The organism is Bacillus sp. BSL6 (assembly GCF_052928345.1).
In genome coordinates, this window is sequence record NZ_JAVGCW010000002.1 from 806,160 (window position 1) to 863,830 (window position 57,671).

Annotated in this window: 57 protein-coding genes, 1 pseudogene and 1 riboswitch; of the genes and pseudogenes, 17 read left to right on the forward strand and 41 right to left on the reverse strand. The window is 35.5% G+C overall.

Going from position 1 to position 57,671, the window contains the following annotated elements; genetic code table 11:
* Nucleotides 1-199: 199 nt before the first annotated feature.
* The 6 genes from RCJ96_RS10380 to RCJ96_RS10405 form a co-directional block, all read right to left on the reverse strand.
* On the reverse strand, nucleotides 200-523 hold the full coding sequence (locus RCJ96_RS10380) for an LPXTG cell wall anchor domain-containing protein (protein WP_074609036.1): 324 nt from the start codon (nucleotides 521-523) through the stop codon (nucleotides 200-202).
* Between the two features lie 231 nt (nucleotides 524-754).
* On the reverse strand, nucleotides 755-1,411 hold the full coding sequence (locus RCJ96_RS10385; protein ID WP_074609034.1) for a response regulator transcription factor: 657 nt from the start codon (nucleotides 1,409-1,411) through the stop codon (nucleotides 755-757).
* A gap of 35 nt (nucleotides 1,412-1,446) precedes the next feature.
* Nucleotides 1,447-3,750: an ATP-binding protein gene (locus RCJ96_RS10390; protein WP_446699781.1), complete on the reverse strand. Its 2,304-nt coding sequence runs from the start codon at nucleotides 3,748-3,750 to the stop codon at nucleotides 1,447-1,449.
* 122 nt (nucleotides 3,751-3,872) lie between these two features.
* Complete coding sequence (locus RCJ96_RS10395; RefSeq protein ID WP_048558033.1) at nucleotides 3,873-4,118, reverse strand: hypothetical protein; 246 nt, start codon at nucleotides 4,116-4,118, stop codon at nucleotides 3,873-3,875.
* Nucleotides 4,119-4,355: 237 nt separating this feature from the next.
* A complete protein-coding gene (locus tag RCJ96_RS10400) occupies nucleotides 4,356-4,712 on the reverse strand; it encodes a YlbF/YmcA family competence regulator (protein ID WP_000164606.1) in 357 nt (118 codons plus the stop codon).
* Between the two features lie 142 nt (nucleotides 4,713-4,854).
* Complete coding sequence (locus tag RCJ96_RS10405; RefSeq protein WP_416504273.1) at nucleotides 4,855-5,991, reverse strand: DUF445 domain-containing protein; 1,137 nt, start codon at nucleotides 5,989-5,991, stop codon at nucleotides 4,855-4,857.
* Nucleotides 5,992-6,125: 134 nt separating this feature from the next.
* On the opposite strand from RCJ96_RS10405, the gene RCJ96_RS10410 reads away from it, so the two are divergent.
* On the forward strand, nucleotides 6,126-7,178 hold the full coding sequence (locus RCJ96_RS10410) for a YheC/YheD family protein (protein WP_074609029.1): 1,053 nt from the start codon (nucleotides 6,126-6,128) through the stop codon (nucleotides 7,176-7,178).
* A 20-nt stretch (nucleotides 7,179-7,198) separates the two neighbouring features.
* Complete coding sequence (locus tag RCJ96_RS10415) at nucleotides 7,199-8,659, forward strand: YheC/YheD family endospore coat-associated protein (RefSeq protein ID WP_074609028.1); 1,461 nt, start codon at nucleotides 7,199-7,201, stop codon at nucleotides 8,657-8,659.
* A gap of 16 nt (nucleotides 8,660-8,675) precedes the next feature.
* Here RCJ96_RS10415 and RCJ96_RS10420 read toward each other — a convergent pair whose 3' ends face one another.
* Entirely contained in the window at nucleotides 8,676-8,921 is a 246-nt protein-coding gene (locus tag RCJ96_RS10420; protein WP_000510467.1) for a hypothetical protein, read from the reverse strand.
* A gap of 354 nt (nucleotides 8,922-9,275) precedes the next feature.
* On the opposite strand from RCJ96_RS10420, the gene sasP reads away from it, so the two are divergent.
* The gene (sasP, locus tag RCJ96_RS10425) at nucleotides 9,276-9,479 is read left to right on the forward strand and encodes a small acid-soluble spore protein, SasP family (RefSeq protein ID WP_000013338.1); all 204 of its coding nucleotides are present in this window, start codon (nucleotides 9,276-9,278) and stop codon (nucleotides 9,477-9,479) included.
* Between the two features lie 51 nt (nucleotides 9,480-9,530).
* Here sasP and RCJ96_RS10430 read toward each other — a convergent pair whose 3' ends face one another.
* From RCJ96_RS10430 to RCJ96_RS10450, 5 genes are all read right to left on the reverse strand, one after another.
* Complete coding sequence (locus RCJ96_RS10430) at nucleotides 9,531-10,265, reverse strand: amino acid ABC transporter ATP-binding protein (RefSeq protein WP_000623609.1); 735 nt, start codon at nucleotides 10,263-10,265, stop codon at nucleotides 9,531-9,533.
* A gap of 28 nt (nucleotides 10,266-10,293) precedes the next feature.
* Complete coding sequence (locus RCJ96_RS10435) at nucleotides 10,294-10,992, reverse strand: amino acid ABC transporter permease (RefSeq protein WP_000281494.1); 699 nt, start codon at nucleotides 10,990-10,992, stop codon at nucleotides 10,294-10,296.
* Nucleotides 10,979-11,776, reverse strand: a complete 798-nt coding sequence (locus RCJ96_RS10440; protein ID WP_000732860.1) for an amino acid ABC transporter substrate-binding protein — start codon at nucleotides 11,774-11,776, stop codon at nucleotides 10,979-10,981. The genes RCJ96_RS10435 and RCJ96_RS10440 overlap by 14 nt, the downstream gene beginning before the upstream one ends.
* A gap of 336 nt (nucleotides 11,777-12,112) precedes the next feature.
* Nucleotides 12,113-14,113 carry an ABC transporter ATP-binding protein gene (locus tag RCJ96_RS10445; protein ID WP_074609025.1) on the reverse strand — a complete coding sequence of 667 codons (2,001 nt, stop codon included), beginning with the start codon at nucleotides 14,111-14,113 and terminating at the stop codon, nucleotides 12,113-12,115.
* Nucleotides 14,110-15,870 (reverse strand): ABC transporter transmembrane domain-containing protein, encoded by a 1,761-nt coding sequence (locus RCJ96_RS10450; protein ID WP_074609023.1) that lies wholly within the window; start codon nucleotides 15,868-15,870, stop codon nucleotides 14,110-14,112. Before RCJ96_RS10450 ends, RCJ96_RS10445 begins: the two co-directional genes overlap by 4 nt.
* 589 nt (nucleotides 15,871-16,459) lie before the next feature.
* Here RCJ96_RS10450 and gapN point away from each other — a divergent pair.
* Entirely contained in the window at nucleotides 16,460-17,899 is a 1,440-nt protein-coding gene (gene gapN, locus RCJ96_RS10455) for an NADP-dependent glyceraldehyde-3-phosphate dehydrogenase (protein ID WP_416504275.1), read from the forward strand.
* Nucleotides 17,900-17,978: 79 nt separating this feature from the next.
* Here the strand turns inward: gapN and RCJ96_RS10460 are convergent.
* Together RCJ96_RS10460 and racE are read right to left on the reverse strand one after the other, a co-directional pair.
* Nucleotides 17,979-18,296: pseudogene (locus RCJ96_RS10460) on the reverse strand (DUF3626 domain-containing protein); the annotation flags it as partial.
* A gap of 89 nt (nucleotides 18,297-18,385) precedes the next feature.
* Nucleotides 18,386-19,216 (reverse strand): glutamate racemase, encoded by an 831-nt coding sequence (racE, locus tag RCJ96_RS10465; RefSeq protein ID WP_416504276.1) that lies wholly within the window; start codon nucleotides 19,214-19,216, stop codon nucleotides 18,386-18,388.
* 200 nt (nucleotides 19,217-19,416) lie between these two features.
* Nucleotides 19,417-19,600: riboswitch (Lysine riboswitch) on the forward strand.
* A 147-nt stretch (nucleotides 19,601-19,747) separates the two neighbouring features.
* Here racE and RCJ96_RS10470 point away from each other — a divergent pair.
* The 5 genes from RCJ96_RS10470 to RCJ96_RS10490 all read left to right on the forward strand — a co-directional run bounded on the left by RCJ96_RS10470 (nucleotide 19,748) and on the right by RCJ96_RS10490 (nucleotide 25,603).
* Nucleotides 19,748-21,172, forward strand: a complete 1,425-nt coding sequence (locus tag RCJ96_RS10470) for an amino acid permease (RefSeq protein WP_074609016.1) — start codon at nucleotides 19,748-19,750, stop codon at nucleotides 21,170-21,172.
* Nucleotides 21,173-21,233: 61 nt separating this feature from the next.
* The gene (locus tag RCJ96_RS10475; protein WP_446699782.1) at nucleotides 21,234-22,433 is read left to right on the forward strand and encodes an ABC transporter permease; all 1,200 of its coding nucleotides are present in this window, start codon (nucleotides 21,234-21,236) and stop codon (nucleotides 22,431-22,433) included.
* Nucleotides 22,434-22,623: 190 nt separating this feature from the next.
* Nucleotides 22,624-24,621, forward strand: a complete 1,998-nt coding sequence (locus RCJ96_RS10480) for a catalase (RefSeq protein ID WP_270794813.1) — start codon at nucleotides 22,624-22,626, stop codon at nucleotides 24,619-24,621.
* A gap of 23 nt (nucleotides 24,622-24,644) precedes the next feature.
* A complete protein-coding gene (locus tag RCJ96_RS10485; RefSeq protein WP_242304067.1) occupies nucleotides 24,645-25,160 on the forward strand; it encodes a type 1 glutamine amidotransferase domain-containing protein in 516 nt (171 codons plus the stop codon).
* Between the two features lie 239 nt (nucleotides 25,161-25,399).
* Nucleotides 25,400-25,603 carry a hypothetical protein gene (locus RCJ96_RS10490; RefSeq protein WP_001063866.1) on the forward strand — a complete coding sequence of 68 codons (204 nt, stop codon included), beginning with the start codon at nucleotides 25,400-25,402 and terminating at the stop codon, nucleotides 25,601-25,603.
* A gap of 44 nt (nucleotides 25,604-25,647) precedes the next feature.
* On the opposite strand, the gene RCJ96_RS10495 is transcribed toward RCJ96_RS10490, so the two are convergent.
* On the reverse strand, nucleotides 25,648-26,904 hold the full coding sequence (locus tag RCJ96_RS10495) for an MDR family MFS transporter (protein ID WP_270794816.1): 1,257 nt from the start codon (nucleotides 26,902-26,904) through the stop codon (nucleotides 25,648-25,650).
* Between the two features lie 84 nt (nucleotides 26,905-26,988).
* Here RCJ96_RS10495 and RCJ96_RS10500 point away from each other — a divergent pair, with 84 nt between their 5' ends.
* Nucleotides 26,989-28,749, forward strand: a complete 1,761-nt coding sequence (locus RCJ96_RS10500; protein ID WP_416504277.1) for an SgrR family transcriptional regulator — start codon at nucleotides 26,989-26,991, stop codon at nucleotides 28,747-28,749.
* Between the two features lie 578 nt (nucleotides 28,750-29,327).
* Here the strand turns inward: RCJ96_RS10500 and RCJ96_RS10505 are convergent.
* The 6 genes from RCJ96_RS10505 to RCJ96_RS10530 all read right to left on the reverse strand — a co-directional run bounded on the left by RCJ96_RS10505 (nucleotide 29,328) and on the right by RCJ96_RS10530 (nucleotide 33,543).
* On the reverse strand, nucleotides 29,328-30,530 hold the full coding sequence (locus tag RCJ96_RS10505) for an MFS transporter (protein ID WP_242304072.1): 1,203 nt from the start codon (nucleotides 30,528-30,530) through the stop codon (nucleotides 29,328-29,330).
* 210 nt (nucleotides 30,531-30,740) lie between these two features.
* Entirely contained in the window at nucleotides 30,741-31,319 is a 579-nt protein-coding gene (locus RCJ96_RS10510; protein ID WP_416504278.1) for a TetR family transcriptional regulator, read from the reverse strand.
* A 129-nt stretch (nucleotides 31,320-31,448) separates the two neighbouring features.
* On the reverse strand, nucleotides 31,449-31,763 hold the full coding sequence (locus RCJ96_RS10515) for a DMT family transporter (protein ID WP_000539674.1): 315 nt from the start codon (nucleotides 31,761-31,763) through the stop codon (nucleotides 31,449-31,451).
* A 2-nt stretch (nucleotides 31,764-31,765) separates the two neighbouring features.
* The gene (locus RCJ96_RS10520) at nucleotides 31,766-32,110 is read right to left on the reverse strand and encodes a DMT family transporter (RefSeq protein ID WP_000790626.1); all 345 of its coding nucleotides are present in this window, start codon (nucleotides 32,108-32,110) and stop codon (nucleotides 31,766-31,768) included.
* A gap of 354 nt (nucleotides 32,111-32,464) precedes the next feature.
* Nucleotides 32,465-32,920, reverse strand: coding sequence for an N-acetyltransferase (locus RCJ96_RS10525; RefSeq protein ID WP_242304074.1), 456 nt, complete (start codon nucleotides 32,918-32,920; stop codon nucleotides 32,465-32,467).
* A 128-nt stretch (nucleotides 32,921-33,048) separates the two neighbouring features.
* The gene (locus RCJ96_RS10530; RefSeq protein WP_000446106.1) at nucleotides 33,049-33,543 is read right to left on the reverse strand and encodes an Lrp/AsnC family transcriptional regulator; all 495 of its coding nucleotides are present in this window, start codon (nucleotides 33,541-33,543) and stop codon (nucleotides 33,049-33,051) included.
* Between the two features lie 203 nt (nucleotides 33,544-33,746).
* On the opposite strand from RCJ96_RS10530, the gene RCJ96_RS10535 reads away from it, so the two are divergent.
* On the forward strand, nucleotides 33,747-34,658 hold the full coding sequence (locus RCJ96_RS10535) for a DMT family transporter (protein ID WP_242304076.1): 912 nt from the start codon (nucleotides 33,747-33,749) through the stop codon (nucleotides 34,656-34,658).
* A 33-nt stretch (nucleotides 34,659-34,691) separates the two neighbouring features.
* Here the strand turns inward: RCJ96_RS10535 and RCJ96_RS10540 are convergent, their stop codons facing one another.
* The 9 genes from RCJ96_RS10540 to RCJ96_RS10580 all read right to left on the reverse strand — a co-directional run bounded on the left by RCJ96_RS10540 (nucleotide 34,692) and on the right by RCJ96_RS10580 (nucleotide 42,462).
* Complete coding sequence (locus RCJ96_RS10540) at nucleotides 34,692-35,174, reverse strand: DUF6241 domain-containing protein (RefSeq protein ID WP_242304078.1); 483 nt, start codon at nucleotides 35,172-35,174, stop codon at nucleotides 34,692-34,694.
* An 87-nt stretch (nucleotides 35,175-35,261) separates the two neighbouring features.
* Entirely contained in the window at nucleotides 35,262-35,663 is a 402-nt protein-coding gene (locus RCJ96_RS10545) for a nuclear transport factor 2 family protein (protein ID WP_242304079.1), read from the reverse strand.
* Nucleotides 35,664-35,819: 156 nt separating this feature from the next.
* A complete protein-coding gene (locus RCJ96_RS10550; protein WP_316150303.1) occupies nucleotides 35,820-36,224 on the reverse strand; it encodes a DoxX family protein in 405 nt (134 codons plus the stop codon).
* A 160-nt stretch (nucleotides 36,225-36,384) separates the two neighbouring features.
* Nucleotides 36,385-37,449 carry a DUF871 domain-containing protein gene (locus RCJ96_RS10555; protein WP_074608999.1) on the reverse strand — a complete coding sequence of 355 codons (1,065 nt, stop codon included), beginning with the start codon at nucleotides 37,447-37,449 and terminating at the stop codon, nucleotides 36,385-36,387.
* 48 nt (nucleotides 37,450-37,497) lie between these two features.
* Complete coding sequence (locus tag RCJ96_RS10560; protein WP_446699783.1) at nucleotides 37,498-38,862, reverse strand: PTS transporter subunit EIIC; 1,365 nt, start codon at nucleotides 38,860-38,862, stop codon at nucleotides 37,498-37,500.
* Between the two features lie 23 nt (nucleotides 38,863-38,885).
* Complete coding sequence (murQ, locus tag RCJ96_RS10565) at nucleotides 38,886-39,770, reverse strand: N-acetylmuramic acid 6-phosphate etherase (protein ID WP_074608995.1); 885 nt, start codon at nucleotides 39,768-39,770, stop codon at nucleotides 38,886-38,888.
* A gap of 153 nt (nucleotides 39,771-39,923) precedes the next feature.
* Entirely contained in the window at nucleotides 39,924-40,787 is an 864-nt protein-coding gene (locus RCJ96_RS10570; protein WP_270794824.1) for a MurR/RpiR family transcriptional regulator, read from the reverse strand.
* Nucleotides 40,788-40,816: 29 nt separating this feature from the next.
* Complete coding sequence (locus tag RCJ96_RS10575) at nucleotides 40,817-41,131, reverse strand: hypothetical protein (protein WP_001223244.1); 315 nt, start codon at nucleotides 41,129-41,131, stop codon at nucleotides 40,817-40,819.
* A 125-nt stretch (nucleotides 41,132-41,256) separates the two neighbouring features.
* The gene (locus RCJ96_RS10580; protein ID WP_117611429.1) at nucleotides 41,257-42,462 is read right to left on the reverse strand and encodes a cation:proton antiporter; all 1,206 of its coding nucleotides are present in this window, start codon (nucleotides 42,460-42,462) and stop codon (nucleotides 41,257-41,259) included.
* 179 nt (nucleotides 42,463-42,641) lie between these two features.
* Between RCJ96_RS10580 and RCJ96_RS10585 the strand changes: the two genes are divergently transcribed.
* A complete protein-coding gene (locus tag RCJ96_RS10585) occupies nucleotides 42,642-44,045 on the forward strand; it encodes an amino acid permease (RefSeq protein ID WP_103141912.1) in 1,404 nt (467 codons plus the stop codon).
* Between the two features lie 28 nt (nucleotides 44,046-44,073).
* Here the strand turns inward: RCJ96_RS10585 and RCJ96_RS10590 are convergent, their stop codons facing one another.
* From RCJ96_RS10590 to RCJ96_RS10615, 6 genes are all read right to left on the reverse strand, one after another.
* Nucleotides 44,074-44,244, reverse strand: coding sequence for a hypothetical protein (locus RCJ96_RS10590; protein ID WP_001174836.1), 171 nt, complete (start codon nucleotides 44,242-44,244; stop codon nucleotides 44,074-44,076).
* A 12-nt stretch (nucleotides 44,245-44,256) separates the two neighbouring features.
* Nucleotides 44,257-44,460 (reverse strand): hypothetical protein, encoded by a 204-nt coding sequence (locus RCJ96_RS10595; RefSeq protein WP_000391504.1) that lies wholly within the window; start codon nucleotides 44,458-44,460, stop codon nucleotides 44,257-44,259.
* A gap of 79 nt (nucleotides 44,461-44,539) precedes the next feature.
* The gene (locus RCJ96_RS10600) at nucleotides 44,540-46,999 is read right to left on the reverse strand and encodes a LamG-like jellyroll fold domain-containing protein (RefSeq protein ID WP_416504280.1); all 2,460 of its coding nucleotides are present in this window, start codon (nucleotides 46,997-46,999) and stop codon (nucleotides 44,540-44,542) included.
* Nucleotides 47,000-47,288: 289 nt separating this feature from the next.
* Entirely contained in the window at nucleotides 47,289-47,501 is a 213-nt protein-coding gene (locus RCJ96_RS10605) for a hypothetical protein (protein ID WP_244294700.1), read from the reverse strand.
* A gap of 182 nt (nucleotides 47,502-47,683) precedes the next feature.
* On the reverse strand, nucleotides 47,684-48,289 hold the full coding sequence (locus RCJ96_RS10610) for a DedA family protein (RefSeq protein ID WP_446699784.1): 606 nt from the start codon (nucleotides 48,287-48,289) through the stop codon (nucleotides 47,684-47,686).
* 10 nt (nucleotides 48,290-48,299) lie between these two features.
* The gene (locus RCJ96_RS10615) at nucleotides 48,300-48,581 is read right to left on the reverse strand and encodes a YkvA family protein (RefSeq protein WP_000733844.1); all 282 of its coding nucleotides are present in this window, start codon (nucleotides 48,579-48,581) and stop codon (nucleotides 48,300-48,302) included.
* A gap of 352 nt (nucleotides 48,582-48,933) precedes the next feature.
* On the opposite strand from RCJ96_RS10615, the gene ku reads away from it, so the two are divergent.
* A complete protein-coding gene (gene ku, locus RCJ96_RS10620; protein WP_416504281.1) occupies nucleotides 48,934-49,746 on the forward strand; it encodes a non-homologous end joining protein Ku in 813 nt (270 codons plus the stop codon).
* A gap of 17 nt (nucleotides 49,747-49,763) precedes the next feature.
* Here the strand turns inward: ku and RCJ96_RS10625 are convergent, their stop codons facing one another.
* Both RCJ96_RS10625 and RCJ96_RS10630 read right to left on the reverse strand, forming a co-directional pair.
* On the reverse strand, nucleotides 49,764-50,543 hold the full coding sequence (locus tag RCJ96_RS10625; RefSeq protein ID WP_416504282.1) for a DUF2935 domain-containing protein: 780 nt from the start codon (nucleotides 50,541-50,543) through the stop codon (nucleotides 49,764-49,766).
* A 14-nt stretch (nucleotides 50,544-50,557) separates the two neighbouring features.
* Nucleotides 50,558-50,986, reverse strand: coding sequence for a VOC family protein (locus tag RCJ96_RS10630; protein WP_416504283.1), 429 nt, complete (start codon nucleotides 50,984-50,986; stop codon nucleotides 50,558-50,560).
* A gap of 33 nt (nucleotides 50,987-51,019) precedes the next feature.
* Here RCJ96_RS10630 and RCJ96_RS10635 point away from each other — a divergent pair, with 33 nt between their 5' ends.
* The 4 genes from RCJ96_RS10635 to brnQ2 all read left to right on the forward strand — a co-directional run bounded on the left by RCJ96_RS10635 (nucleotide 51,020) and on the right by brnQ2 (nucleotide 53,623).
* Nucleotides 51,020-51,235 carry a spore coat associated protein CotJA gene (locus RCJ96_RS10635; protein ID WP_001046260.1) on the forward strand — a complete coding sequence of 72 codons (216 nt, stop codon included), beginning with the start codon at nucleotides 51,020-51,022 and terminating at the stop codon, nucleotides 51,233-51,235.
* Nucleotides 51,236-51,243: 8 nt separating this feature from the next.
* Entirely contained in the window at nucleotides 51,244-51,507 is a 264-nt protein-coding gene (locus RCJ96_RS10640; RefSeq protein ID WP_000194492.1) for a spore coat protein CotJB, read from the forward strand.
* A 12-nt stretch (nucleotides 51,508-51,519) separates the two neighbouring features.
* Complete coding sequence (gene cotJC / locus RCJ96_RS10645) at nucleotides 51,520-52,089, forward strand: spore coat protein CotJC (RefSeq protein ID WP_000265273.1); 570 nt, start codon at nucleotides 51,520-51,522, stop codon at nucleotides 52,087-52,089.
* A gap of 217 nt (nucleotides 52,090-52,306) precedes the next feature.
* The gene (gene brnQ2 / locus RCJ96_RS10650; protein WP_416504284.1) at nucleotides 52,307-53,623 is read left to right on the forward strand and encodes a branched-chain amino acid transport system II carrier protein BrnQ2; all 1,317 of its coding nucleotides are present in this window, start codon (nucleotides 52,307-52,309) and stop codon (nucleotides 53,621-53,623) included.
* A 38-nt stretch (nucleotides 53,624-53,661) separates the two neighbouring features.
* Here brnQ2 and RCJ96_RS10655 read toward each other — a convergent pair whose 3' ends face one another.
* The 3 genes from RCJ96_RS10655 to RCJ96_RS10665 all read right to left on the reverse strand — a co-directional run bounded on the left by RCJ96_RS10655 (nucleotide 53,662) and on the right by RCJ96_RS10665 (nucleotide 57,597).
* Nucleotides 53,662-55,584 (reverse strand): ABC transporter permease, encoded by a 1,923-nt coding sequence (locus RCJ96_RS10655; RefSeq protein WP_416504285.1) that lies wholly within the window; start codon nucleotides 55,582-55,584, stop codon nucleotides 53,662-53,664.
* A 140-nt stretch (nucleotides 55,585-55,724) separates the two neighbouring features.
* Complete coding sequence (locus tag RCJ96_RS10660) at nucleotides 55,725-56,729, reverse strand: ABC transporter permease (RefSeq protein WP_242304082.1); 1,005 nt, start codon at nucleotides 56,727-56,729, stop codon at nucleotides 55,725-55,727.
* 1 nt (nucleotide 56,730) lies between these two features.
* Nucleotides 56,731-57,597 (reverse strand): ABC transporter permease subunit, encoded by an 867-nt coding sequence (locus RCJ96_RS10665; RefSeq protein ID WP_074608982.1) that lies wholly within the window; start codon nucleotides 57,595-57,597, stop codon nucleotides 56,731-56,733.
* Nucleotides 57,598-57,671: the final 74 nt, after the last annotated feature.

Here is a 57,671-nt window from a genome sequence, read left to right on the forward strand (position 1 = left end):
CCACAAATAGCGGGATAAACTTTTCCATTTTGGAGACCAATCCCTATTGTAGCTATCCTTCTTGAACACCAAAACGAAAAAAAAGGGCGTTATCACGCAAAAAAACATTCGCGATGGCGCAAAAACATAAAAAAAACGAGAGAGACAAAAACAATGAAATCGTTTTTGTCTCTCTCGTTTTTACAACTAACTTCTTCTACTATACCAGTCTTCTCCCCTTGTAATTTCCTACCTTTGTAACTAACATTACTACTGCAATAGAAAGAATAAAGAAACCTATAATTTGAAGTAAATTAGAGGTTTCCCCACCTGTTTTCGGTAATATACCACTTTTAATATTCTTATTCGCATCTATGTTAGCATCATCCGGTTTATTTGGATTTGTAGTCGGAGAAACATCGCTATTAGAAAACGTAATTCCAGCTTCCGAACTCACACTTTCTGCTAAAATTTGTTCCGGGGAGCTACATGCGATTAAAAGCGAAAAAATCGCTATTAAAGTGTAACTATATTTTTTAATCATTTTATCTCCTTCCTTTATATTCTAATATCAGAAATTACATGTTAACATCCTAATTTACTACTTATATCATATAATCCCATTTCTAGATTAACTATGAATTACTAATATCGAAACGAAAAGAACACGCATCACCACGCAATTCTATTTCGGTGTAATATTTGAGAAAAACTTTATCTTACAAAAAGCCCTTTCTATAAAATTAGAAAGGGCTTTTTACTTATCTATTTTAAATTAAAAATTTATGGATGGGATAAACCATAGTTCTTTCGCCTTTTGTACGGCTTCCATTCTTGATGAAACTTGTAACTTATGAAATATATCGGTCAATTTATATTCTACCGATCTTTGACTTAAGTTTAATATTTCCGCAAGCTCTCTATTTGTTTTTCCTTTACCAACTTCAACTAGAATCATCTTCTCTTCATCATTTAAAGAAACTATATTTTTCATTTCGCCTTCTATATTTATATTAGACGCATTTTCTACTACCCTTAACTGCCTTACAAGTTGATAAGGGAGAACTACTTCTTTTTTCACAGCATGACGGATTGCGTTTATCACTTCTTTCTCGGAAGAAGTTTTACTTAATACACCAAGTACTCCGTTATCCATTAATAAATTATAATGTGCAAACACATCAAACCCTGTAAAAATAAGAATAGCTGCCTCTGGTTGCACACTAAGTATATATTTAGAAAGCTCTAAACCATTTATTTTCGGCATTTGTAAATCTATTAAATATACATCATACTGCTTATTTTGTATGACTTCTCTTATTTCTTCACTATCATGTAAAACCTCAGCTTGTATATCATCATATCTTTCAATTAATGCTTTCGTTCCTAAGCCAACTGCAACATGATCATCTACAACAAGAACAGAAATCATTTTCTCATCCCTTCCACATTTAAAGATTGCATTAATTAATGCTTTTTCATACTGATTTTAAGCTTCAATCCATTATTCGCCTTTGAATCTATTGAAATTTCTCCATCTAAACTATGAATTCTAGTTACAATTCCAGATAAACCTAAACTACTATAAGAATGATTTAATTCACCTAAATCTAGCCCTATTCCTACCCCATCATCATCATAAGTTAATTTCAAATATCCATCTTGTTCATACAATCGAATTGTAACTTTAGACGCTTTCGAATGCTTTAATGCATTATTCAATAACTCCTGAATAATTCTATAAATTGCTTGTTCATATTCTACATTAGGTAGGATAATATTATCTTGAATTTCATAATAGAAGAAAAATGTAGCTTTAAGATTTACTTGCTTAAATAAATCTAATAATGCTTTTTTTAAACCTAATTCATATAAAAATGGAGGACGTAAATTATTACATGTTTCACGAATGACATAAATATGATCTAAAACATCTTCATATACTTCGTTAATTATAATTTTCATATTAGCATCTGGAATATCTTTATGATATGCCTCTAATTTCCTAGATAAGCGTATTTGGTCTTGTAATACACCATCATGAATATCACTCGCCAAATTCGCTCGCTCTTTTTCAGACAAATTAAATAGTAACTTTGAAAGCCACATCGGAGGCTGTTTCGGTTCATTAATCGTTTGCAGTTGATTCACTAAATCTTCCACTTGATGTGAGCATTCTAATAATAAATCAGCATAACTACATAGTGTCTCTAACCAGCCAATTTCTTGAACATTCAAACCTCTTCTATTATTATGTTTACATAGCAATACAATCATTGTTTTTGCTGAAATGGACAAAACAAATACAAAGTGATCTTCTAATTTTATAATTGAACCAACATTATATGTCTCTAACTGATATCCATTCAATTGCTTTAGCACATCTTCAGAAACAACTTCATCACCAATAATTCGGAAAGAACTATCCCCTTTACTCACTTCGATGCAACATATTTCCTCTATTCTTAATACATCAGTAATCTCTCTCTTTATGCTAACAATTAAGTTTGAAAACTTATATTCATTTTTTGCCTGATGTAAAAATCGATGTAAACTAAACTGATAATTTTTCTGAGAATGATATAATTTTTTCCTTAATTTAAAATCCAAATAATCCTTTATAAAGAAAACAAGCATTAACGATACAAATACGATACAAGCAAATCGAATGATATCTAATATGTTATCACTCGTATTGTGAAAAATTATAATTCCTAATATAACGAGGAAACCAGTTAAACATATAGAGAGCAAAGCATAATACTGAACTCTACGAATGATAAAGTTAAAATCAAATATTTTCCCCTCAATAATCATATAGAAAATACAAATTGGGACCAATAAAAAAAAGATCGCTACCATCTCAACGCTTATTATTTCTTTTTCATCTATCAAATTAGGAATTAAAAATAAGAATATAAACGGCATCGCTGATATGATTGCACTCATAATAATAATTCTTATAAACTTAAAGTAATAACTTTTTCTACTTTTAAAATAAAATCTAAACATAACATACACTGTTAATAAAAATAAAAAAGAACTTAACACTATAATGTACTTCGTCGATAAATCATTATATTTTAAATAGATAAAAATAGTTAAACAAACCAAAATGAACGCTATCATATTTATATAGATTAATTTTGTTTTTGTTATAAACCTTATCTTCAAGGTTTTCATAAACATATCCATAAATTTTACAAAAAAGACAACTGAGTACATTAAAGAAATGGCAACTACAATATACGCTATTAAATCTTTTCTTAGTCCTGCCATAATACTAATGTAACTCATCCCTAAACAATGAAGAAAATAGATTAAATCTTTCGTTCCTGCATTCAAATGCGGAGCACGTATTAAAATATATGTCGATATAAAAAAGCATGTTAGAAAAAACACAGTTGGTAAAAAAAGATGGTAAACCAATTGCTGATCATACGGACTATAATCTACTTTATACTCCTCTATTGTTCCATTTTTCTTTACCGTAATATTATTTGCCCTCTCAGTAGCACAATATAATGCAATATTAGAGTCATCATTAGGTGGAATACCATCTATTTTTTCAATAATATCCCCCACTTCTATATCTTGTTCTGCTGCCCAGCCATTCTTTGCAATATTATTAATCACAAAATGATTTCCTTGTTCCTCTATCCCAATCCCTACCCTAGGATATAACATGATTTCGACTGCAAAATAACTAAATAAACTAAGCGATAGTAATGTCACAATCAATTGATATTCATACTTAAATACTCGAACCACTTTCGTACAAAACTCCTTTTTAGCTAAAGTACTAACTCAATTTTTCATATCTTCTCATCAGAAATTAATTAAAGTAAAAGATGCGATTTAATAGTTAAAAGCGCAAAAAATATAGTTATCCTCTAATACAGAATAACTTTTACATTATCATCCACATTTGTTAGGTGGAATTCATCATTTATTTTATAGATTTCTACTTTATTAGTTGCAATGCTAATATTATTTATCCTAATTTTCAACTCATTTATAAGTAAAATTCCTACTACCTCAGAATTTTGATAAAAAAAATCACTTTCTATCATCACATGTACCGACTTTCTCAATGCTATTTCAGATTTAAAGTGATATAAATCGATAAAATGCCTCACAGTTCACCTTCCTCCTCTTTTTCTAATATGTAATTTTACAGAAAAACCTTAGTTAATACTAATGAAAGTTTATTCATATTTCACCGAAAATTAATTGCGCTTCACCGAAAAAGAATATTCGTATATAGAAATATATCTATTTTACACGCAGTTTCTCTTGTTCAAAGTGAAAAATTTGAATGTAAGCTCTTTTTTCTAAAACAAAAAAACGCCCCATACAAGGGGCGTCTTCCACGATTACGCTTGTTGTTGCGCGCTATATAATTCTTCAAGTGGCTTCATGATAATTTTGTTAACGTCGCCGATTACAACGTTTAGGCGTTGCTCAGTTTCCATTAATTTTGTAATTTTAGCATCTTGTTGAATGCGAACTACAACTTCTTGTGCTTGTTGGTTATCTTCTTCAGTGATTTCTTGGCCTTGCATCATTTTTTGTTGTAGGCTAAGTTGCATTGTACGGAACTCATCGAATAAGTTCTTTGAAGCTGCATCAGCTTGAACTGCTGCGTAGCTCTCTTTTAACGTTTTGAAGTCATCGTTTTCAGCGATTGCTTTTTGTAATTCATATGCTACATCATGAATGTTTTTTGTCATTTTATTTTTCCTCCTTTAGAAGGCTAGCGCTTTTCTCTCGCACTGCCTTTTACGTGCATTTACATACGCACCTCTTCTTACCATATCAAACTATGCAAGAGATGTGAAGAAATTTCACTTTTATTTGTATGTACGTATTTTATTATTTAAGAAACAACAGTAATAAACCTTGCACGATTCCAATCATACCGCCTAATAAGGCACCTAAATACGTAATCATTTTTAGTTCATTTTTTGTAATGGACAGAACTAAATCTTCTAGTCTCTCCGTTGAAAATGTAGACACTTCTTGCTGGACAATTTCTGCAAGATGTAGATTGTTTAGAATGCTCTCTACGTTTTCCGTCCCCCACTTCAAGCCTTTCGTTACTACGCCTGGAACTACCTTTTCCATAATTGTTTCTCGAACTGGCTCACATACTTGCTGCACAGATTGATTTAAAAACTTACTCACTGTTTCCTCCACTTTAACTGCAGACAATATGGAGCTTACAATCATTTCTTTTTCTACAAACGTTTCTACTTCTTTTACATCTCTTCCTTTTAACTTTTCCCACTCTTTTTGCAGTACTTCAGTTAAAAGCTGCTTTGTGCCATCCTGCCCTAAAAACTTAATAACCTCAGGCTGCACACGATCCACTACACTTACATTCCCTAAAAACATTCCGACTAAGTTAAGTAGCGTTCCCCTAGAAGCAAAGAAATCATCAATCATTTTTGAAAGACGTGCTTTACCTTCTTCACTCTCAAAAAACTGAGTTGCTCGCCCTAAAATAAATGCCGAAACATTTGGAATCGCATTCTCTATTTTCTCATGAACAGAATGAGGTAAAGCTTGTTCCCATGTATATGTATAGTACTCTTCTAAAAATGCCTGAATCTTTTCTGTAATCACCTGTTCGATTTTCTCAGTTGCTTCTTTTTCTACATGCGCTACGTCCCATTTTTCTAACATGTGTCGCAGTGACTGTTCATTCGTCATTACTTTATCCACTTCTATTTGTGCCCAGTGGATTAAACCTTTTTGAAACTCTTCATTCGTTAACTTCTTGCCGATTCCTTCTGGAGTTAACAAATGTTCTACAACCATTTTCCCTAATTGAACAGCAAGCTCATCGCGGCGCTTCGGAATTAATCCTGGTGTAAATGGCACTTGAAACTTCCCAATATACATAGGACGATGAGGACGAAATAACATTTTTATCGCTAAATGATTTGTAAATCCTCCAATAATTGCTCCGAGCCCTGTCGTCGTTAACATACTTAACCATATATTCATTACAATCAACCTTTCGCTTCTCCAAAACTATAGCATATCATCATACGGACAAAAGTATAATGGTATAAAAACGTATTTGCAATATATAGCTTCGCCTATTATGCCAACATTTTGTTAGTAAAGGAGTGATTTCGTTGGTTCTCGGTATTTTAACTTCTCACCCTCATTATGAGCAAACGTATTACACCGAAATCGCTAAACGCGCTCGGCTTTATCATAATGTCGTTGCCCAGTTTACGCCATTTGGTATTGATCCTAAAACAGATCTTGTTTCTGGTCTGATTTATGATACGGATACAGGAAAATGGAAAGAGCAAATATTCCCTATTCCTTCTTATATATACGATCGTTCTTCTTTTAACGAGGAAACAAACGTCGAAAAAGCAAAGTCAATTATTCGCTCATTACACACTCGTCCTTCCACTACCTTTTTAAATAACACACTCATTGACTTAAGCGAACTACATGATGTATTTCTCACGAATAAAAAATTATCTCCTTATATACCAAAATTTGAAATAGCAACGATACAAAATATTTTCAAACTGTTATTAAAAACAAAAGATATTATTATACGTCCTACTAACGCACATTCCAATGAAAGTTTGTACCGGGTCGTTTATAAAAATAAAACGTTTCATGTTGATACGATAAATGATGCCTACCATACTTCTACTCCAATTAAACGGACTGATGAATTTATATCTTGGTACAAATCTCATATACGATCAGCACGTTACATCACGCATACAATGCTGCAACCTCCAAATCAATTAACATACCCACTCCATATTCGAACTGTTTTGCAAAAAAATAAAGAACATGAGTGGAACGTTATCGGTCAGTTTATACAAAAAAGTTCATTTCCGAATCAACTTTTACTATCGGCACCAGAGGATTCCTCGCTGCATGCATTTTCAAAAATTAAATACGTACTATCTAGTACCGGTGTACAATTATTACAAGACGCTTTACAAGACATTATAAATGAAGTGTTTCAAACGCTAGATGCATCTTATTCTTCATTATTCGAGCTAGAGCTTTCCACAATTATGGATCAAAAGGGGGCAATTTGGCTTATGTATGTCAACACGATTCCCCCGTACGAACATTACATTCGTCATAGTGACTCATTAGCAGAAAAAATATATCACGGACCATTACAATTTAGTCGCTTTACACCATAAAGAAAGGGGGTAAGTCTATTTTGAAAGAGCACATATATACGTTAAATATTTCAGATGAACATCCAAATAGTATTACTTTACCTTATATTTTTTCCATCACACCACCAATTACATCCCTTTCCTTCGGCCTACGCCATGTTGCAAGTGAAGAGGTAAAAATTCATTATTCCTTTACTCGCGAAATCATTATTGGAAAACAAATTGCAGAGAAACTTTTACTGCCTCATTCCACTACTATCCATGCATTCACTCAAAATGAAACGATTATTTTCGGGCCATTAATCGGGATTTTTACAACTGGTTTTAACGATGACGCTTCTAATCCTTTAGGGAACCGCTCAACTTCTCTTAGCGAATTACTAACGCCGCCATTCACCTTGCAACCATTTGTATTCGTTTTTGGTGTACAACATATAAACTGGGAAGACGAAACAATTGAAGGATATTTCTTTCAAGAAGAACAGTGGATAAAGAAAAAAGTACCTTTACCGAATGTCATTTACGATCGATTACCCAATCGGAAAGCCGAAAATTATAAACCGATCGTAAGAGCAAAAAGAAAACTAGAGCATGACTATTCGATTCCATGGTTTAACCCAGGTTTTTTTAATAAATGGGAAGTGCATCAACTTCTTATGAAAGATGAATCCATTATGCCGTTATTACCAAACACAGAAACATTTCAGCACTTCGAACAAGTGGAACGATTTCTCGGAACGTATAAATCCATTTATATGAAACCGATTCATGGTAGCTTCGGTAGAAACATTCATCAAATATTTTATTCCCAAACAGAGAATTGCTACTACTGTCGTTATCGTGAAAACGAAGAAAATAAACTAAGAAAGTACCAATCATTAGAAACGCTTTTGAACCATGTATTAAAAGGGCATGATTTAAAAAAATTTATTGTACAACAAGGTATTTCCTTACTTCGTTTCGATGGGCAACCTGTTGATTTCCGCATTCATACAAATAAAAACCATTTTGGCCAATGGATGGTCAGCGCAATCGTCGCAAAAATTGCTGGCAAAGGTAGCTTAACAACGCATGTAAATAGCGGTGGCGATACGAAATTGCTGCAAGAACTTTTTCCTGATTCAACGAAACAAATTCAAATTGAAAATAAATTAAAACATACAGCCTTACAAATTAGTTACGCACTCGATGAACAAGTAACCGGGAATATTGGCGAAATCGGTTTTGATATCGGTTTAGACACGCAGGAAAACCCATGGCTCTTTGAAGCAAACTCTAAACCAGGGCGAACTGTATTCCAAGATGCCAAGTTAAAAGAACAAAGTGAACTAACGCGCCAATTATTTTACGAATATGCCATCTACTTAACTGAACACTCTTTGCGCGATACAAAAGAAAAAATGTCTCAAATAAAATCAGAGACTTCCTCAAACAACGAGCATATTCCGTCTCCTATGATTCACTCACAAATACAAAAACAAAAACTTCCACCTCATTCATAAGGTGGAAGTTTTCTATTTACACAAGTTTTACTACAAACTCTGTTTCCACGTTACATACTCCGCAATAAAAAATATGATTGCAATATTCATTTGAATTATTATGTGTCAATCCATCTACTGCACTTAATAATTCTTGGTCCATATACGCACTATAATCGTCTATGTAATCTACAGCCTTCCCATAATCTTGGAGTATACTTTGGCAATTTTGACAAGAATATGTTTGTGATTCTAATGCGTTGCAAAGCGGGCAAATTCCCATCACGATTCCTCCATATAATTGTATCTAGCTACGTATAGGAGCGGCTTGCCCCGTTCTTACTTACATTTACCTCAAAATAGCAGGATACAAAAAGAAAATATATTTCATATCGCTCTTAGTTTAGCCTTCTTTCTAAAAAATACAACGATTACTCTTATTTCATAATTTACGAAATCCCTAAGATTTTTTTACAAAATTTACAAATTATTATTTCGTATATCTTTCTAGGTAACATCCATACTATGAGTACAAACTTAATTACCGATGGATTAGCGCCAAACGGGGCGATAATCTGGTTCAACTCCAGCTAGTCCAACCAAAAAATTTTTATAACTCTAAGGAGGATATATTCCTATGGCAAACCAAAATTCTTCAAATCAATTAGTAGTACCAGGAGCAACAGCTGCAATCGACCAAATGAAGTACGAAATCGCTCAAGAATTTGGTGTACAATTAGGAGCAGATTCTACAGCTCGTGCTAACGGTTCTGTTGGTGGCGAAATCACAAAACGTCTAGTTGCAATGGCTGAGCAAAGCCTTGGCGGATTCCACAAATAAATATATATGGCAAAAAGGTCTCAAGGCATATGCCTTGAGACCTTCCTTCATTTATTGCAACATTTGTAAAAACTTCTTCGTACGTTCTTCTTTTGGATTTGTAAATACATCTTCTGGTGTACCTTGTTCGACAACGACACCGCCATCCATGAAAATAACGCGGTTTGCAATTTGATGTGCAAAGCGCATTTCGTGCGTTACAATGACCATCGTCATACCTTCTTTAGCAAGTTCTTTCATGACTTTCAGAACTTCTTGAACGAGTTCAGGATCAAGTGCTGACGTCGGTTCATCAAATAGTAACACTTCCGGCTCCATCGCAAGCGCGCGTGCAATTCCAACGCGCTGTTGTTGTCCGCCTGATAATTGGAACGGATATAAGTCCACTTTATCTGCTAGACCCACTTTTTCAAGGAAATAGTTTGCTTTTTTCTTCGCTTCTTCTTTCCCCATCTTTTTCACTGTAACGAGCCCTTCCATTACATTTTGAAGTGCTGTTAAATGCGGGAATAAATTATGGTGCTGGAATACCATACCTGTTTGCGTACGAAGATTGACAATATCTTTCTTCGTTACTTTTTGAGAGAAGTTAAGCTCTTTATTACCGATACGAATATTACCAGCGTTTGGCGTTTCTAATACGTTAAGGCAACGCAGGAATGTCGTTTTACCAGATCCAGACGGCCCGATAATAACAACAACCTCGCCCTTCTCAACTGTTAAATCTATATGCTTTAGTACGGTATTATCTCCGAAACTTTTTTGTAAGTGCTGAATTGAAATCATAAAAACAAAAACTCCTTTTGTAAAAGGATTATTTTAATGTGTAGCGTTCTGAACGCTTTTCTAACATCTGTTGTACGATTGATAATAAGAAACAAATAACCCAATAAATAAGACCTGCTTCAAAATAAACAATTAAAAACTCGTAGTTCATTGCCGCAATTTCCTGCGCCTTTCGGAACATTTCTGTTACTAAAATTAACGATGCTAATGAAGTATCTTTCACTAAGCTAATAAATGTATTCGAAAGCGGCGGAATTGATACGCGCGTTGCTTGCGGTAAAATAACACGTTTTAACGCTTGCGGATATGTCATCCCAATTGTATAAGCTGCTTCCCACTGCCCTTTCGGAATGGAAAGGATAGAAGCACGAATAATTTCAGATGCATACGCACCGACATTTAATGAAAATCCAACAACTGCTGCTGTATATGGCTCAACTTCAACATTAAGAGTTGGCAGACCATAGAAAATAATAAATAACTGTACAAGAAGTGGCGTTCCGCGAATGATAGATACATAGATACGAGCAATCCATTGTAAAATACGACTACCTGAAATACGTGCAAGCGCCGTTAACGTTGCCAGTATAAGACCGATAATAAATGTAATAAGCGTTAATGGAATTGTCGTAAAAACAGCTTCCTTCAGCATAGGCATGAAGGAAGTCTGCATAATATCTATCCAAGTAGACAATCGATCTGAAATCAATGCACTACTTAGATACATTTTCACCAAACCATTTTTTCGTTATTTTGTCATACGTACCGTCTTTTTTCATATCTTCTAACGCTTTATCTACTTCTTGTACAAGCTTAGTGCTACCTTTACGGAATAAGAATCCACTTTCTGAAGCTTCTTTTTCTGTATCTACAATTTTAATTTTCGCATCTTTTTTCGTTTCTAAATAATTTAACACTGATAATTTATCATTGATTGTGAAATCAACGCGTCCTGAAGCTAATAGTTCTGCTGCTTGGCTAAATCCTTCTACACCAACGATTTCCGCACCATTTTTCTTAGCGATATCTGCATAGTTACTTGTTAAAGATTGTGCTCCTTTTAATCCTTTTACATCAGCAAATGTAGCAGGTTTATCTTTATCTTTTGCGATAACTAATGCCGCTGAAGATGAAACATACGGTTTAGAGAAGTCATATTTCTTTTGACGGTCTTCACGAATACCAACTTCGTTTGCAACCATATCGAAACGTTTTGCATCTAAACCAGCAAGTAAGCTATCCCATTGCGTTTCTTTAAATACAGGTTTTACGCCTAAACGTTTTGCAACTTCTTCTGATAGTTCAACGTCAAATCCAGTTAATTTATTGCTTGAATCGTGGAACGTAAATGGTGGGTATGTACCTTCTGTACCAATTACAAGTTCACCGCTTTGTTTAATCTTTTGTAACGCGTCTTGACTAGCTGTATCTTTTTTCTCTTCTTTACCGCAGCCGGCTACAATCCCGATCGCTAATGTAGTTACTGCAAGCACTGAAAATAATTTCTTCATGATGGTAATCCTCCAAGTATTCTGATAGGAATTTAAAAACTATATTGATTGTATGCAATCTTGAACAATTTTTCAATGAAAATGTTCTTATTTAGTTTATCCTTTTTCTTCATAATCAAACAAAAAGGAAAAATAATGCTACATACAAAAAATAAGTAACATTTTTTAATATAGCATTTATTGTACGAAAGGTAAAATAATGCTACATACAAAAAATAAGTAACATTTTTTAATATAGCATTTATTGTACGAAAGGTAAAATAATACTTCTTATTTAATTGCCGTGATTCACTAAAAAAAGAACTTGTGAAAATCACAAGTTCCTCCCCATACCTATTAAGCGCTCTGATTCCCTTCCATTTGCGTTTTGTACATATCGTAATAACGCCCGCGCTTTTTCATTAATTCATCATGAGACCCTTTTTCTAAAATCGTCCCTCTATCAAGCACGATAATTTGATCTGCACTTTTAATTGTTGAAAGACGGTGGGCAATAATAAATGTCGTTCTTCCTTTTTTCACAACTTCTAGCGCTTGTTGAATCATCGCCTCTGTTTCTGTATCGATACTAGATGTCGCTTCATCTAAAATTAAAATGGCTGGGTCAAAAGCGAGCGCCCTAGCAAACGATATAAGCTGACGTTCTCCGGTTGAAAGTGTACTTCCTTTCTCCGTAATTTCTTCATTTATATTGTTCGCAAATCTTTCAGCACCTACATCACGCAATGCTTTTACAATGCGCTCTTTTGAAATATTTTCATTTTCTAAATTAACATTAGATGCTACTGTTCCGCTAAATAAAAACGGATCTTGCAATACGATTCCCATATGTTCACGAGTTGCTTGTTTCGGCATCTCTTTTACATCATGACCGTCAATCGTAAGCTTTCCTTTTTCAAACTCGTAAAACTGAAAAAGTACATTCATAATGGAACTTTTTCCTGAGCCAGTATGACCGACAAGTGCGACTGTCTCGCCTTGTTTCGCTTCAAATGAAATATTTTTTAACACTTCATCTTTTCCATTATAAGAAAACGACACATTATCAAACTTCACATTTCCTTGTAAGCGAGGTATACGTTCTTCTTCTACTGCTTCCCCTTTTTCCTCTAACAATTCAAAAACACGTTCTGATGCAACGCGCGATTGTTCTAAGTTAGCAAGCTGATTCACCATATTTGTAATCGGTGAGAATAATCGTGTTAAATAATCAACGAACGCATATAGTATCCCTAGAGAAATAACGCCTGTAGCACTTAATGAAGCACCACCGAAATACCAAATCACACCTGTGAAAGCGATATTTCTTAATACACCTACTAAGTTATGAGAAGTTGCTGCATTTAAATTCAAAATTTTATTTTGATACTTAAAATAATCGCCATTTAATTCTTCAAATTCTTTTTTCGTTTCACGCTCTTGACGGAACGCTTGAATAATTGGCATCCCTTGAATGGATTCATTCACTGTTCCGTTAATATCAGATAAACGCGAACGCATTTTATGATTGTATACAGACGCGTACTTTCTATATAAAATAGCCCAAACAATTAAAATTGGGATGATGAGTAAACATAACGTCGCCAATTTTACATCAAGTAAAAATAGCGCAGCGAATATCCCAATAATATAGATGATACTTGAAACGAATGTTGCAAGCACCGTTACATATAAATCACGAATAGCCTCTGTATCATTCGTTACACGCGACACAATTTTCCCTGCTGGTAAATGATCGAAATAACGAATTGGCAACGTTTGAATATGAGAAAAGACATCTTCCCTCATAATTTGAATAATTTTGTTCGCTGCCTTCTGTAAGAAAAACTGCTTTCCGTATGCAAACAATGATACGACTACTAATAAAGCAAAATAGCCACCACCAAGTAATAATAGTCGGTTTATTTCTGGTTTATAAAACGCAAACACTTCTTCTTTCGTCAATGCTTTCGCTTTATACACTTGCACCGCCTTACCATTTTGAACGGTAATCATATCACCTTTTACAGTCCGTGACCCTTCCGCATTTACTTTATTCGGTACAAAATAATATTGAAAACCGACTTGCATCACGCGTACTTCTTTTCCTTTTTTCTCACCTTCCTGGAAGCGATCGCTTCGCTTATAAAAGGTGCCATTATACGAAACAGCCTCTTCACTCTTTTCTGTTTCATACCAAGGTTTCTCTATTCCAACGATATGATCATCAATCATCGTTTTCGCGACGAAAGGACCAGCAAGCTCTGCGATGACGAAAATAAATAACATTAGCATCGCTGCAAAAATCGTCCCTTTTACTTTCATTGCGTATTGAAACAATCGTTTTGAAACGCTCATATTTTCACCCCACTATCCGCACTTTCACTTTCTCCCTGTTGTCTTTCAAACTGTTCCGCATACCAGCCTCCCTTTTGGATAAGCTGATCATGCGTACCTTCTTCTATTACTTCTCCTTCATCCATCACGAGAATCCAATCCGCATGTTGTACGGCAGATAAACGGTGCGTCGTAATAATCGTCGTCTTTCCGCCTCTTTCTGTTCTTATATTTTCAATGATCGCTGCTTCCGTACGAGCATCAACAGCTGATAAAGAATCATCTAAAATTAATATTTCCGGATTTTGAATAACAGCTCGCGCAATCGAAATCCTTTGTTTTTGCCCTCCTGATAAAGAAACACCTTTCTCTCCGACGAGCGTTTCTAACCCTTCTGGTAAAAACTCTAAGTCTTTTTTAAACGCTGCAATTTCAATCGCTTTCTCGAGTTCCTCTTCAGTCGCTTCTCGATTTCCGAATAAAATATTTTCCCTCGCTGTTTTTGAGAATAAAATATGTTCCTGCGGTACATAACCAATCCACCCAAGCACATTTTCATTCGTCATTTTATCTAATGTCACATCAGAGACTGCAATATCTCCATCTCCAAGCGGATATTGGCGAAGAAGCTGACGTACGAGCGTCGTTTTTCCGCTTCCTGTTTTTCCAACAACCCCAAGCGTTTCCCCTTGTTTTAATGTAAACGAAACCTTTTTTAAATTTGTTTCAGTTGATGAAGGATATGAAAAGGTAACATCATCAAACTGAATATAATCCGGCTCTTGTACAAGCTTTGGATGTTTCGGATCCTTTACATCTGGTTCATACGCTAACGTTTCATTTACACGGTCGAGTGACGCATTTCCTCTTTGCATAACATTGATTAATTCACCAATTGCAAACATCGGCCAAATCATCATCCCTAAATACACGTTAAAGGAAACGAGTTCACCAAGTGTCACCTTTGATTGGAATACAAGATATGCGCCATACACTAGACCAATTAAATAACTAAGACCGACAAGCATTTTCACAGTTGGTTGGAATAGTGCATCAATTCTAGCTACTTTCATATTCTTTTCGTAGACGTCATCTCCTAACTGATGAAATCTTTCTTGATCTGCATTTTCTTGTACATATGCACGAATCACGCGCACACCAGCGATTGACTCAAGTACTTTATCATTCATATCACCGAACGCATCTTGCGCAACTGTAAATCTTTCATGCAATTTCTTTCCATATATATTCATCGCATACGCCATAATTGGAAGCGGTATAAGCGCCGCAAATGTAAGCTCCCAACTAATTGTAAATCCCATCATAAAGACAATCGTAAGCATATATAAACTCGAATCAACGAGCGTTAATATACCGAAACCAGCTGTCATAGCAATTGCTTTTAAATCATTTGTCGCTCTCGCCATTAAATCACCAGTACGATTTTTTTGATAAAACGTCGGCGTCATTTTAAGTAAATGTCCCATAAATTTAGAACGCATCGTCTTCTCTAGTACGAATGCTCCGCCAAACAGTTGATGTTGCCATACGAAAGTGAGACCATATCCAATGATTGTAACTCCTATTAAAATAAGAATAGACTGTATAATAGCTTCGTTCGATAACGTTCCTGTTTTTATATTATCTATCGTAACCCCTAACACTTTCGGGGGGATAACTTCCACTATATTCACAATTAAAAGAGCTCCAATGGCGATACTATATCTCTTCCAGTGCTCCTTAAAAAACCACTTTAACTTTAGTAATACTGAAAACAATGTAATCTCTCCCTTCTCGTTCTCGTTTATCTCTCATTTCTTTATCCGCTATCCAGACCCATTACATTTACATTTCGTAACCCATACAATCTCATCACATTTTTCCACCTTCCAAAGTTTTATTTAGTAACATGGAAAATAAACAAAAAAAAGCATACCGCCGCTTGACGATATGCACAAAAATGCATAAAAGCGTACGTTACGATATACGCAACGTACGCTTTTTATAAGACAAAAATGCCCTATATATCCGCACGGGTTGCGTAATGATATAAATGTTTTCTGCCATTTAACAGAGCTAAACCCATTACATTTACGATTACAATCATTACGCACACCCCCTTCATTTATTTTCCATTTATAATCTTATAACTTTATTGAGTATTCTGTCAATTGTTTTTTTACAAATTGAATAAAAATATATGATCCATCATTTCGAAAGAAGGGAATGTTCTGTAAGAAAGGGCATACAAAATAAAAACTTCATAAGAAATCGTTTTCACAAATATTTCATTTGAAAAATGTTATCAAACCCCATACAATCACCTTATACTCACTCTTACAAGTTGCTATTTTAGGAGGACTAATCATGACAACTAGCAATACGTACAAATTTTATTTAAATGGAGAATGGAGAGAAAGCTCTTCAGGAGAAACAATCGAAATTCCATCTCCATACTTACACGAAGTAATTGGACAAGTACAAGCAATTACTCGCGGAGAAGTAGATGAAGCAATTGCATCTGCAAAGGAAGCTCAAAAATCATGGGCTGAAGCTTCTCTACAAGATCGCGCAAAGTATTTATATAAATGGGCTGATGAGCTCGTAAATATGCAAGATGAAATTGCCGATATCATTATGAAAGAAGTCGGTAAAGGATATAAAGATGCGAAGAAAGAAGTTGTTCGTACAGCTGATTTCATTCGTTATACGATCGAAGAAGCTTTACATATGCACGGAGAAAGCATGATGGGCGATAGCTTCCCGGGCGGTACAAAATCAAAACTTGCGATTATCCAACGCGCACCACTTGGTGTTGTATTAGCAATCGCACCATTTAACTACCCAGTAAACTTATCTGCTGCAAAACTTGCACCAGCATTAATTATGGGTAACGCTGTTATTTTCAAACCAGCAACTCAAGGTGCAATTAGTGGTATTAAAATGGTGGAAGCACTTCATAAAGCTGGCCTTCCAAAAGGTCTTGTAAACGTAGCGACAGGACGTGGTTCTGTAATTGGTGACTACTTAGTAGAACACGAAGGCATCAATATGGTATCGTTCACAGGTGGTACAAACACAGGTAAACATTTAGCGAAAAAAGCTTCAATGATTCCACTTGTATTAGAACTTGGTGGTAAAGACCCTGGTATCGTTCGTGAAGATGCTGACTTACAAGATGCTGCAAACCATATCGTAAGCGGTGCATTCTCTTACTCTGGTCAACGTTGTACAGCTATTAAACGTGTACTTGTACACGAAAACGTAGCAGACGAGCTTGTTGGCTTATTAAAAGAGCAAGTAGCTAAACTATCAGTTGGATCTCCAGAACAAGACAGCACAATCGTTCCATTAATCGACGATAAGTCTGCTGACTTCGTTCAAGGCTTAGTTGACGACGCTGTAGAAAAAGGTGCTACAATCGTTATCGGTAACAAACGTGAGCGTAACTTAATTTACCCAACATTAATCGACCACGTAACTGAAGAAATGAAAGTTGCTTGGGAAGAGCCTTTTGGCCCAATCCTTCCAATCATCCGTGTTTCTTCAGATGAGCAAGCAATTGAAATTGCTAACAAATCAGAGTTCGGTCTGCAAGCAAGTGTCTTCACTAAAGACATTAACAAAGCATTTGCAATTGCTAACAAAATCGAAACTGGTTCTGTTCAAATTAACGGACGCACAGAGCGCGGTCCTGACCACTTCCCATTCATCGGTGTAAAAGGTTCAGGTATGGGCGTACAAGGTATCCGTAAGAGCCTTGAGTCTATGACACGTGAAAAAGTAACTGTATTAAACTTAGTTTAATCTTATATAAAGAAGCTGATCTAATTTTAGGTCAGCTTCTTTTCTATATAGATACTTCCCAAAAACGAAGTATTTCGTTCTACTTCCGATTTGGTTTTCCAAATCGAACTAAAACATGCCATAATAATTTTAATTCCTGAAGCACTTCTTCATAAGTTCCACGATCACTCCAAGATAATGGATTGCGTTTCAAATCCGCTACAGCAGAACCGATTATATTTGCATCGATACAATGATTCCGTGCAATGCGTCTTGCTAAAGATGGCATTTTTGAACCTCTAAAATCCATTGGAACGTCGTCTACCATAAGTACAAAACCTGTATGCCAATACAAATCAATAGCATACTTCAGGCAAATTTCTTCTAAAGTTCTTCCTACATCCGTACCCTTAATTGAAATGACCTTAATCCTTTCAATTAAAAGTGCATTTTTTCCTTCTTATGCAACTAACCTAATTTATTAAACAAAAAGTACTTTCATACAGTCTAATTACAGATGCGAGCATTCTTTACGGGTAAATCCACACATTCTACAGAAATGTGATATCCTAGCCAACGCTCAGCAATATGTTCAAATGATAAGGCAGAGCCTGTTGTAAAAAAGCGATGCTCAGGATTCAGATTGTCAGACAAAATTCCTTTATGCTGTAAAATTGTGCTTAACTCTATCGCTGTTTCTTCCGCAGAGCTAATAATCGTTACATCTTCCCCTAGTTCCTTTTTAATATAGGACTCTAAAAGTGGATAATGCGTACATCCGAGAATTAGCGTATCTATATTTTCTTTCATTAATGGCAGTAAAGCTTGTTTCACTTGCTCGGTTACATATGCTGTATCTTCTAATTGATTTTCTACAACTGTAGCTAAAGTCGGGCACGCGTGACTATGCACTTTCAAATATGTATCAAGCTCATGCAATGCTTTTTCGTACATATTAGATTTTATCGTACCTACAGTTCCAATTACTCCGATTTCCCCTTTCTTCGTCACTTTAATAGCCGCTCTCGCTCCCGGATGTATAACGCCAATAACCGGAATAGAAAGTGCTTCTTGCAACGCAGCCAATGCAGCAACTGCAGCAGTATTACATGCTACAACTAGAGCTTTTAACGGAAACTGTTTAAGGAACTCAACCATTTCAAATACGAAAGATTGTACCTCTTCTACACTTCTTGGCCCATACGGACAACGCTCATTATCACCAATATAATAAATGCTCTCTTTAGGCAATTGTCTTATAATTTCGCTCGCAACTGTTAATCCCCCAACTCCCGAATCTAACACACCTATTACTGAATGTTTATGACATACAGCCATATACTTCATCCCCTTTTCAATCATCTAGCGCCAACAACATTTATTATATTATGAAAATTCAATATTACATAATAATCCCTCTTACTTTTAATCACAAACTCTTCTCTATAATCTGATTATTACTATATCCATTGACGTATAAAAATTCATTTGTTACTCTTAAATACGTTAAATTAATATTTAAATCCTCATTCGTATCTCGGTGAGGTAGAGGTTGCAATCATTAAGAGTATCATTTCAGGAGATGTAGTGGCATTGATGAAAGAATGAGAAAGGAATGATTGCCGAAGTAAGCCCGTGTCCACCATGCACGCTTGCTGGGTCTGCTACTTAATAAGTGCAGAACTGTCACAAACGTTTCGTTTGTGGAGAGCTATCGAGAGGTATGTCGTGGGTTTCTTATAAGATAGAAAGCATGTAGCGGCAAATTACGTGCTTTTTTTGTTTTGTTTGGGACTTCTCTTCCTGACTCAGGAAGACATACATATCTCCTCGCTTGACTTGGTTATACTAACTTTGGAGGTATTTTCTATGCAACAAAAAAAATGGGGCTTTTGGGTACTCACAGCTTTCGTTGTCGGTAATATGGTTGGCGCTGGGATTTTCATGGTGCCAAGTACGTTGGCACAAACAGCAAGCCCTCTCGGTGTCACTTTAGCTTGGTTAACAACAGGGTTTGGTGTTTTAATGCTAGCTCTTGTTTTCGGTAATTTAGCAATTCGTCGTCCTGATTTAACGACAGGACCACAAAGTCATGCATATGCTTTATTCTCAACACCAAAAAAGAAAAAAATGGCTGGTTTCAGTATGGTATGGGGATATTGGGTTGCAAACTGGGCAAGTAACGTTGCCATCATTACATCATTTGCGGGATATTTATCACTCTTCTTCCCAATTATGAAAGATACACGACTACTATTTTCAATCGGTTCGTTTAACGTAGAAGTCGGAAAACTAATTACATTTACGATTTGTTCCATCTTACTTTGGGGAACTCATATTATATTAACAAACGGTGTAAGCGGAGCTGGAAAGCTAAACTTCTTAGCAACAACAACGAAAGTAACTGGATTCCTATTATTCATCGTCGTTACGTTATTTGCATTCGAAGCTTCTAAGTTTGGACAATGGTACACGCCGATGATCGATAAATCAGGTGTATCACACGGCCTTCTTTCACAAGTAAATTTAGCTGCTCTTACAACGCTTTGGGCATTTATCGGAATTGAATCAGCCGTTCTTTTATCAAACCGTGCTGTTTCTCCAAAAACAGTAAAACGCGCAACAGTTGCTGGATTACTTATTACAGTTGCGATTTACTTAGGAATTACAATTTTAACAATGGGTGTACTTCACGTTGATACATTACAAGCCTCAGAACGTCCGTTAGCAGATGCATTAAATGCTGCAATGGGTCACGGCGGCGGGAAACTGATGGCATTACTTGCTCTTACTTCCCTCTTCGGTTCCATCTTAGGCTGGATTTTATTAAGCTCAGAAGTACCGTATCAAGCAGCAAAAGAAGGTTTCTTCCCTTCCTTCTTCGCAAAAACAAACAAAAAAGGAAGTCCAATTTATTCATTACGATTAACAAACATTATGTCGCAAGTGTTCTTATTCTCAACATTATCAGGAACAATTGCGGAAGCTTATACATTCGTTATTACCGTATCAACACTCGCCTATCTCATTCCATATCTCGTTTCACCAATCTTCCAGTTAAAACTAGTCGCTACTGGTGAGACGTATAAAAATGAAATGCGGGCAAGAATTACAGATGGTATAGTCGCAGTAATTGCACTTTGCTACGCACTATGGGTTATTAAAACAGGCGCAGCCGATATAAAAACGTTCCTTCTCGGAATTGGTTTATTCGTAATCGGCTTTGCTTTCTATCCATTAATGAATCGTGATCAGAAAAAAAATAACGAAAAGAAAAACGGGCAAGTTGCATAACGCAATTTGCTCGTTTTTTCTTTTCTAAAAACATATATAATAGAACAAAGAGGTGAAAAACATGTCAATCGAATCACTATGGAGCAACCGTTTCCAACAACATATGCAAAATATCATTACATACTTTGCACGTATGATTAACGGTTTACTATATAGCTTTATCTTTATTTCATGCGTTGGCGCATACTACTATGCTCAGTTTCTAAAAGCAGCTCCTTCTAAAGGAATATCTTTACTACTCATCACGATTGTACTTACATTCATTATAACGAGATGCCCTATCCGTACATTTATTCAAAAACCTGACGCTGTCTATTTACTAGCACTAGAAGAGAAATTAACATCTTATTTCAAAAAATCTCTTCTATATAATTACATCATTCAGCTTTTCCCATTATTATTTACGTTCCTTATTCTCGTTCCACTTGCAATGCAATCATTACAATTAACTGTACCTTTCTTATGTACAATCTTTATCGTTTTAATGGTTACGAAAGCTTGGAACATATACATACATTGGATGTGGCGTGATAGTCACGAAAAAAATATATGGCTGATTATTCGTATTGCTTGTAACGCCCTAGTCATTTATATGCTGTTTTATGTAGCAAATGTTCTCATATTAGGTGGATTACTCTTACTACTTGCTTTCCTACTTCTATACACGAAAAAACAGCCTACAAAACGAATACCGTGGGATTACATAATCGAGCAAGAAGAAAAAATGAACGTTCGTTTTTATCAATTTGCTAGCATCTTCACTGATGTTCCGCAACTAAATAAGCAAGTAAATAAAAGAAAATGGCTTACAACTTGGATTGAACCTTTATTACATAAAAAACGAGCAACATTCTTCTATTTACATACACTCGCATTTTTACGCGGGAATGATTATTTCGGTATATATATTCGCTTAGGCCTGATTGGTGCCTTCGCCTTATATTTTATACCAAACATATACGTAAAGGGCGCTATCGCTTACATCGTCCTATATATGATTTCTATGCAGCTCCGTTCCCTATGGAAATATTTTTCGGGAAATATTATTGTAGCATTATATCCAATTGATACTGAAAAACGACTGAATCAATTTCTTCACTTAATCTTTATATTGCTAAGCATTCAACTTGTTGTATTTTCAATTGTTATACTCATTGCTACTGTACAATTTTTACATAGCCTTATCATTATGATTATCGGGTTACTTTGGATCAAATTTATTATTGTACCAAAAACGAAGCAACGTGTTTCTTCGTTTTAACGAAAAGAGTTATCTTAAAAGCCAAGGAGAAAATAAACGATCTCCTTGGCTTTTTTATTTTCCTTCCTCAAACAAGAATCACCAGCACAATCGATATTTTATAATTTTACATACAAAAACGATAATACATGTTTACGTCCTAATAAAAAGGGTATCTATTAATTAACAGCGTAAAGGAGGGGCCTATATTGTGAATAAAAAAATGGAACAATTGAAGCACCACGTTACCGACAATCAACGCAAACATGCTTTAACAACAAACCAAGGAGTAAAAATAGCCGAAGATGAATTCTCTTTAAAGATGGGCTTAAGAGGCCCAACCTTAATGGAGGATTTCCACTTTCGCGAGAAAATGACCCATTTTGATCACGAGCGAATTCCCGAAAGAATTGTTCATGCACGCGGAGTTGGCGCTCATGGTTATTTTCAGCTTTATGAATCGTTAGAAGCATATACGAAAGCAGATTTTCTTACTAATCCTTCCAAGAAAACACCTGTATTTGTACGGTTCTCAACCGTTCAAGGTTCTAAAGGATCAAACGATACAGTAAGAGATGTACGCGGATTCGCCACAAAATTTTATACAGATGAAGGTAACTATGATTTAGTGGGTAATAATATGCCAGTATTCTTTATCCAAGATGCTATAAAATTCCCTGATTTTGTCCATGCAGTTAAACCAGAACCACATAATGATATTCCTCAGGGAGCTAGCGCTCATGATACATTTTGGGATTTTGTTGCGCACAATCCCGAGTCTACTCATATGGTCATGTGGCAGATGAGCGACCGTGCTATTCCGCGTAGTTTACGAATGATGGAAGGTTTTGGGGTTCATACATTTCGACTTGTTAATAAAGAAGGAAAAGCCCACTTCGTAAAATTTCACTGGAAACCTACCCTCGGAGTTCATTCATTAGTATGGGATGAAGCTCAAAGAATTGCTGGGAAAAACCCTGATTTCCATCGTCAAGATTTATATGAAGCAATTGAAAAAGGGGATTATCCGGAATGGGAGCTTGGATTGCAGCTAATTCCAGAAGAAGATGAACATGCATTTGATTTTGATATTTTAGATCCAACGAAATTATGGCCAGAAGAAGAAGTTCCTGTAAAACTAGTTGGTAAAATGACACTCAACAAAAATGTTGATAACTTCTTTGCAGAAACGGAGCAGGTAGCTTTCCACCCTGGCCATGTCGTACCAGGTATTGATTTTTCAAATGACCCTCTTCTGCAAGGAAGATTGTTCTCCTATACAGATACACAATTATCTCGTTTAGGAGGCCCTAATTTTCACCAAATTCCTATTAACCAGCCCGTATGTCCTTTTCATAATAATCAACGTGATGGCATGCATCAAATGCAGATTCATCGCGGTCAAACAAGCTATCATCCTAATGGCTTAAATAATAATCAACCAGCAACCGTGCAAGCTGAACAGGGCGGATATGAGCATTATCAAGAAAAGATTGATGGACATAAAATTAGAGGTCGCAGTAAAAGCTTCCTTAACTTTTATTCGCAAGCTAAACTTTTCTACAATAGTATGAACCCTATTGAAAAGCAGCACATAAAAGATGCATTTTGCTTTGAAGTTGGGAAGTGCAAATCAGACATGGTGAAGGCAAATGTAATTGCTCTTTTAAACCACGTCGATCGTCAATTAGCAAAGGAAGTCGCTAACATGATTGGAGCCCCTTTGCCTAAAGAAAATCACGAAATAAATTCGGATGCAAAATCACCTGCACTAAGTATGTCCAACACTATTTTTAAAGCTAATTCCAAAAATGTGGCAATTCTATTGAATGGTGACCCAAGCGTCTCCCTTCTGTCCGAATGGATTCAAGCTTTTGTACAACACCGAATGAACTATAGCATCATAGATAATAAAATTCATCAATTCAATGATTCCATTAAAGTAACGGATACTTATACAACAGCAGACTCTGCACTTTTTGATGCGGTATTAGTGTTTAGTAGCGAATCTGTCATTCAACCCCCTGTTTTAGAATTTGCAGAAACTACTTTTAAACACTTTAAACCGATAGCCTATGTCCTTAGTAATCCTCATACTTTGGACAATAGTAAAATTAAATTAGATGGAGCAGGAATTTACAACTTAGCAAACACTTCAATTGAATCATTTATAGAAGGCATTGCCCAAGGACGATTTTGGAATCGATAATATAATATAAGGAGCGGATTAGAATGAGTAAAAAAATTGCTACTTTAATAACAGATTATTTCGAGGACACAGAATACACAGAGCCAGCAGAAGCTTTTAAACAAAAGGGATATGAATTAACAACTATTGAAGCAGAAAAAGGGAAAACGGTACACGGTAAGCAAGGAAAAAGTGAAGTTGTAATTGATAAAGGTATCGATGATGTTTCTCCAGAAAACTTTGATGCGCTCTTCATACCGGGTGGATTTTCCCCAGATATACTTCGTGCAGATGAGCGTTTCGTTCGCTTTAGTAAAGCATTTATGGATGCGGAAAAACCGGTTTTTGCTATTTGTCACGGACCCCAATTACTCATCACTGCACAAACACTTGAAGGACGCGATGTGACTGGATATAAATCTATTGAAGTTGATTTAAAAAACGCTGGCGGAAACTTTCACGATAAAGAAGTAGTCGTATGCCAAAATCAGCTAGTCACAAGTAGACAACCTGAGGACATCCCAGCTTTTATTGAAGAATCGTTGCGTATATTGAGATAGTTATTAAAGATTAATCAAAGTAGCTATTTAGCTACTTTGATTAATCTTTTTATTTGTATGAAAAACAAAAAAGAACCTTATTTTAATGATCTTTTCATCCCCCCTCTTTTCTCTCCCTGGAACTTCTAATCACTTTTCATAAGCAGTTCTCATATAGTGAAAATGACTATACAATTCCTATCCATAAGTTAAATCATGATTTTACACATATATAAATACAAAAGATGGGAGCCTTATTTATGAATAACAATCCACCTTCAACGCCCCCAAATCCAACGGAAACGAATAATAATGAAGTGAGCTTACAAACGTTACGCGTCATCGGACTTATTGTACTAATTAGTGGCTACATATTAGTCACTCTTTCTGAAGTAGGAACGTTAAAAAATCTTTTACTACAACCGAGCACTACTCCAAATTTAGCTGAAGTTGATCCGTTTTAAAAGCCATATGAAAAGCGATTTCTAGCATCGCTTTTCATATCGTTTTATCCAATCTGAGAAACCTCCCCCTCATACTTCTCTCTCCCAATCGCCTTCATAAATAATAAAATACTGCTCATACCAACGATAAAGTACAGAGCACTCATGCCCCAAGATGCGATAAATGAACCTAGCATAACACCCAATGCCCCGTTCATTTTTGCCACTTGAAAGACCATTCCGTTAATCGCCATATATGAACCTCTCGCCTCATTTGGTACCATATCTGCCATAATAGATTGACGCACTGGCACATACATCATCTCGCCTACCGTTTGGAAAAGCCCTGCAATTAATAAAATCCATAAACTATTGCTCGTTCCGAGTATTGTAAATCCAATTGTATAAATGAATAAGCCTACATATAAGATTTTCAAATCGTTGAAGCTTTTCAGCAATTTAATAAGAAGTGCTGAACATAATACAACTAAAATTGTATTCTCTGCAGAAATCCAGCTCAGCATGCGAATACCTGTTAAATCAAACGTAACACCATTCCCGAATAAAAAGTGCACCGTTTCAAATTCCTTCTGCAAGCGTACTCCTAAATAATTATTAATTTGAAACTCTAACGATAATGTACATATACTTGCTGCACAAAAAATTAAAAACGCTCTATCTTTCATTACGACTTTATAACTATCCGCCATATCTTTTAATACATTTTTCTTCTCCACCGTTTTCCGTGCTATATACACTTCTTCCATATATACAGCCATCACATATAAAGTAATAACTGCAATCACTGTTAATCCGATAAACAATTGCAATCTATAGTTCTCAAATAGTAATCCGCCAAATATCGCTCCAATCGCAATGGATAAATTAATTGCCCAATAGTTAATGCTGTACATCACTTTTCGATTTTCAGGTGTACTTACATCAATTAACATTGCCTCTGTCGCAGGGTTCATAAGTCCAGATCCTAAACTATTCACTAACATAAATACAAATGTTAGCCACGGTGAATCTACATAATCGGAATTCGCAATCCCCATACAAACAATGGAAATGACTTGTATACTTTGACCGATAATCATAACCTTTTTACGACCAAGCCGGTCTCCAACATATCCACCGTATAAACCAATTACTAACGAAGCTATGACATTAATAAGTAGTAACGCACCAGCAATCGCACTACCTAACTTTATTGAAAAATAAATCGCCATAAATGGAAAAATCATCGTGGATACAGTACGTGTTAAAAACGAAGTTATAATTCTAATTTTTATATTTCGATGCATACTCCAAAATCCCATTGTTTCCCCCTCCTTATGCTTACTTATTTTACTTTGAAAAAAAGGAAGAAAAAGGTTAGAATATTCTAAAGAGTTTCCCCTTTTATGATAGAAGGAAGTGTATATATGAAAATTATGGACTATTACATTAGACTAAGACTACATGCACAAGATCAACAACATATGCGAAATAGCTTACAAGAATTAGCGGATGTTTTATATTGCAGTACGAAAAACGTAAAGATTTTATTAAAGAAAATGAGCGAGGAACAATTAATTAGCTGGACTCCAGGGCGAGGACGCGGAAATAAAACAGAAATTCTATTTATACATAATTTCGTAGAAGCGATTGAGTCCTATACAGATGAAATGTTAGCGCGAGAAAAATTAAAGGACGTTTTTCTTCTTTTAAAAGAACCCCTACCCCTTGCACTTCAAAAAAAGATAGAAAATAAACTACATCATCATTTTGGATACGAACCTTCAAATGATATGTACGACATATTAAAAATTCCTATATCGAGAAAGATATTCCCCTTAGATCCGGCTTTTGTGGCTGTAACTACAGAGAGCCATCTTACGAATCAAATTTTTGATACGTTAGTCGTTTATAACGATGTTACGGAAAAAATGGAGCCACACATTGCGCATACGTGGGAATTAAGTGAAGACGGGCTGACGTGGACTTTTTATTTACGAAAGGATGTATATTTTCATAACGAAACAGTTTTAACTTCTAAAGATGTACAATTTTCATTTGAAAGACTAAAAAAAGTTCATTCCCCTTTCGAATGGTTAACAGAAGAAATTGTTCAAATTGAAACACCATCACCACTGCAAATACGGTTCCATTTAGCAAAGCCCAACCTTTTCTTCTTACACTATGTAAGTTCCATACAACTAGCAATTTTACCGCGTGATGTGAGTATCGAAAATCATCATTATATAGGTACTGGACCTTTCAAACTTGCTCATTACTCTGAAGACAATATCGTACTCGAAGCGTTCACTCATTATTTTAAAGAGCGCGCGTTATTAGATCGTATTGAATTTTGGGGTATTCCGGATCATGTACAAATCGATGCTGATTATGAACTACCAAATGAAGAAGAAAATGAAAGGCATGATATACAAATAGAAGAAATAGGTTGTATTTATGCTGGCTTCAACTTTACAAAACCTGGTCCTCATCACGACATTTACTTTCGAAAGGCTTGGAGAGAACTATATGACGTTGAAATGATACTTCGTAACATAGAAGGAAGACGAACAATTGCTGCATCAAGCTTTTTCCCTGAAAGAAGCCGCCAAGCTACTAAAAGGTCCTACTCTTTAGAAAAAGCGAAAGAGTATTTAAAAAAGAGCACTTATAATGGAGAGACGATACATATTTACTTCTTCGCATTTAAAGATAGTGCAAATGATGCATATTTCTTAAAAGAACGATGTGAAAGTTTAGGTATACAAGTAGAGCTTCACCCATTTCTCGTTTCAGATTATATGAACCGTTCTATCGATCAACATGCCGATATTATTTTCATGGGAGAAGTGTTTGCTGCCGATCATGAACTTGCATTCTTAAATGTATTTAAAAATAAAAGTTGCTTCGTAAACCGGTTCATGGACCCGCACTATGAAAAACAAATTAACTGCTTACTTGATACATTTTTATTAGAAGAAAATAAAGAAAAGCGCTACGAGCTCATGTATGAGATCGAAGAATTTTTACAAACAGAACACATCATTTTATTTAACTATCACGTTTTGAAAAGAAAGACATACCCTTCTTCTTTAAAAAACGTAACAATTGATTCATTCGGTTGGGCAAATTTTGCGAAGTTATGGATACAGCCATCCACTTATTAAATTATGTGGGCTTTTATAAAAGGAGAAAAACATGAAACGTATAAACTTATATTTTATGAGTTTATACGCTATTAGACTTCTCCATATATGTGCATCAATTTAAAAATTTTATAATGTCCCCACAAGATAAAATCTATATTTTTTCTTGTGAGGGTATACACGCAAAGCAACTAAATCTTTGGCTTGTTATTTACTGGTTCGTTGCACAAACTAAACAACTTTAAAGAGCCATTCCACAATAAAAAGTAGAATGGCTCTTATATTTTTATATCAAAATTTATATTGATTCTACAAACACAAAACTTAGGGGCATAAATATTAGTAATTGTTTTTATGAAAGTATTAGTATGACAATGGAGAGTTTAGAGTAATACGAAGTTTCACCCGATTAAACAATAAAGTGCCCCCAATTATTAGCATTAAATAATTCATTTTTTCGTTGATCATTACTATGAGTATGGATACGCAATATATTCTTTTCCAAAGTACAAAAAATCCCTAACATATTATATATGATAGGGATTCATTTCATAATCATTTTATAAATTGAACCTTGATAACTCTGATAAGGGGTTTTATTACTTCGCAAAACTCTCAGCTAACTGTTTCTCTCTCCACATAAATGTAATAGCGAGACCAACTATTAAGACAACTCCTGAAAATGCATATGGATAATGAATATTCATATCAAATAATATTCCGCCCATCGCTGGTCCTGCTATATTTCCTAAACTCGTATAAGTCGAGTTCATACCAGCAACGAATCCTTGCTCTTTTCCAGCTGCTTTTGATAAAAATGTCGTTAAAGCTGGGCGAAGCAAATCAAATGCAAGGAAAATAAAGCAAGTAACGAGAAGTACAATCCAATAATTAAAGACTACAGTTGAAACGAACGCTAATACTGCACCTACAATTAAACAGATTTGAATTAACACTTTTTCACCGAACATATCAACTAATTTACCAAACATAAATACTTGCACAACTACCCCAAAGATTGAACTAATTGTAATAATTGCCGCAATATCTTTCGGTGTGAACCCAAACTTATGATCAGAAAACAGACTAAACACAGTTTCATACGCCGATAAACCAAATGCAAGGACAAATACGATAATAAATGCGATTGCATACATTGGATGTAATGATTTCTTTAAATCTCCAATAAAACTTGATTCTTTCGTATTAGAAGAAATCTCTGCAAGCTCTTCTTTCGTTAACGGCTCTTTTAAAATAAAAATCGAAATGACACATGCTATAAAAGCAATTGCTGCTGCAACGAAAAACGGCACACGTATACCGTATTCTGCAATAAATCCGCCGATTCCAGGTCCTATAATAAATCCGGTACTAATAGCAGCAGATAAATATCCCATCGCCTTTGGACGTTCCTGTATAGATGTAATATCCGCAACATATGCCGTAACACCAGGCATAATAAACGCAGCACTAATTCCGCCTAACACCCTCGCTGCATAGAGCATCCATACATCTGTTCCTAATCCAAACAGAAGCTCTGAAACACCAAAAATAAATAATCCAATGATTATCATTTTCTTTCTACCATAAAGGTCGACCCACCGGCCTGTAATAGGTGAAGCAATAAGTTGAGCCATTGCGAATACTGCAACGAGATACCCCATCGTCTTCCCTGTTAAATGCATATCATTCATAAAAGACGGCATAACCGGAATAATTAATCCAATCCCTAAAAAAGCGATAAATATATTACTCAAAAGAATGACCAATACCATCTTTTGTTCTTTTATCGGTTTCTTCACTTTTAACACCTCTTCCCGTAAATTCCTCTCAAAAAACAATGCCCAAGAAGCTTTTTCTTTATCCTGCTATTTATGGGCTAATAATGAGTGAAGATGTCCCACTCATTAGAATTTCACTCTATCCTTCCACACATACATACGCATTAGGTGAATGACTATCATTCAGTTTTCCTCAAAAATGAACCTACCTTTTCAGACAGGTTCATCCCACTATTTCTTTATATGTAGTGCATGTGTTAAAAAATCTAGTACTTCTGCCTTTTGCAAATCCACTTGCTCATCATCTTTATGATCATATAAATAAACTTGTTCCGCTGCTGATTCAACTAGAGCGATAAATAACTTCGCTGTTCGCTCTGCGTGTACCGACTCACGAATTTCACCCGCTTCTTTCGCCTCACCTAAAAATTCACTTAGCCACATATAAAGAGGCTCATACACAGCTTCCCATTCTTTTATATGTTCTGTAGATGCAAGACCCGCATACATTAAAGCTTGTATTTCACGATATTCCTCTATGAAGTGAAACACCGCATCTATTACTTGCGTTACTTTACTTAAGAAAGACGCATCGTTTTGCACTTTTTCTTTTACTGCAAGTATCATCTTTTCAACCATCACTTCTGCTATTGCAGGCATAACAGATAACTTAGAAGGAAAATATAAATAGAAAGTTCCTTGTGCAATGCCAGCTAATTTCACGATATCAGAAATCTTCGTTTTTTCAACGCCCTTTTCCTGAAATACTTCAATCGCTGCATAGACAATTTTCTCTTTTTTATTCATCATCTAAACCCTTTCACACGCGTATTGAATGACTGTCACTCATTTTATAGAATAACTAGCTGTACTGTCAATTATCGTGTACTTTTTATAATAAAAATCTCCTAACGACTTGTTAGGAGATACAGTATATCTTTACGAAAGAGCCTTTAATCCTGTCACTCCGCATACAATAAGAGCCACACTAATGATACGCGCTTTACTTTTCGACTCACCAAACAAGAACATGTTTAATAAAACGGCTCCCGCTGTTCCAATACCAATCCAAACCGCATACGCGACACTTACTTGTAAAAATAAGAAAGATGTATACAAGAATGCGAAGGATGTAGCAAAGCCACCTATATAAAGTGCCCCATTTGCTAACGTTTTATCTTTACTATACATTTTAAGACCGATCACACCGACTATTTCACTAATTGCAGCACAAAATACGAAAAACCAACCCATTTTTAAGCAGCTCCTTCCACAGTTTCTTCCTTATTATCAGCTAGCTTTAAACCGATAACGCCGGCTACAACCATCACGATAAAGAATAATTTTCCTACACTGAAACTCCCGCCAAAAAGGAAGACATCCATTAAGAAAGTACCTACCGTACCAGCTCCGGCGAACACAGCATATACGGTCCCTGTTGCAAGATGTTCACACGCTTTAGAAAGGAAGTGAAAATCAACAGCGATAACTCCTAAAATGATAATCCAATGCCACCAAGTATTGGCCGTATTAAAACCAAACACCCAAAAAATTTCAAAGATACATGTTAATATGACATATAACCAAGCTTTATTTTTCATACCTCTCACCTCTTATGACTGACTATCAGTCATTTTGTTTTAAAAAAATATGCTCTTTCATCACTACTATATATAAACAACTATCATCCTCATTTACCTTTTGTATTTGTTCCGTTTTCAAACTAACTACATCCTGACACAGAATATGACTGAATGTCATTCATATGTATTGTACATGAATATTTTAAAAACTGTCAATGCCGAAAGTTTATTTAAAATTTCTTTCATCTGATTTGTATATTTCCTAATAATCTGTCAATACTGCTAGTAACATAATATTTTCTCCACTCCCCCTTGGAGAGATCCCTTGAATAGAGCAGTTAGCTTTTGCTAGCTGCTCTTATTTCTTTTGCTTCATCCAACGTACCGAATCATCGCCACCTCATCACAATAATCTACCTTTGGACAATGTCTACAATCAATCCATACCTTCTCTGGTAACGCCTCTCTATTCACAAAATCAAACCCGCACTTTTGAAAAAATTCCGTTTCATATGTTAAAGAAATAACTCTGCTCACTTTTATTTTCGCTGCCTCATTTATTACATGGTTTACTAACATACGTCCGATACCTTTCCCTGCATAAGTATGCGAAACGACTAACGATCGTACTTCTGCAAGGTCCTCCCCTAATACATGTAAACCAGCAACTCCGACGATTTCCCCCTCTTTTTTCACAACATATAAACATTGTAAATATTGATAGAGAGACAAAAGAGAACGCGGTAAAACCACTCCCTCTTTTGCATAAACTTCAATGAGACTATAAATTTCTTTCACATCACTCGTAACCGCATTACAGATTTTCATATGCTATCCCCTTGCCCCCGATATTAATATTTATAACCCAAAATGAATTTTAATACATAATTTTATATAATAATACATCTCTCTTTTCTTCTCGTCAATCACTTTATACAAACAAAAAACCAAGCAATCTAATCGATGCTCGGTTCCTCATTTCGTATCGGTAATACCGTCGAATATTTAATTTCACGTAGTGCTAAACTCGTCTGTATCCTTGTAATACCAAGCTTATTTAGCTTTCTAATAAACTGTTCCAGCTCTTTACGATCACGATTTGCAACCTTTAATAAATAATCATACTCCCCTGTTAAACAGTGACATTCTAACACTTCCGGCATCGCTTCTAATTCTTTTTCCAACACTTCAAGTTTATCCGATTGATGAATATTCGTACTCATAAAAATGAAGCATAACAAATCAAAACCAAGCTTTTCTTGATTTAAAATAGCTACTTGCTTATCAATGAATCCTTCTCCATCTAATCTTTTTATTCTCGCATGCATTGCAGCTGGTGATAAATTAACACGTCGTGCAAGCTCTGCATTACTTACTTGTGACTCCTTCTGCAATATATCTAAAATTTGTACGTCTAGATCATCCAACACTTTAATAACAGACGACTCCATCGAAATCCTCCTTTTTATTACCGATGATTATTCGAAAAAACACCTTATAACTTATATAAAACTGAATATTTTTCTGTGAATTTCATTTATAACAAAACATTTTATCGACTTTTATTCATTATACAAAATAATATATTACACAATAAAGAAAAATGCTAAAATTATTTACAATTCACATTGATTACAACAAAGGGGATTTTAATATGCCTTATTTTTATGTATTTTTACTATTACTAACGAGCTTATTATGGGGAGGAAACTTTGTCGTTGGAAAATCACTTGTTGATCACGCATCTCCAATGACACTTACAAGTTTAAGATGGATGATTGCGATTGTTTGTTTATTACCAATGGTATGGTTTAAAGAAAAGAAAATCATTCCACCACGCGCTGCGATACTTCCGTTAATATTGATGGGAATTTCAGGGGTTGCTCTTTTTAACATCTTTCAATTTCTAGCATTAGAAAAAACATCCGCAACAAATGTAGGGCTTATTTCTACATTAAACGCGATTTCCATTGCACTATTTTCTGTCTTATTTCTAAAAGAAAAAGTAAATACACTTCAAATTTTATCTATGATTCTTTCATTCTTCGGGGTTATCCTCGTCCTATTAAAAGGTAACTTTACCCTTTTATTTTCACTACATTTTAATAGTGGCGATTTATGGATGATCGCGGCTGTTTGTATTTGGGGAATGTATTCTGTTTGTAGTAAATGGGCAACAAAGACAACAACACCACTTATGGCGACGCTATACTCTGGTATTTTCGGCGTTATTTTATTACTGCCATTTAATATAGAGAGCTTCACTGTTACAAATATAAATACTTCTTTCATAACTTCACTTTTATATACAGGGCTTATTTCCACAGTTCTTTGCATGGTATTTTGGAATATTGGCGTACAAAAATTAGGAGCAACTACATCAGGTATTTTTCTAAACTTCAACCCCATCTTCACAGCTATTTTAGCATTCCTTTTCCTCGGAGAAGAATTAACGTGGATTCAAATTTTAGGGACAATGATCGTTGTGACAGGATGTTATTTATTTTCCCATTTCAAAACGGTTACTGTTCAGCCAACTAGAGCTTTAATGCGAAAACATTCTTAATCCAAAAACATCGCCACCGAAGTGGCGATGTTTTTATTTACGTTTCATTTCTTTCACATACTGCTTTTCTTCTTCTGGCGATAAACGTTCTGTCGCCTTTCCAGTATCACCACCTTGAATTTCCCACAAAAAGTTATGCTCCTCAACCGTTTGTGAAAAATCCCCTTTCTCCCAGCGCTCCAAAGTAGAAAGTAACTCTGACTTATATTTAAAATTCGTACTGCTTTCTACTGCGTTCTTCGCACCACGAATTTCCTTATTTGTCATTTCAATAAATCCCCATTTTTCAGAGGATTTCACTTTTTGATGTACCATCCTATGCATTGTAGAAATAATTTCAGCTTCACTAACTTGTTGCTTCTCTTCCTCTGCTTTCTTTCCTTGTTGTCCCATTACTTTTTGTGCTTTAAGACTCTTCTCCTCTTCTTCTATATAATTAATACCTTTAGTAACACCGAATACAGCTCCTATCGCAATTACGATCACTGTAATTGTCCCTATAATCCATTTTTTCATATTATGTATTCCCCATTCCCCTAATAATCACATAAACAAATGGAATCGCCTGCACACAGTCGATTCCATTTGTTTCCTTATTTCATTTTAAACCTTAAGCGCTTCTCGCACAATATAACTATCCACACATTGCTTGAATTTTATGATTTTTCCATTTTCAAGTTGCCATACATGAACAAATTCTGCTTCAAATGATTTTCCTGTTTCTTTATAAACTCCTGAATAAACACCTTCAGCAATAATTACATCTTTTTCACTTACTTCATGATACGTATTTACACTTGCTTTATAAGCATCCCATTCTGATCCTAATCGGCTAAATACATTTTCCATTATTGCTTCTACACCGATATAAGTTCCCCCGTACGGGAATCCTTCTGCCTCTGTCCATTCTACTTTTTCAGAGAGGGCTTCTGCTAAATGTTTTGCATTCGAAGAAGCTGATCCTTCATATGTACTTCGAATAATTTCTAAATTTGATTTAGACATGTTACTTCCTCCCGTTATATTTATTTTTCGCACAAGATGTAACCAAACATGTTACAACTTGTGCGAAAAAATATTTAAATTATTTTATTCTTAATCTAAGAGTTGTAATTATTATAGTTACAATAATGATTCAAGTCAACAATTTATAAATAGAGTCTACTGCGTTTTCATTACTTTCTCTTTTATGAAACGGTCTACATATCCTTCTGCTTTTACAACGAATAAATATGCACCCATTGCTAATAATGCAAGGTCTAATTCATATCCTGGATTCTTTCCATCTCCTAATAATCCTGCTGCTCCATTTACCTTTACGATAGCTCCAGCTAAAATAAGAGCGAATAACAATCCTACATATTTTACGCCTAAACCGATAATTAATAATATACCACCAACTAATTCAACTGTTGCTACGCCATATGCAAGACCGCCTGGTAAGCCAATGCTTGTAAACCAGCCTGCTACATTATCGATACCTGATTGAAACTTCGCTAAACCATGTGCAAAGAACGTTACTCCTAACACGATACGAATAATTAAGTTACCAATGTATTGATTCATTTTGAACTCTCCTTTTTGTTTTGTTATGGTGAACTTTTATTTACAAGTCAAAACAATACGATATTTCATTTCATTCGTCAAATACTTTTTTAAAGAAAACAAAAAACATTATCCCTTTTACGGATAATGTTTTCTTACAAAATAGCGCTAATGCAAGCTTTTACTCTATCGCACAAAAAAGTTGAAACATTTTTCCAGCACCAACATACGGCAATAAAGATATATCCTCTTCTACAACGATGCCAACAACGTTCACTTTCTCATCTGCAGGTAAATCATGTATAGCAACTTGCATCTCTCCTGCATATCTACCGTACAATTCATTATCAATTGTAACGCTGCCTTTCTTTCTTAAAATTGCATTCATCGGCTGTAAGATCACTTTATTTTCTTCTCGTGATTCTACAGAACGAATGACATCACGCGCTGGATCTAGTCTATTTGTATGCACTTGTTCTACCATTTTTAACACTTCACTTTTCTCTATCAATGGCTCGTATCGCAGCGGAATAATTCCTCTACTCGCACTCGCTATTTCTTGTACACTTTCTATACTTCCGCTTATATCCCCGATTAACACTTTATCGACACCACAATCTTGTACAAGTTCTAAGTACGCTTCAAGCGGGCGCATATAGCGGTGCTTTTCTAACGTTGGTAAACCTTCACATAACGGACCGCGTTTTTCACCATCTCCCGGAATAAATGCCATCGTTTTTATTCCACACTCATGTAAATATTGATTTTGCTGTTGCAAGAAGGACTTTGCTAGTCCTGTTTCTGGACGCGGATAAAAATTATGCCATGCTTCTACATTCTCTACCCGTATCTTTTCAGTGATTAACTCTTTCCAAAATGAATCTGTAATCGTACTCGCATTTAAAGCTACTTTCATTTTATGGGATACACGTGCGATTTCTTTCGGCGTGATGCCATAGTCCATTCGTAAACCAGTAATTCCCCACTCTACTAACTCTTCCACATTTTCGTACGTCATTCCTAAATGGTGTAGCGATTTTGGGGAAACATCAACCATTAATTCCATTTCATTTTCAAGAGCCTGTTTCCCAAGTGTTTGAATTAACTCTTTATACGTATTTGGATCATCTTCTGGTATATGAAGTGATGTAAAAATAGATAAAAATCCGTTTTTCTTCGCTACTTTTAGCCATTCTTCTTGCTTCTTTACTCGTTCTTTTGCAAGGTAAATTGAAACTCCAATCATATGAATCTCCCTTTCTATGAATAAAAAAAGAGAAAGGAATCCCTTTCTCTATATGTTTTCTGCCATTTCTTCTTTAAATCCGAAGAAGTACGTAAAGATGAATCCGAACGTATATGCCACTACTAATCCAAGGAAATATAATAAATATTTATTATCAGCAATTAACGGAATTAATGATAATCCAGATACACCGATTCCGAGTGCAGCTGTTTTCATAACTGCTTGGAATGCACCGCCAACTGCTGCTCCTAAACAAGCTGTAAGAAACGGTTTTCCCAGTGGTAATGTAACCCCGTATAATAACGGTTCACCAATTCCTAAAAATCCAACTGGTAATGCCCCTTTAATTACGTTACGAAGTCGTTTGTTTTTTGTTTTTACAAAAATAGCAATCGCTGCTCCTACTTGCCCAGCGCCAGCCATTGCAAGTACCGGTAATAAAGGCGTTACGTGCGTTTGATTAATAAACTCCATATGAATCGGTGTTAAACCGTGATGTAATCCGACCATAACGAGCGGTAAAAATGTTCCAGCAAGTACTGCTCCCGCAAACGCTCCGCCAATATTTAAAATGCCATTAATTCCGTTTGTAATTCCTTCAGATAAGAAACCTGCTACCGGCTGAATTGCTAACATCGTTACGATACTTACGACTAACACAGTAATAAGCGGCGTTACAATAATATCAACTGCATTTGGTACAGCTTTTCGAACTTGTCTTTCCACTACAACCATAAGCCACGCTGCAAAAATAACTGCAAACAATCCGCCCCGTCCGGGTACGAGCGCTTCACCAAATAACTTTACGTTCGCCATCGCCGGATTGAAAATTAAAATACCAGCAATTGCCCCAAGAACTGGTGTCCCGCCAAACTCTTTCGCTGTATTCCAGCCCACTAAAATGCCTAAGAATGTAAAGATACCGCCGCCAATAAGTAGTAACATTTGTAGCCATGTTGCATTCGAATCAGCGCCTGCGTTTTTCGCAAAGTTAGCAACCCCGTTTATAATACCTGACGCAACAAGACCCGGAATTAACGGAATGAAAATACTTCCTATTTTTCTTAAAAAGTTTTTCACCGGTGTATTATTTTTCTTCTTAATCTCTGACTTCATCTCTTGCCCAAGATCTTCAAGGTGATGATCTGCCACCTCACCAATTCGCAGTCCCGTTAAACCTTCCATCTCTGCTGCTACTTTATTTACCGTTCCCGGACCAACGACAACTTGAAGCGTCTCATCTTCAATAACGCCCATAACCCCTTCAACCTTTTTCAAAAGGTCCATGTTCACTTTACTTTCATCATGAAGCGTTAATCGTAGTCTCGTCATACAATGAGCGATGCCACGAATATTTTTTACTCCCCCAAGTTGCTCCGAAATTTCTTTCGCCATTCTCTCTTCTTTCCTCATAATAGAATCCCCCTCCCTATTATTTATAGTGCCTTCTTCACAAACCCTTTCGCTTCTTTTAGTTTCTTCAGTGCTTCCCCATACTCACACTGCAATAACACCATAACAATCGCAGCTTTCACGTTACGTTCTGCTTTTTCATAATGCTCTGCCGCTACTTCATAACTAACCCCTGTTGCTTCCACAATAATTCGTTTTGATCGTTCTATTAACTTTTCATTCGTAGATTGAACATCTACCATTAAATTTTTATATACTTTTCCAACACCAATCATAGAAGCTGTTGAAATCATATTCAGTACTAATTTTTGCGCTGTACCAGCCTTCAACCGCGTTGAACCTGTTAAAATTTCTGCGCCTGTTTCTACTTCCACATTTAGTTTTGCATATTTACTTATTTCAGCATTTTTATTACAAGAGATACTAGCTGTACTCGCTCCTACGCTATTCGCGTACTTCAAGCCGCCAATTACATAAGGAGTTCGGCCACTTGCCGCAATTCCAATCACTGTATCTTTCTCGTTTAATCCAATACTTTTTAAATCTTCTTCTGCTAACTCTTCGCGATCTTCGGCACCTTCCACCGCTTTAGTAAACGCTTTCAATCCACCTGCTATAAATCCTTGCACCATTTTATCGTCTGTGCCAAATGTCGGCGGACATTCCACTGCGTCCAAAATACCTAATCGGCCACTCGTACCAGCCCCAATGTAAATTAATCGGCCCTCTTCTTCGAAAGATTTAATAACAGTCTGCACAACTTTTTCAATCTGCTCTATTTCATTTTCAACTGCTAATGCAACAGTTCGATCTTCTTCATTCATACTTTGCAAAACTTCTTTTATGCTCATCTCATCTAAATTCATCGTCTTCTCATTGCGATGTTCTGTCGATAAATTTTCTAACATATTCCCACCTACTTTGAAATTTAATTTCATACTTTCATTATAACTTCAAGAAATTTAAAATCAATATCACTTTATTATTTTATGAAATTTCATTTCTTTTCATGACGAATTTATGTCCGTCCGTATGCAAAAAAGATGGGTTTCCCCATCTTCTCATTTCAGCTTCCGTAATCGCAAAGCTTCTTCTCTTGTTTCCATAAATTGATCTAGCACTTTATTACCAATGCGATTAAAGGTAATCACATATAGAGCATCTATCATGTTCAATTGCGTCATTCTTGAAGCAATACTTGCAATACGATGATCTTGTTCTACATCTGGCATACAAAGACGAATATCCGCCTCTTTATATAACGGTGATGATTGATCAAGCTTTGTAATCGCGATAACTGTTGCACCCTGTCTCTTCGCATATTGCGCCATTTCAAGTACATCTTTCGTACGACCAGATGTTGAAATCGCCACAAATATATCGCCTTCTTTTAAATTCGTCACAAGCGGCAACATCATATGAAAATCAGATAGCATCATCGCTGTAAATCCGAGCCTTGTAAATTTATAAGCTCCGTCCATCGCCGGAGTAGCTGATCCGCCTACTCCGTAAAAGATAATTTTATCGGCATTTACAATATGATTTGCAGCTTTTTCAAGTTCTTTTTTATCTATCGCCGTCACGCTCGCCTCAATTGCAGCTTTATTCACATACGTAACTTTATTAAACAAGTCGTACGGGCCATCTTCCGTATTCATCACTGAAAAATCATTAATATTATAATCAGCAATCGTTAATTCACGAACGAGAGCGATTTTAAATGCTTTAAAGCTCCCAATCCCAATCGACTTACAAAAACGAACAACACTCGCCTCACTTGCGCCTGCATTCGTTGACACTTCTTTCGTCGTTAAGTTCGGAACAATCTCTGCATTCTCCATTATGTACATGGCAACCTTCTTTTCAGCTGGTGAAAATTGATCCATATTACTTTCAATTTTAAATAGTAATGTTGAAGCTTTCACTATTTAACCTCCACTTCTTACGGTTGCGTTCACTGATTTTCTCTTGCTTCAAGAAGGTAAAAACCATCATCGCCAGGAGGATGAAACACATTTACAATGCGATTCCCTTTTTGATAAACAGTTCTTTCCCCTTCTGTCCACTTCTTTTCCCAACCGTTCATCCAAATCGCAACATCAGGTAAAAAAGCAGTATATTTCAGCTTCTGATCGTACTCACCATCTGCTTCTTCCGAGAAAATAGAAACCGGAAAATCTTTCACTTTTGATTCTTTCCATGCAGTAAATGGTATGCACAATAAAAGAAGTATAATTACACCTATAATCTTTCCCTTCGTAATCCTCAAACACATCCCTCTCCTTGTCATATCACATACATAGATTTTACCATAATTACAAACCTTTCATGCCACATGACTATTGCTTTTCCAATAAAAAAAAAGCTTACCCACATCAGATAAGCTCTTCCTCTCTATACAAAATACTTCTTCAAAAGCGGCGGGGTAATAATCGTTGTCAATATAACAACAATAACAATCGCTGTGAAATTTTCTTTCGCTAATAAATTCGCCGTAAGTCCATTCGCTGCGATGATAAGTGCTACTTCTCCGCGCGACACCATTCCCGCACCGATACTAATAGAAGATTGAAGGTTGAATCCTGTTAACCTTGCTCCTAAACCTGAACCAATTAACTTTGTGAAAATCGCAATAAGCGTCATGATGATAATGAACCAAAGCTGGCTTCCGATACCTTGAAATGTAATTTCCATTCCGATACTTACGAAGAACACCGGTACAAATATTGCATAAGCAATCGGTTCAATTTTATGTTCTACTTCGTGCTTATACTCTGTTTGAGAAATGGCAATTCCGGCTGCAAATGCTCCAATAATGCCTGCAATTCCCATCATTTCACTGTAATAAGAAAAAGAGAAGCAAATAATAAGAGCCGCGCTAATTAACGCTTCTGTTACACGAAGCGGCACGAGCATTTTCATAATCCAAGGAACAACTTTCCATGCAATAAAAACAATGCTAACAAAGAAGATAATTTTCTTTACGATAACAAGTGTTATATTCACATCTTGCGTTCCTAAAAAGCTCATAACAAACGCTAATAAAATAACGACGATGACGTCATCAAATACGGCAGCACCTAAAATCGTTGTACTTTCTCTCGTATTCATTTTCCCTAAATCTCTTAGCGTCTGCACTGTAATACTAACTGACGTTGCGCAAAGTAATAATCCTAAAAAAATGGCATGAGATTGTATTAATCCAAACAGCAATCCTGTTACATAACCACCGATGAAAGGAAAAATAATTCCACCAGCTGCTACTGCAAATGATGATTTCAAATTCCGATTTAGTTCTTCTAAATCTGTTTCAAGTCCAGCCATAAACATAAGGAGTAAAACACCAATCTCACTCAGCTCATCAATCAGTTCAGAACTATTTATAATACCAAGTACAGCTGGACCGATAATAATACCGATAATTAATTTACCAAGTACAGAAGGCTGGCCAAGCCTCACGCTAATATCACCAGCTAATTTCGTACAAAGTAAAATGACGACAAGTTCAAAATAAAATAACATAACATCTTCTCCTACTTTAACTTTAATCAGTGGGGCGTTAACCCTCGTCCATTCCTGCAAGTAGTTTCTCCTATTCATCCGCATTTTATTTGTCATATTTTTATTTGACAAAATATTCTGAATTATATTAAGATTAATCCAGCAATTTTAAAAAACTACGCACCATAACTGTACCTCCATTTCCTTACATACTCTTTTCTAGTGGGCTCATACTACATTCGCAGTTATGGAAATGAAAAACGGGGGGAGAGTCCAAAGTGAAATCATTATTACGAAAAAAGGCGATTACTACTGAATCACCACGACAACTACAAAGAACATTAACCGCACTTGATTTAACGTTTTTAGGAATTGGCGCCGTAATTGGGACAGGGATATTTGTATTAACAGGTATTGTTGCAGCGAAACATTCTGGTCCTGGTATTATGCTATCATTTCTTATTGCTGCATTTACTTGTGCTTGTGTAGCCTTTTGTTATGCCGAATTTGCTTCTTCTATTCCTGTCTCAGGAAGTGTGTATACTTACGCATACATGACAGTCGGTGAAGTCGTCGCCTTCATCGTCGGATGGTGTTTAATGCTCGAATATTTACTTGCCGTTGCAGCAGTAGCTGTCGGTTGGTCTGGTTATTTACAATCTTTACTACAAGGATTTAACGTCCATCTTCCCGCCATAATCGCCTCGGCTCCTGGCGTAGGAAAAGGTGGTCTCATTGATTTACCAGCTGTTTGTATTTTACTACTCATTACTGGACTTTTAAGTTTTGGTATACGCGAAAGCGCACGCATTAATAATATTATGGTTCTTATTAAGTTAGCCGTTATTATCGCCTTTATCGTAGCAGGTGCAAAATATGTAAAACCTGAAAATTGGACACCGTTCATCCCATTCGGATATGACGGTATTATTACTGGGGCTGCTACTGTATTCTTCGCCTTCTTAGGATTTGATGCAATCGCAACCGCTGCGGAAGAAACGAAAAAACCACAGCGTGATTTACCAATCGGCATTATTGGCTCTCTTCTTATTTGCACTGTTTTATATATGATCGTATCTTTCGTTTTAACAGGTATGGTTCCTTATACACAATTAGATGTTTCTGATCCAGTTGCATTTGCCTTACATTTCGTTGGCGAGGATACAATTGCAGGACTACTCGCTGTTGGAGCGATGACTGGAATGACAACCGTTCTCTTAGTCGTTATGTATGGACAAGTTCGCGTTTCGTATGCGATGAGCCGTGACGGTTTACTTCCAAAAGCGTTAGCACGTGTAAATAAAAGAGTGAAAATCCCTTTATTAAACACATGGATTACTGGTGTTGTTGCCGCTTTATTAGCAGGACTTTTAGATCTGCACGTATTAGCGAATTTAGTAAACATCGGGACATTAACAGCCTTCACATTCGTTTGCTGCGCAGTACTTATTTTACGAAAAACACACCCTGACTTAAAACGCGGATTCCGCACACCTTTCGTACCTGTACTACCAGTTGTCGCAATTCTTTGCTGCTTATATTTAATGATCAATTTGTCTAAAACAACATGGATTAGCTTTGCCGTTTGGCTTATAGTCGGATTATGCTTCTATTTCTTCTATTCTAGAAAGCATAGCCATTTAGCTACCGAAAAAACGAATGATGAACAGAAAAAAGCATAACAAAATAGCTCGCCGTTTTAGCGGCGAGCTATTTTTCTGTACTATTATATTTTTTCGTTAACGATTGTAAAATGAAAAATATGCCGATGCAAGCTGTAAACGATGCCCAATTTCCTATTGGCGTTGCGTATTTCACAATTCCAATACCTACAAGTAATAGGAAAATAATCACCTGATATATGAGCTTCCACTTTTGCATATATTCCCTCCTTTACTTCGTTCCCTTCTTTTTCTTCTTCCATGCATTTAAACTATCAAAGAAGAAATTAATAAATAACGTGCCTAAACCCGCTAATAAAAACGTCATTAAAAATAGAACCCATATACTTTTTTCTTTTAAGAAATAATATCCTACAAGGAGCACAACCGCGATCCATACATATTCAAGAATTCTTTTTAGCTTTTTCTCTTCCAAATTATTCGCTCCTTCATTCTATGCTATTTTTAGTATAACAAAAAAGAAGCCTATCATGATAAGCTTCTTTTCTTCTCTCTTATTTGTTTATGCTTTTTTCAACAAGTGAAATCGTATACTCTAATGTACGATTCATCGTTTCTACTTGTGCATCCTTTACTTTTACATCTTTCACTACAGCTTCGGCCACTGTAATTTTTTGACTCAGTGCTTTCACTGAACCGTCCGTTACATTTGCAGCTTGCGCTTTTTTCACTACTGCTTTTGCAGATTCAATATTGATTTGTAATTTTTCTTTCGGTGTTTTCGGTTGTTCTACTACTTTAGATTGTACAAATGTTACATTAGCTGTTTTTAATTCGTTATACGTTTGAACGATTTGCTCTCCCGTACTCCCTACATTTTCAAATGCTTGCTTTGCATTATTATAGCTTTTCTCTAATTCTTGAAATGCTTCCTTTGAATATTGACCTGGCTTATCACCAAACTCATACGTACCAGCTAGCACTTCTTTTACTTTTCCAAGCTCTTCAAATAACGCATTTACTTGCTCTAATTTCGTACGGTTAGAAAACTCATTGTACGCCGCTAATACTTCTGAAGAACTTAACGCTTTACTATATAATCTTGCAAGCGCGATTTGTCCATTTAACGGAATACCGCCATTTCCATTGCTATCAGGATCCGCTCCAAATGCAAATGGTACGTTCGGATGAGACACTTTCCCTTTAGCTGGTTGGCTATTTACTTTTTTACCATCGACATAAATAGCTACTTCACTTCCGTTATACGTTCCTGTTAAGTGATATGTTTTATTTGCTTCTAATTGAACACCAACGCGTTTATAACTGCCACCAATATGAGCCCACAATTCAACATTTCCACTTCCTGTAGATTCAAAACCAATTCCGCCGCTCTCTGTATTTTGTAAAATACCTTGTCCGCGAATTTCATTCATTGAAAATACAGTTTCTAGCGTGAACGTATTTGCTACTTTCTCTTTTTGTGCTGCTGAAAATGGAAGGTATCCAAATGTATTAGCTTGTCCATTCAATTTCATTACATTTGTTTTTAAAGCTTTATCGTATGCAATAGATACATTTCCTTTCACATCGCCCTTCGTTCCAAACGATGAGTTATCTTTAAATGTACCATCTAAGAAATTCACATCAAAAACATCTGCCTTTGGCACTTTTACATTCGGATCAATATTATCTTTTTTCGTAGTAACTTCTGCCGTTAACGGCTGCGCACTTTCATTACCGAACGAATCGATTGCAACTACTTCAAGCGTATATGTTTTTCCACCATCTAATCCTGCAAGCGTAAACGTAAGATCTTTTGGCACTGGATCACGATAAAACTCTGAGAATGCTAACAATTTATTCTTTATTTCGCCCGTTTGCTTATCTCTAGCTTGTACACGATAAGAGTGAACAAGAAGGTTATCCAGCGCTTGTGGGAATGTTACTGTTGCTGCATTTTCTGTTACATTTGATACAGCGAGCTTTGCATCCTTAGCAAAGTAAGGTTTTTCTTTATCACGATCTTCTACATGTGTAAAAGTTTCTTTCTTTGCTGGTAATTTAATTTTCCAAGGCTCACCTGTCCAAGAATTTGTATGGAAATCACGACGGTTAATCGTTACTTCTTCATCATCTACTTCTACTAATAAACCTTGGCTTAATGTACTAGCTCCTGGCGGGATATTCCCCTGTACTTTACCACCTTCAACTTCCATGTAACTTATAGAAGATGTACCAACGGATGTAAAGTCTTTTTGATGAATCGATCTTGGATCATCTAGCGGATAATGTGAATGACCTGAAAACGTAATAGCCTGCGGATATTCTTTTAATACCGCATTAATTTTTGCACTATCTTGTGTTCCCCATTCATGACTACCGTATACTGTCTCTTTAATGTGTTGATGTAAAAATACGAAAATCGGTTTTTCTGGGTCATCTTTTTGTGCTTTCGCCATCTCTTCTTTTAACCAATTAATTTGCTTGTCTGAATAATATCCGTGTGTTGTCCCATTTTCTGGCGACATAACAAGGAAGTGATACCCTTTCACCACTTTATGATAATAAATCGATTCCATTCCTGTTTTTTCTAAGAAACGCTTCTGTGCGCCCTCTACAGATAAACCGTTCCAATAATCATGGTTACCAAGAGAATTCATTCGCACGGCATCTTTATTTGCATTTTCATTATACACTTGCATGAAACGATCATATTGTTGTACCGATCCTGAATCAGTAAAATCTCCCACAATTACAAACGCATCTTGTTTAGGTGCAAGTGTATTTAGTTGCTCGATTGCTCTTTTCCAGCGAAACGTATCATCTGTTCCACTATTCTTAATATGTACATCACTTACAACCGGAAAAACGATCTTCTTCTCACTCGGTGCCTTTTCTTGCTTCTTCTCTTCCGCTTTAACTGATGTACCCCACGGAAATGATACAAATGCTAATACAAAAACCATTAATAATCCAATAAGACCTTTTACTTTGCGTAAAGCAGTTCTGTCCACGTGTATCCTCCTCATAATAATCGATTCATTACAAGGGCTATTTTATCTAAAGCATATTAATGTCGTTTAAATAATAAATGAATTTTATTAGATTCTTGTAAATATACAGTTAATTAAAGGTTAAGTCCAACATTCTTCTTACTATTGTGTATACAACCACTTTTTGTCTAAAAGAGTCTGAGCATTCTTTTCCCATGTTTATTCACATATAATCTTTTCTATAACATGAATAATAATTTAAGTTTTAAGCCTGTTAGACAATCTTAATTTTTAACATTTCCTTCTTTTTTTAACACATCGGCCATGCTTCTACATTTAATAGTAGTAAAAGACTACTTAAAAAGGAGGGGGTTGTATTGAAGAATAAAAAAAACATTGGCTGTTTTGCTCCTTTGTCTATCATTTGCCCAGATCCTTGTCCACCTCCCCCTCCTCCAGATCCAGATTGCGAGCGAGTAACAAATGAATTTGCAGGAAATTTCCTTATAACGAATAACAACATTCCCTCCGCCAAAGATGAATCGCAATCGATGATAATGTGGCAAAGTGATGGAATGCTGCCCCTGAGCACTCACAAGACATAGTTGTTTCCCCTCTCTTTTATATTCCCTATATGTGTATGTCCCTCAGAGTCTTTTGCCTGTACGATTCATCTATTTTCAAAAAATATACAAATATCAATGACTAGATAGATTCCGTGCTGTTCCTTTTTTTCATAAATTTATAGGTTAATATACCACCGACAACGATAACGACGACTAGTAATATCGGTAGCATATATTGCCCCACAACATCCGCCGCTTTTTCCCAATGCGGACCTAATTTCATTCCAAAATAGACATATAAAGTTGTTAACGGGAACATTGCTACAAATGTATATATACTAAATTTCCATATGTTCATTTTCGCCATACCACATGGAACAGAAATAAGCGTTCGAACGCCAGGTACAAAGCGTCCAACAAATGCTACAACTGATCCATATTTCTCAAAGAAATCATCTGCTTTTTGAATTTGTTCTTCTTTAATAAAGAAGTATTTCCCGTACTTTATTAATAGAGGACGACCACCGTAATAACCGAGTGCGTATAACGTTAACGGTCCTGTCGTTCCGCCAAGTGTTCCAGCTAATACAGCTAGCCAAAAATTCATATCCCCCTCATACACCCAATATCCAACCATAGGCAAAACGACTTCTGCGGGAATAAATTCAAACGTTAAAGCCAATACAACTCCAAAATAAGAAAACTGCTTTAAAAACTCAATTATATCTACAATAATTTGCTCCATATTTTAACTCCTATCCTACGTTCACATTATGCTTTTCTTGTAATTGAACTGGCGCCATTTTTACAATTCGGTTCAAAATAAATAACACAATCCCAATATCATCTAAAATACCGATGAACGGTAAGAAGTCTGGAATTAAATCGAGCGGCATCGCTACATAACCAACTAAAAAAGCAATGGATAAGATTTTCTTCTTTATTGAAACCTCTTTTGAAGTAAAAAAGTCAAATAGGAATGGAACAAATCGGCGAACATGAAATACAACTCTTAATCTACTAATAAGTTTTTTCATTTTTATATCTCCTCTCCTTGTATACAAAAAGGCCCCTACCAAATATGGTAAGGGTCCTAAAAAAGACAATAAGGGGCCTTTACCATTGCTGGTAAAGGTCTCACTAACAACGAAACGTTGCCAATAAAGCCGAGGGTTTCTCCCTGTAATGACGACTTTACTGTAATAAGTTACTCCCCTTTATATACACAATTTTATACAATCACATTAAAATATTTTAGAGGGCTTGTCAATATATTTTATATTCCAATCCCTTCTGCTTACCCTTCCATAAAAAACAAAAAACGCATAGGAAATTTCTTACTATCTCATAATATACATAATCATTTTTGAATGAAAGGAGAGGCTTCATTTGCATACAGTATGGAAAGGTGCACTTTCACTTGGACTATTAAATATAGGAATTAAACTATATAGCGCCGTAGATGAAAACGATATAAAATTTTTAAGCCTCCATAAAGAATGCTTAACACCTATTAAATATAAAAAATTCGCTCCCGATTGTACAGATGAAGAAGTCGATGATAAAGATATTGTAAAAGCCTATGAATACGCACCTCATAAGTACATTATTATGGATGAAAAAGAATTATCTGCGTTGCAAAAAGCTCACGAACCACGATCTATTCGTATTATATCTTTTATCCAAAATAACGAAATTGATTCTGTTCTCTATGATCGTTCTTATTTTATAGGCCCTACTCCAGGACACGAAAAATCGTATCTATTATTAAAAGAAGCTCTTGAACGTACGAATAAACTTGGTCTTATCCATATTTCCATTAGAAAAAAACAACATTTAGCTATTATCCGTAACTTTGAAGATGGACTTATGTTGCAAACTATTCACTACCCTAATGAAATTCGCGATATAACAAATACGCCTAACTTACCAAGTAATGAAAATTATCCTATCCAAAAACAAGAACTCACCGCAGCTATTAATTTAATTCACCACCTTACAAATCCTTTTGAACAAGAAATGTATACAGATGAGTATAAAGAAGCCCTTACCGAATTAATCGAAGAGAAAATTGAACAACAAGAAAAAACGGAAACAATCTCTCCTACTCCAAACATCATCAATATCATGGAGACATTACAGGCAAGTATTGAACAAGCAAAAATAAAAAGAGAAAATAAAACAGAAAAAGAGGCCAAATAAAATTGACCTCTTTTTCTTTAAAGCGGATTACATTTCGGCATTTCAAGTCCAGATGATTGGGCTAATTTTAATAAATAATAACATTCTTCTCTTGCCATATGATCTGCCATTCTCGCTGATAATGCACTTAATATTTCATTTGATAACTCCAATTCTTCCACTTCATGTAAAAAATGCGAAAATAATTTTAATTCAAGTGAAACATCTTTTGTAAACTTCTTTAATGCAGGAAAATGATGAAGCTCTGTTCTTAAATACCCCGTCATTTCAACTGCCTTCAAATAAAACTGTTCAAAGTGCTTCTCGAATTCTTCACTTTTCTCTTTTAATCTTTTTTCAACAAGATCTAACCCACCAGAAATAGAGCCTGCATGACCAGCTGCATCTGTTAACCAAACGAGATGATAATGCAGTTCATGAAAAACAGGTGGAATTTCCCCCTTCTTCAAAAACTCTAAAACCGTTATATACTCTTCCACTTCGTTTACCATATGATTAATAAAAGTCGGCGTAAAATGAATAGTAATTTTTCCTTCCAACTGTTTCTGTATAATATTTAATTTAAACATTCGTATTTCCTTAGCGGCTTGTTCCGCCTCTTTGGAAAATGCCACAAGATTCACATTACGAACTTTATTTAACAGATTCGTAAATGTTTCAACAAAATAAGTAGCTTTTTTTATATCTTCTTTTTCCTTTGGGGCTAACGCATCAAGTAAAAATTGCGAATGATCACTCAGCACTTTTAGCCAAAATTGATGCTCAAACAACGCACTTTCTTCATAATTTCTCTCCACCAAATCCCCTCCGTTTATTCATCCTTCTCCACCACTTGAAGTTTATATCCATCTGGGTCTTGTACTACAATACTCCTCGCACATTCATTTTCTGTATATAAAATTTCATAAAACGCTAGCTTCTTTTTCAATTTCTCTATGTTAGAAATCGTAAATGTTAAAGCCTCACATGAATCTGTAACACTTTTTTCCCGCCCACCTAACATGCGATTCATGACAAAACTAATTCTCGTTGAATCAGAATCATACCAAACCCCCGTTACATCTAATTGTGGTCTTTCTAAACTAGGTTTGATTCCTAAAATCCCTTCGTAAAAATACAACGTTTCCTTTAAGTTTTTCACTTCCAATACAACGAATTGTTTCACAGTCTCCACATTCATTCCCCCCGTACCTATTACTTTTTTATATGTGTCATAAATGCTCATTATGTCTGAATACAATATGTAGTAATGAACATGTAAGGAGGTTTATTCGTGAATAAATATATGAGATCATTCGTGCCCTATCATAGTCCTCAAGATCCTTGCCCTCCTATCGGAAAAAAATATTACTCTACTCCTCCTAATTTATTTTTAGGCTTTCAACCGCCAAACTTACCACAATTCACGCCAAAAGAAGCGCTACAAAAAGGGACTTTATGGCCTGTTTTTTATGACTATTATGAAAATCCTTATAAAAAAGGGCGGTGACTACTGACGTGACTCAATCGCTACCAGAAGAATATTATCAGCTGTTACTGGAGCTTCAAGAACTAGACTTTGTACTAGTCGAACTCACTCTTTATTTAGATACACATCCAGATGACACTGCTGCTATTAATCAATTTAATGACTTTTCCTATAAACGAAGAGTATTAAAACAAAAAATGGAAGAAAAATACGGGCCACTCCAACAGTTTGGAAATAGCTATTCTAATGCCCCTTGGGAATGGAGCAAAGGTCCTTGGCCATGGCAAATATAAAGGAGAGAAACTATGTGGATTTATGAAAAAAAATTACAATACCCTGTTAAAGTAGGAACTTGCAATCCAGCACTTGCAAAATTATTAATTGAACAATACGGCGGTGCAGATGGAGAATTAGCTGCTGCACTCCGTTACTTAAATCAACGTTATACAATTCCTGACAAAGTCATTGGCCTACTTACTGATATTGGTACAGAAGAATTTGCTCACCTTGAAATGATTGCTACAATGGTTTATAAGCTGACGAAAGATGCGACTCCTGAACAAATGAAAGCTGCTGGTCTTGACCCTCATTACGCTGATCATGATAGTGCACTCCACTACCATAACGCTGCCGGTGTTCCATTTACTGCAACCTATATACAAGCTAAAGGTGATCCAATTGCCGACCTATACGAGGATATTGCGGCTGAAGAAAAAGCACGCGCAACATATCAATGGCTTATTAACTTATCAGATGATCCAGATATAAATGACAGCTTGCGCTTTTTACGTGAACGAGAAATCGTCCATTCACAACGTTTCCGAGAAGCGGTTGAAATTTTAAAAGAAGAACGTGATAAAAAAATATTTTTTTAAAACACGTATCCTAGGGATATGTGTTTTTTTACGCTATAAGTTAAATCCTTCCTATTAAACATATAAATAGTATATTTATTCGATTTAATGCATTATTTTTTAATTTTTTCAAAATTCCCTATTGCTTTCTAGTCATCAGACCTTTAAAATAATAACAGTTACTCGACAAATTATTTGAATTTTCGACAAAAACACTCATTAGGAGGATTTTCTTTATATGCGTACAACTTTAAAACCAGCGCAAATACTTTCGATTAGTTTACTACTATTCGCAGTTTTCTTCGGTGCTGGTAATATGATTTTCCCGCCCCTTCTCGGCCTTTCTTCCGGAGAAAATATGTGGATTTCCATTACAGGATTTATTATTACAGACGTCGGTTTATCTTTACTAGCTATCGTCGCTGTTGCCCTTGCCGGTGGTAGTTTTAACACTTTAGCAAGCCGTGTTCACCCAAAATTCGCAGCAATATTTGCTATCATTATTTATCTTTCAATCGGCCCACTATTTGTTATTCCACGAACTGGATCTGTATCTTACGAAATTGGGATTGCACCACTTTTCCCAGACCAATGGTACTCTATGTTAATCTTTAGTGCGATTTTCTTTACAGTCGTCTACTTCTTATCATTAAATCCATCAAAATTAGTAGATCATATCGGAAAAATATTAACACCAATTTTACTTGGAATTATTGCCATTATGGCAACAAAAGCGATTCTTTCACCAGGAACATTTGCAGAACCTGTTGGTGACTATAAAGAAATTCCGTTTTTCAAAGGATTTCTTGAAGGATTTTTAACGTTAGATGCAATCGGTGCACTCGTACTATCAACGATTGTTGTAAATGCAATTCGCCAAAATGGTATACAAGAGAAGAAATCAATTGCGAAATATACAATTATTTGCGGAAGCATTGCCGCTCTATTTTTAACAATTGTGTACTTCTTACTCGGTTATATCGGGGCTTCAAACGGCAACTTAGGACAATTCGAGAACGGTGGTCAACTATTAGCAACTGTTATGTATCACTTCTTTGGGACAAGCGGTAATGTTTTATTAAGCATCGCCATTATCTTCGCTTGTTTAACGACAGCAATTGGTGTTGTAAGTGCATTCGCCAACTATTTTGCAACAGTACTAACAAACGTTTCCTACAAAAAGCTCGTACTATACGTTTGTATTTTTAGCTTCGTGATTTCAAACTTAGGATTAAGTTTATTAATCAAAATTACATTACCTGTATTAATTATTTTATATCCAATTACAATCATTTTAATTTTCGTATCATTTATTGATAAATATACGAAACGTAAACCTTCTGTCTACATCGGGGCAATGATCGCAGCATTCCTTATTAGTTGTATTCATGCACTTGATAATGTGGGAATGATACCAAACTTTATTGCTAATATTGTACACACCATTCCTTTTTATAACTTAGGAATCGGTTGGATCGTTCCAGCAATAATTGGTGGTATAATCGGATACTTTATTCCGCAAACAGAAGCTGAAGGCGAAGTTTCTACAAAATAAAGAACAGAAGCAAGCATGAGATACATGCTTGCTTCTTTTTATCTTCTACCATTAAATACCGTATTTGTATACGAACGAACGGTTAACATATAGTAACCAAAGTATATTATGATATACACCCCTATACTCCCTAGTAAAGGAAGGCTATATTCAAACATTCCTGTAAAGCCCATCAAACTTAGAAATGCAAAGAATGTATGAACAATCGCAAGAAATAATGGTACTAAAAATATCACACCTACTTGCTTTCTTATAGACTCTCTTGCTTCCTTTTTCGTTAGTCCGATTTTCTTTAACATACCGTACGCTGGACGCTCTGCCATCGCTTCTGTTATTTGTTTAAAGTATAAAATACACCCCGTTGCAAGAATAAAAACAATCCCTAAAAATATACTAGCAAACAATAACACTGCGCCATCTTGCAATTCAGATTGGCTCGTCTCTTCAAATGATTGTAATTTCGCTTCTACAGAAAGGATATTCGCTAGATTTTTCGTTACCTCTGCATTTCCATTTCCTTCAACAATAAATCCACTTACTGTTGAAATAGCTTTCCCTCTTTGCAACTTATTAAATAACGAATCTTGAACAACAAGTCCAACTGGTGCAAGTTTTGCGCTAACAACTGTTTCTTCGCGGTGATCAGCAATTATTACCTCTCTCTTCATCCCTTCAAAGGACACATTATTTCCTTCAAGTGAATTCTTTTCGATGTTATATGATTTATACGGATCTAATAAAACAACTTCCTTTTCAGAACCTAAAACAGCTTTTTTATTACCTAATATAGAAGCTGCTTTATTATAATCTGACTCTTTTATAACTTGTACATTGCCATCACTAATTAAATATCCTGTTAACATACTCGAACCATCTATATTTACTTGCCCCGAAAACAACTCTACTTTTGTTTCACCCTTAATGATTCCTCCATGTTTTTGTATCTCTTCTCTAACTTTCTTATTTAATTCCTTCCCAGTGGTTACATATTCATAACTAACTGGATTCATAAGTGTTGCTGTTTTCTTTGCTCCATAATACATACTAGAACTTATACCAATTGTGCATAGTGTTACCGCACTTAATAAAGATAGTAAAGCTAACATCTTTACGTTTCCTTTTATTCTAAAGAACAATGAAGAAACCGATAAAATGTTCGTTCCATTCCAATATTTCGTTTTATCTTCCTTGATTGTATGGAGTGATTTCACTGTATATTGCTCAAATAGTAAAAACGTACCTTTTACAATACAGCCAAAAATAAGTAGACCTGTAATAAAAATTGCTCCAAATCCAAAAACTTGTGTAAGTAGCGCAATGATATAACCTGTAATTAATAAAACAATCGCTCGTTTTGCCTTCTTACTTGAATACGTAGGTGCCTCTTCTTTTTGATTTTCACCATATAGTAATTCAACTAAACGATGCTCATAAATTAACTTTTTACTTTTCCATGATGCAATAAAGAAAATTGCTCCTATCGTTATAAGAACTTCTACTATAGATAAAAATGAAATCGTAAATGTAAAAGTAAATGCACTTCCCATTAACTTTACGAGAAACCCTGCGCACATATTCGCTATAAATAAACCAGCAAGAATACCTAACACACTTGCCGCAGCACCAACTAATAATGTTTCATAAAAGAGTAATTTCGCAATCTCCTCTTTACGAATACCTAATAAACTGTATAGTGCAATTTCTTTTTTCTTCTTTCGTAAAAAGAAGCTATTACAATAAAAAATAAATATCGTTAAAAAGATAATCAACAATATTTGTGCAAACGTAAATGTCGTTTCCACCTTATCTGATTCTTTTAAAAGAGCTACTACACTTTCATTTCGTTTAATCGATACGAATGTAAAATAAATAATAATGCTGCCTACTAATGAAATAAAGTATAGAAAATAATCTTTCATATTTCGTTTTATACTACGTTTTGATACTTCTAAAAAATCCATCGTATACCTTCACCCGCCCTCGTATTTCTCTATACATGAAGTGTATACGAAATTGTATTTCTCCCCTATCGATTTTCATTACATCTCTCTTACGATATTGTAATATAATAAAATAAAAAGAACCTAGTCTCCTAGGTTCTTTACATCGTATGTTTAAACGTAAACAACTCTTCTTTTGAATGCACAGCAGATTGTTCCTCTTCTACAATGTCCTTCTTTATCTCTCCTCCCAACCTTACTTTCATCATCGCCTCTTCTATACTTTTTACAATCATATTTCCTGAAAAAATAGTAAGTCCAAAAAATGTAATAGGAACGAGAGGAATCCACGGATTCACTGTTAATGACCTATAGTATACTCCAATTAAACCTGACCATTCATGCGTATAAGATTCCACCTCTTTTATTTGTCCACCAAACATTACAGTCCCACCAAAGAACACTTCAAGTAATCCTAAGTGCAGTAAAATAGTAAGAGTCTGCGTAAACTGCTGAAGAAATACGAGTATAAACGGCATATAGAGATGCGGAAAAAGATGCTTTATAACAATATGTCTTCTCGATCCACCTAATATGCGCGCGGCATCAACAAATTCTTCCGTTCGCAATTTACGAACTTCCTTCGCAACATACAGTGCAATAACTGGCATTACAAGCAGTACAAGTAATACCACTTGAAACGAAGCCCTTTCAAAAAAGGTTGTTGTCTCCTCTCCGCTTCCAAATGTATTTGCAGATTGAAGAAAAAAATACGCAATCATAACTGTCGGAATAACTGTAAAACTATCAAAGAAAGCCTCAATTTTTGAAAATCCTCTTTTTATATACGTTCCGAGTACGACACCGAAAAACACACCTATTACCATTCTAAGTGCCGCAATTAAAATAGATATACCAATCGTCCACTTCGCGCCCTCAATGACTAAATGTAACAGGTCATACCCTTTCCGGTCTGTCCCGAGTAAAAATTGTAATGAAGGTGGAAACGGTGGCACTTGTGGATTTTCATCCGCATCATATTGCAATGTAACTTGTCTAATATGTCCATCATTCCATAACGTATTTCCGATGCTCAAAAGAACTAATAGGAGAAGAAATCCAATACTTATCCAAAATCTTTTATCACGTTTTATATACGTCCACATATTATAATCTCTCCTTCATCGCAGCCGGAATGAGATAATGAAACAATTTAAATAAAATAAAAATCGGAATATATATAAGAAGCACACTAACAATGAAAACCTCAACTCTAATACCGAAATACGATTTCAAAAACATAAAAATACCACCCGTATTAAAAATCCATTCTATAATATATAAATTAGATAACATAAAAAAGATATTCGTTTTCGCAAAGAATAATGTACTAAGCAACACATTTCGTAAAATATGACGATTTAAAATATGAAAGCGCCCCAGCCCTTTCGCCTTAGCAAATAGTACATAATCTTTTTCTAGTTCATTTTCAAAACGAAGCACGACCATTTTTACAAACATAATCGTAGTCGGGATGCTCAAACACAATATTGGCAACCCCCTAATCGACTCGCCTCCAATTGAAGCAATTTGAAAAGGTAAAAAACCTGTTTGTTTAAAAAACCATACAACTAAAATTTGTGATACTAAAATAAGAAGAATATCTGGAATGGATTCTAGGAAGATAAGAAATGATTTAATTCGATGTTGTATACGCGGTGAACTACTCATAGTCACATAAACAATACAAAATGCTACAAATAATGAAATGAAAAAAGCAGCTAAAAATATAACAATTGTTTCTTTATAATGGACAAACAACTGCGGAAATAAAAATTTATCTCCCACATATTTAAAATTGGAGATGTCCATTAAATTCACAAACACTTCTTGTAAACTCTTTATGTACTGTGATGCATGCAGCTCAAATCCATAAAATAGTTTCGGCAATGTCCCTAAACAAATAATACCCAAAATCGAAATAAGAAATTGAATCGTCACTTCCATCCCATTCAAAAATACTTTTTTGATCATTTTCGCCCTTCTCTCTCTATAATTTACCCTTTAATTTTATTCTTAATTTTCTGAATTGTAAATATTTAATATAT

What these genes read in the sequence shown, in the direction of transcription:
- RCJ96_RS10380 (WP_074609036.1), bottom strand. Translation starts at nt 523, where the DNA reads ATGATTAAAAAATATAGTTACACTTTAATAGCGATTTTTTCGCTTTTA.
- RCJ96_RS10385 (WP_074609034.1), bottom strand. Translation starts at nt 1,411, where the DNA reads ATGATTTCTGTTCTTGTTGTAGATGATCATGTTGCAGTTGGCTTAGGA.
- RCJ96_RS10400 (WP_000164606.1), bottom strand. Translation starts at nt 4,712, where the DNA reads ATGACAAAAAACATTCATGATGTAGCATATGAATTACAAAAAGCAATC.
- RCJ96_RS10405 (WP_416504273.1), bottom strand. Translation starts at nt 5,991, where the DNA reads ATGAATATATGGTTAAGTATGTTAACGACGACAGGGCTCGGAGCAATT.
- RCJ96_RS10420 (WP_000510467.1), bottom strand. Translation starts at nt 8,921, where the DNA reads ATGGGAATTTGCCCGCTTTGCAACGCATTAGAATCACAAACATATTCT.
- sasP (WP_000013338.1), top strand. Translation starts at nt 9,276, where the DNA reads ATGGCAAACCAAAATTCTTCAAATCAATTAGTAGTACCAGGAGCAACA.
- RCJ96_RS10430 (WP_000623609.1), bottom strand. Translation starts at nt 10,265, where the DNA reads ATGATTTCAATTCAGCACTTACAAAAAAGTTTCGGAGATAATACCGTA.
- RCJ96_RS10435 (WP_000281494.1), bottom strand. Translation starts at nt 10,992, where the DNA reads ATGTATCTAAGTAGTGCATTGATTTCAGATCGATTGTCTACTTGGATA.
- RCJ96_RS10440 (WP_000732860.1), bottom strand. Translation starts at nt 11,776, where the DNA reads ATGAAGAAATTATTTTCAGTGCTTGCAGTAACTACATTAGCGATCGGG.
- RCJ96_RS10445 (WP_074609025.1), bottom strand. Translation starts at nt 14,113, where the DNA reads ATGAGCGTTTCAAAACGATTGTTTCAATACGCAATGAAAGTAAAAGGG.
- gapN (WP_416504275.1), top strand. Translation starts at nt 16,460, where the DNA reads ATGACAACTAGCAATACGTACAAATTTTATTTAAATGGAGAATGGAGA.
- racE (WP_416504276.1), bottom strand. Translation starts at nt 19,216, where the DNA reads ATGGCTGTATGTCATAAACATTCAGTAATAGGTGTGTTAGATTCGGGA.
- RCJ96_RS10470 (WP_074609016.1), top strand. Translation starts at nt 19,748, where the DNA reads ATGCAACAAAAAAAATGGGGCTTTTGGGTACTCACAGCTTTCGTTGTC.
- RCJ96_RS10475 (WP_446699782.1), top strand. Translation starts at nt 21,234, where the DNA reads ATGTCAATCGAATCACTATGGAGCAACCGTTTCCAACAACATATGCAA.
- RCJ96_RS10485 (WP_242304067.1), top strand. Translation starts at nt 24,645, where the DNA reads ATGAGTAAAAAAATTGCTACTTTAATAACAGATTATTTCGAGGACACA.
- RCJ96_RS10490 (WP_001063866.1), top strand. Translation starts at nt 25,400, where the DNA reads ATGAATAACAATCCACCTTCAACGCCCCCAAATCCAACGGAAACGAAT.
- RCJ96_RS10495 (WP_270794816.1), bottom strand. Translation starts at nt 26,904, where the DNA reads ATGGGATTTTGGAGTATGCATCGAAATATAAAAATTAGAATTATAACT.
- RCJ96_RS10500 (WP_416504277.1), top strand. Translation starts at nt 26,989, where the DNA reads ATGATAGAAGGAAGTGTATATATGAAAATTATGGACTATTACATTAGA.
- RCJ96_RS10510 (WP_416504278.1), bottom strand. Translation starts at nt 31,319, where the DNA reads ATGATGAATAAAAAAGAGAAAATTGTCTATGCAGCGATTGAAGTATTT.
- RCJ96_RS10515 (WP_000539674.1), bottom strand. Translation starts at nt 31,763, where the DNA reads ATGGGTTGGTTTTTCGTATTTTGTGCTGCAATTAGTGAAATAGTCGGT.
- RCJ96_RS10520 (WP_000790626.1), bottom strand. Translation starts at nt 32,110, where the DNA reads ATGAAAAATAAAGCTTGGTTATATGTCATATTAACATGTATCTTTGAA.
- RCJ96_RS10525 (WP_242304074.1), bottom strand. Translation starts at nt 32,920, where the DNA reads ATGAAAATCTGTAATGCGGTTACGAGTGATGTGAAAGAAATTTATAGT.
- RCJ96_RS10530 (WP_000446106.1), bottom strand. Translation starts at nt 33,543, where the DNA reads ATGGAGTCGTCTGTTATTAAAGTGTTGGATGATCTAGACGTACAAATT.
- RCJ96_RS10535 (WP_242304076.1), top strand. Translation starts at nt 33,747, where the DNA reads ATGCCTTATTTTTATGTATTTTTACTATTACTAACGAGCTTATTATGG.
- RCJ96_RS10540 (WP_242304078.1), bottom strand. Translation starts at nt 35,174, where the DNA reads ATGAAAAAATGGATTATAGGGACAATTACAGTGATCGTAATTGCGATA.
- RCJ96_RS10545 (WP_242304079.1), bottom strand. Translation starts at nt 35,663, where the DNA reads ATGTCTAAATCAAATTTAGAAATTATTCGAAGTACATATGAAGGATCA.
- RCJ96_RS10550 (WP_316150303.1), bottom strand. Translation starts at nt 36,224, where the DNA reads ATGAATCAATACATTGGTAACTTAATTATTCGTATCGTGTTAGGAGTA.
- RCJ96_RS10555 (WP_074608999.1), bottom strand. Translation starts at nt 37,449, where the DNA reads ATGATTGGAGTTTCAATTTACCTTGCAAAAGAACGAGTAAAGAAGCAA.
- RCJ96_RS10560 (WP_446699783.1), bottom strand. Translation starts at nt 38,862, where the DNA reads ATGAGGAAAGAAGAGAGAATGGCGAAAGAAATTTCGGAGCAACTTGGG.
- murQ (WP_074608995.1), bottom strand. Translation starts at nt 39,770, where the DNA reads ATGTTAGAAAATTTATCGACAGAACATCGCAATGAGAAGACGATGAAT.
- RCJ96_RS10580 (WP_117611429.1), bottom strand. Translation starts at nt 42,462, where the DNA reads ATGAATAGGAGAAACTACTTGCAGGAATGGACGAGGGTTAACGCCCCA.
- RCJ96_RS10590 (WP_001174836.1), bottom strand. Translation starts at nt 44,244, where the DNA reads ATGCAAAAGTGGAAGCTCATATATCAGGTGATTATTTTCCTATTACTT.
- RCJ96_RS10605 (WP_244294700.1), bottom strand. Translation starts at nt 47,501, where the DNA reads ATGTTGTTATTCGTTATAAGGAAATTTCCTGCAAATTCATTTGTTACT.
- RCJ96_RS10610 (WP_446699784.1), bottom strand. Translation starts at nt 48,289, where the DNA reads ATGGAGCAAATTATTGTAGATATAATTGAGTTTTTAAAGCAGTTTTCT.
- RCJ96_RS10615 (WP_000733844.1), bottom strand. Translation starts at nt 48,581, where the DNA reads ATGAAAAAACTTATTAGTAGATTAAGAGTTGTATTTCATGTTCGCCGA.
- cotJC (WP_000265273.1), top strand. Translation starts at nt 51,520, where the DNA reads ATGTGGATTTATGAAAAAAAATTACAATACCCTGTTAAAGTAGGAACT.
- brnQ2 (WP_416504284.1), top strand. Translation starts at nt 52,307, where the DNA reads ATGCGTACAACTTTAAAACCAGCGCAAATACTTTCGATTAGTTTACTA.
- RCJ96_RS10655 (WP_416504285.1), bottom strand. Translation starts at nt 55,584, where the DNA reads ATGGATTTTTTAGAAGTATCAAAACGTAGTATAAAACGAAATATGAAA.
- RCJ96_RS10660 (WP_242304082.1), bottom strand. Translation starts at nt 56,729, where the DNA reads ATGTGGACGTATATAAAACGTGATAAAAGATTTTGGATAAGTATTGGA.
- RCJ96_RS10665 (WP_074608982.1), bottom strand. Translation starts at nt 57,597, where the DNA reads ATGATCAAAAAAGTATTTTTGAATGGGATGGAAGTGACGATTCAATTT.